Origin of the sequence: Stenotrophomonas sp. BR163, from assembly GCF_047520985.2 — a bacterium.
Classification (GTDB): Bacteria; Pseudomonadota; Gammaproteobacteria; order Xanthomonadales; family Xanthomonadaceae; genus Stenotrophomonas; species Stenotrophomonas sepilia.
In genome coordinates this window covers 111125-168795 of the sequence record NZ_JAXBRE020000009.1, presented here as the reverse complement: position 1 = coordinate 168795, position 57671 = coordinate 111125, and the positions used below count along the sequence as shown (strand labels likewise).

Genomic DNA, 57671 nt, shown 5'->3' with positions numbered 1-57671 from the left:
GCCGCAGGCGGTGCAGCAGAACGGCCTGACCATCACCAAGTCCAGTGGTTCGATCTTCGAGGTGCTGTCGTTCACCAGCGAGGACGGCAGCATGGACAACTTCGATGTCGCCAACTTCATGGAAGCGCGCATCGACGACCAGATCAGCCGCGTCAGCGGTGTCGGCAACATCCAGCCGATCGGCCAGGAATACGCCATGCGCATCTGGCTGGACCCGGAGAAGATGCGCCAGTACGCACTGATGCCATCGGACATCGAGACCGCACTGCAGGCGCAGAACACCGACGTTTCGGCCGGTGAGCTGGGTGGCCAGCCGGCGCTGAAGGGCCAGCAGCTGGACGCCACGGTCACCGCGCGCAGCCGCCTGCACACGCCCGAACAGTTCGCGCGGGTGGTGCTGAAAGCCGATGCCAGCGGCAGCGTGGTGCACCTGGGTGACGTGGCGACGATCGGCCTGGGCCCGGAGAGCTACGACAGCATCAGCACCTTCAACGGCAAGCCGTCGGCGTCGCTGGGCATCGAGCTCAATGCGGGTGCCAATGCCATCGCCGTGTCCAAGGCCATCGAGACCCGCCTGCAGCAGTTGCAGAAGCACTGGCCGCACGGCTACACCTACCACGTGGCGTTCACCACCACGCCGTTCGTGACGATCTCGCTGAAGGAAGTGGTGATCACCCTGATCGAGGCGGTCATCCTGGTGGTGCTGGTGATGTACCTGTTCCTGCAGAACTGGCGCGCCACCCTGATCCCGACCATCGCGGTGCCAGTGGTACTGCTGGGCACCTTCGGCGTGTTGGCGGCATTTGGCTATTCGATCAACACGCTGACCATGTTCGCACTGGTGCTGGCCATCGGCCTGCTGGTGGACGATGCGATCGTGGTGGTGGAGAACGTGGAGCGGGTGATGACCTTCGAAGGGCTGGCGCCGAAGCCGGCCACGCTGAAGGCGATGGGCCAGATCACCGGCGCGCTGGTGGGCATCGTGCTGGTGCTGACCGCGGTGTTCCTGCCGATGGCGTTCTTCAGCGGTGTCACTGGCGTGATCTATCGCCAGTTCTCGGTGACGATTGCCGCCGCGATGGTCCTGTCGGTGCTGGTGGCGATGACCATCACCCCGGCGCTGTGCGGCAGCATCCTGCACCAGATTCCCAAGGGCGGCCATCCGCATGGCGACCACGGCGGCGAGCCGAGCCTGCTGGGCAAGTGCTTCATCTGGTTCAACCACCGTTTCGAGCGCACGTCCAACGGCCTGCGTCGCCGGGTGGATGGCTTCCTTGGCCGGCGCACGCTGGGCGTACTGTTCTACCTGGCGCTGAGCGTGGCCACCGGCCTGCTGCTGTGGCACCTGCCCGGCGCGTTCCTGCCCGACGAGGACCAGGGCATGCTCAACGCGCTGGTGAAGCTGCCGGCCGGTGCCACCCTGGAGCAGACCCGCGCGGTGATGGATCGCCTGAGTGCCGCCGCGGTGAAGGACGACGGCGTGCTGTCGATCCAGGCCACCGCTGGTTTCAGTGTCACCGGCAGCGGCCAGAACGTCGGCCAGGCCTTCATCCGCCTGAAGGACTGGGATGACCGCAAGGATGACGCCGACACCATTGCCGCGCGGTTGACCGCGGCCATGGCCAGCGTGCCCGATGCGCAGGTGTTCATCACCTCGCCACCGGCCATCCTTGGCCTGGGTGACGCGGGCGGTTTCACCCTGGAACTGCAGGACGAAGGCGGCGCCGGCCATGCCGCTGCCGTGGCCGCGCGCAACACGCTGTTGAAGGAGGCCGCCAGGGATCCGAAGCTGGTCAACGTGCGCTACGCCAGCCTGGAAGACGCGCCGGTGTATGCAGTGAAGGTGGACGACGCCAAGGCGCAGGCGATGGGCGTGAATCCGCAGGACATCAATGACACCTTGAATGCGGCCTTGGGTGGCGACTTCGTCAACAACTTCATCTACAAGGGCCGCATCAAGAAGGTGTTCATCCAGGGCACGGCCGAAGCGCGCATGCAGCCGCAGGACATCGAGCGCTGGAGCGTGCGCAACCAGGCCGGGCAGATGGTGCCGCTGTCGTCGCTGGTCAGCGCGCATTGGTCCAGCGCGCCGGCCGCGCTGCAACGCTACAACGGCATCTCGGCGATGGAGATCACCGGCCAGCCCGCGCCCGGCGTCAGTTCCGGCGAGGCGATGGCCGAGATCGCGCGCCTGGCCGACAAACTGCCGGAAGGCTTCAGCCATGCCTGGTCGGACATGGCCTACCAGGAACAGCTGTCGGGCAACCAGGCGCCGATGCTGTACGCCATCTCGCTGCTGTTCGTGTTCCTGTGCCTGGCCGCGCTGTATGAAAGCTGGGCGGTGCCGTTCGCGGTGATGCTGGCGGTGCCGGTGGGCGTGTTTGGTGCGGTGCTGATGATGAATCTGCGTGGCCTCAACAACGACGTGTACTTCCAGGTCGGCCTGCTGACCACGATTGGCCTGGCGGCCAAGAACGGCATCCTGATCGTCGAGTTCGCGCGCATCCTTGAACAGCAGGGCAGGAGCACCCGCGAGGCGATCCTGCAGGCCGTCTATCTGCGCCTGCGGCCGATCGTGATGACCTCGCTGGCGTTCCTGATGGGCGTGCTGCCGCTGGTGTTCGCCACCGGCGCCGGTTCGGCCGCGCGCCGTTCGCTGGGTACCGGCGTGGCCGGCGGCACGGTCGCCTCGATGGTGCTGGGCATGTTCTTCGTGCCGTTGTTCTACCTGCTCGTGCGCCGCCTGTTCCCGGGCCGCGCGCCGGCCCACGCCGCTGCCCCGGAGGCAAGCCCATGAAGCCGATGCTGCTGCGCGCCCTGGCGGCCGCAATGATCACCACGGTGCTGGGTGGTTGCGTGAGCATGGCGCCGCATTACCAGCGGCCCGAGGCACCGGTGCCGGCACAATTCGGCAATGCCGCCACGGGCGAGGCCGAGCCAGCACTGGCGGTGCCAGCCTGGCGCGAAGTCTTCCTTGAGCCGCGCCTGCAGCAGGTGATCGCGCTGGCGCTGCAGAACAACCGCGACCTGCGCGTGGCCATGCTGCAGGTGGAGAAGGAACGTGCGCAGTACCGCATCCAGCGCGCGGCGCTGCTGCCGTCGGTGGATGCCAGCGGCAGTGTCACCCGCTCGCGGGTGAGTGATGCCAACAGCGAGACCGGTGCCACCCAGGTGACCGAATCCGATGCCGTACAGGTGGGTATCAGCAGTTGGGAACTGGATCTGTTCGGACGCATCCGCAGCCTGAAGAACGAGGCCCTGCAGGACTGGCTGGCCAGCGCCGAGAACCAGCGCGCCGCGCGCACCAGCTTGGTGGCCGAAGTGGCCACGGCGTGGCTGGCGCTGGCAGCGGACGAGCAGTCACTGGCGTTCACCCGGCAGACCCTGGACAGCCAGCAGCAGACCCTGCAGCGCACCGAGGCCCGCCACGCCCAAGGCCTGGCCTCGGGCCTGGACCTGTCGCAGGTACAGACCAGCGTCGAAGCCGCGCGCGGTGCGCTGGCCAAGCTGCAGACGCAGCAGGCGCAGGATCGCGATGCATTGCAGTTGCTGGTGGGGGCGCCGCTGGATGCGGCCCTGCTGCCAACCGCGCAGGCGCTGGATGGCAGCGTGGCACTGGCGCCGCTGCCGGCCAACCTGCCGTCCAGCGTGCTGCTGCAGCGCCCAGACGTGTTGTCCGCCGAACACGCACTACAGGCGGCCAATGCCGATATCGGTGCCGCGCGCGCCGCATTCTTCCCGACGCTGACCTTGACCGCCAACTACGGCCACAGCTCCACCGCGTTGTCGACGCTGTTCTCGGCCGGCACCCGTGGTTGGTCGTTCGCGCCCAGCATCACCGCGCCGATCTTCCACGCCGGTGCGCTGAAGGCCTCGCTGGATGCCTCGAAGATCGGCAAGGACATCGGCATTGCGCAGTACGAGAAAGCGATCCAGCAGGCCTTCAGTGAAGTAGCCGATGCCCTGGCCACGCGCGATCACCTGACCGTGCAGATGGACGCACAGCGCGCGCTGGTGGCCGCCAGCCAGCGCAGCTACACGCTGGCCGATGTGCGTTACCGCACCGGGCTGGACGGCTATCTGCAGGCACTGGATGCGCAGCGCAGCCTGTTTGCCGCACAGCAGGACCTGATCGCGCTGCAGCAGCAGGAAGCGGGCAACCGGGTGACGTTGTTCAAGGTGCTGGGCGGCGCGGCCGACGCACGGTAGCGCGTTCGCCAAGGTGGGTGCGTGTTCCGCTCCGGTGGGTGCCGACCTTTGTCGGCACGGAGGCCTTCATCCACGCATGGCGTGGATCTACCGGAGCGGGAGGCCTTGGTAGGTGCCGACCTTGGTCGGCACGGAGGCCTTCATCCACGTATGGCGTGGATCTACCGGGGTGGGAGGCCTTGGTAGGTGCCGACCTTGGTCGGCACAGATGCATGCAGCATCGCGATCGGATGATTTGTGCCGACCAAGGTCGGCACCCACCAGAGTAGAGTCCTGTGCCGACCAAGGTCGGCACCCAGCAGAAGCAGGTTCGACCGCTTACGCCACGCGGCCGCGGCGCGCGCGCTCCAGGTGCACCAGCAGCAGTGAGATCGCTGCCGGGGTCATGCCCGGAATACGCTGCGCCTGGCCGATGGTCTGCGGGCGCACCCGCTCCAGTTTCTGCAGTGCTTCGGCCGACAGCCCGCGCACGGTCGCATAGTCGAACGCCTCGGCGATCGGCGTGGCCTCATGCCGCTGCTGGCGCTCGATCTCCTCGCGCTGGCGGTCCAGGTAGCCGGCGTACTTCACGCCGATCTCCACCTGCTCGGCCACCTTGGCGTCGGCCACGGCCGGCCCCAGCGATGGCACCTGCATCAGCTGCGCGTAATCCAGCTCGGGGCGCTTGATCAGGTCCAGCACGTTGGTCTCGCGGCTGACCGCCACGCCCAGCGTGTCCTGCACTTCGCGGCCCAGCGCATTGGCCGGGGTTGCCCACAGCGCGCCCAGGCGTGCGCGCTCGGCAGCAACAGCGGCCTGCTTGGTCTCGAACGCACCCCAGCGACGATCATCCACCAGGCCCATCTCGCGGCCGGTCGGGGTCAGGCGCTGGTCCGCATTGTCCTCGCGCAGCTGCAGCCGGTACTCGGCGCGGCTGGTGAACATGCGGTACGGCTCGTTGGTGCCGTGGGTGATCAGGTCATCCACGAGCACGCCCAGGTAGGCCTCGTCGCGGCGCGGGCACCAACCGTCCAGCCCACGCACCTGGCGTGCGGCGTTGAGGCCGGCCAGCAGGCCCTGCGCGGCGGCCTCCTCATAGCCGGTGGTGCCGTTGATCTGGCCGGCGAAGAACAGGCCGTTGACCAGCTTGGTCTCCAGCGAAGCCTTCAGCCCGCGCGGATCGAAGAAGTCGTACTCGATGGCGTAGCCCGGGCGGGTGATGTGCGCGTTCTCGAAGCCACGGATGCTGCGCACCATCTCCAGCTGCACGTCGAACGGCAGCGAGGTGGAAATGCCGTTGGGGTAGATCTCGACGATGCCCAGGCCTTCGGGTTCGACGAAGATCTGGTGGCTGGCCTTTTCGGCGAAGCGCACCACCTTGTCCTCGATGGACGGGCAGTAGCGCGGGCCGATACCTTCGATCTGGCCACTGTACAGCGGCGAGCGGTGCAGCGCGTCGCGGATGATCTGGTGGGTCTGCTCGGTGGTGTGGGTGATCCAGCAGCTGACCTGCTGCGGATGCTCGTCCACCGAGCCGAGGAAGGACATCACCGGCCGCGGCGAATCGCCCGGCTGCTCGTCCATCACGCTGTAGTCCAGCGAGCGGCCATCGATGCGCGGCGGCGTGCCGGTCTTCAGGCGGTCGACCTGGAACGGACGCTCGCGCAGGCGCGCCGCCAGCGTGGTGGCCGGCGGGTCGCCCATGCGGCCGGCGGCGTACTGGGTCGGGCCGACATGGATCTTGCCGGCCAGGAAGGTGCCGGCGGTCAGCACCACGGCCCCGGCGTCGAAGCGCAGGCCGGTCTGGGTAATGACGCCGCGCACGGCGTCGCCTTCAATGACCAGGTCGTCCACGGCGGCCTGGAACACGGTCAGGTTGGCCTGGCCTTCGACGATGGCGCGGATCGCCATGCGATACAGGTTGCGGTCGGCCTGGCAGCGGGTGGCGCGCACGGCCGGGCCCTTGGAGGCGTTGAGCGTGCGCCACTGGATGCCGGCGCGGTCGGCGGCATGCGCCATCGCACCGCCCAGGGCGTCGATTTCCTTGACCAGATGGCCCTTGCCGATGCCGCCGATGGCCGGGTTGCAGCTCATCGCGCCCACTGTTTCGATGTTGTGGGTCAGCAGCAGGGTGCGCACGCCGGTACGGGCCGCGGCCAGCGCGGCTTCGGTGCCGGCGTGGCCACCGCCGATGACGATGACGTCGTAACGATGGAAGGACGGGTTCATGGGGCTGTTCAGCTGGGGGCGGGCGCGGCCGGGGCGGCACCGGGGTGGCGATTTTAGCGCCATTCGGGGCTGGGACGTCGGCGCCGGCCGGCTCCCGTCGAAATCAGCCCTAAAGTTGGCAGGATTTTTGCAGATAACCCAATAGCACCCACCGTGGCTGGCGCCGCAGGCGCCCGTGACCGGAATTGGAACAGGGGCCGGTACAGGCGCACGGTGGGGGAGCAGGGGGCCGGCAGTCGGGGGACTGCCCGGCCCTGTTTTTTTCTGGAGGCTATCGGGAGAGCTCCATCCACGCATGCGTGGATCTACTGAGGACGGGCCATGGGTAGATCCACGCATGCGTGGATGCCGTGGCGGCGGCACCAGAACAACGTGCCCCAAAAACAAACGGCCCCGCACTGCGGGGCCGTCTGCCTTCAGAGGTGCCGACATCCGACAGGGCCGGAACAGGGGGGATCCAGATGTTCCTGTCGGATATCGACGTAGAGCTTTTTGCGGCGGCCCGTGTCGTTTTTGTCACTTTGTGACGCAGGCCGTCACTGGCCCCGTAGAGTGCGGCTTGGACCGTGTGAAATGCAAGACGGTTCAGCGCTCAACTGTGCGCTGCGTCCCACGATCCATGTTGCGCCAGGGGGAACCGTTCATTCTTGGCGCACTCGGCGCCGGAGCCGGACGGGCCGGCGGCGGGGGCGCAGAGGGCTGGATGTTCGATTGCGGCGGGCGGCGCATCGAGTCCATGTTCCGCCACGGCGAACCGCCGTTGTACGACGGCCGCGACGGCGGCGGCGGGCGGTTCTCGCCACCGTTGCCGGGTGGGCGCGGTGGCGGGCGGTGGTTGTGCGGCGGGCGGTAGATCGGGCGCGAGTAGTAAGGATTGCCATAGCCGCCGTAGTAGCCGCCATAGCCGCCGTAGTACGGGTAGCCGTAGTTGTAGGGATAGCCGGCCGGGTAGCGGTACTCCACCGACGGCGCACCGTGGTAGTAGCTGCCGCTGCGGCCACCGCCGACATAGTCGTAGGTGGTGCAGCCGGTCAGGGCCAGCATCAGGCCACCGGCAAGCATCAGGCGCGTTTTCATGGTGGGTCCCCCCAGAGGACGGGTTGTACAGTGAGCTTCATGCGCAGGCGTTGAATCGGCCCTTAACTTCACTGTCCAGGATGAATGGAGGTGAAGGCTGCCATGCTGGCATGACCTGTGCCGGGTCGCCAGCAGGGAGCCATACGTTAATCTTGCGTCATGAGCGATTCACTGTTGCCCCGTGCCGATGATGTCCTGGCTGCCGCTGCGCGGATCGCGCCGCACGCCAGCGTGACCCCGGTGCTGCGCTCGCGCACGCTCGATGCGCTGGCCGGCGCGCAGCTGGCGTTCAAGGCCGAGCATCTGCAGCGCGGTGGCGCATTCAAGTTCCGCGGCGCCTGCAATGCGGTGTGGTCGCTGGATGCCGATCGCGCCGGCGCCGGCGTGGTCACCCATTCCTCCGGCAACCACGGCGCCGCCCTGGCCCTGGCCGCGCGCACCCGTGGCATTCCCTGCCACGTGGTGGTGCCCGAAGGTGCAGTGGCGGCCAAGCTGGCCAACATCGCCCGCCATGGCGCCACGCTCTGGCGCTGCCCGCCGACCGTCGCCGACCGCGAGGCCACCTGCGCCAAAGTACAGGCTGATACCGGCGCGACCCTGGTCCATCCCTATGCGGACCCGGCGGTGATGGCCGGGCAGGGCACCGCAGCACTGGAGCTGCTGCATAACGACGGCCCGTTCGACGTGCTGGTGGTACCGGTGGGCGGCGGTGGCCTGGCCAGCGGTACCGCCCGGGCCCTGCAGCTCGCCAGCCCGCAGACCCGGCTGGTGCTGGCCGAGCCGGCCGGCGCGGACGACACCGCGCGCTCGTTGGCCGCTGGCGAGCGCCAGGGGCCGTTCACTCCGGACACGATCTGCGACGGTCTGCGCACCCTGATCGGCGCGCCCAACTTCGAGCTGCTGCGCGCGGCCAACGCCGAGGTGATCGTGGTCGATGACGCGGCGACGATGGCGGCGATGCGCTTGCTGTGGGAGGTCCTCAAGCAGGTGGTCGAGCCGTCATCGGCGACCGTGCTCGCCGCGGTGCTGGCGCAGCCGCAGCGTTTTGCCGGCCTGCGCGTGGGCCTGGTGCTGTCCGGCGGCAACGTCGACCTGCCCGCACTGCGCTGGGGCGCGCCGTGAGCCGCGACCGGCACCGGCATCGTACTGGCCTGCTGGGCTGGCTGTGGCGGTTGTTCGTCCTGCTGGTGATCTGGCTGCTGGGCGTGACTGCCTGGATCGTCTGGGTCGGCGAGCGTGACCAGGCGGCCAAGGCCGACGCCATCATCGTGCTCGGTGCGGCGGCCTATGACGCCAAGCCGTCGCCGGTATTCGAAGAACGCATCCGTCATGGGCTGGATCTCTATGAGGCCCGGTTCGCGCCACTGCTGATCTTCACGGGCGGCTATGGTGGTACCGGCGCGCGCTTTTCCGAGTCACAGGTGGCGCGGCGCTATGCGCTCAAGCACGGCGTGCCGGACGATGCGATCCTGATCGAGACTGCCTCGCGCAACACCGTGCAGAACCTGGTGGAAGCCAAGCGGCTGATGGACCAGCGCAACCTGCACCGCGTGATCATCGTCAGCGACCCGCTGCACATGGCGCGCGCGCTGCGCCTGAGCAAGGCGCTGGGCATCGATGCACTGGCCTCGTCCACGCCCAGCACGCGCTTCCGCAGCTTCCACACCAGCTGGCGCTTCCTGGTGCAGGAAATCTACTTCTTCCACCGCGACCTGGTGCGGCCGCCGCTGAGTTCGCCGGCCAATACCTGAGGCGGAAGCCTGATTTGGGCGGCTGCCATTCGGTAGTGCCGGCCGCTGGCCGGCAGATGCCCAGCGTGGAATCGTGAGGTTGCCGGCCAGCGGCCGGCACTAACAGGCGATCAGGTCTGCTTGCGCCGGATCGGAATCGCCGACACCGGCACTGAGGCCACGTCATGCCCGCCTTCGCGGATCGGTGCGCCCGGGTCCGGTGCCCAGGCATGCGCATAGATTACTTCCCAGCTGCTGGGCAGCTTGCCGTCGGCGCGCCGCATCGGTTCATACGCCGCTGCCGCCGCAGCGAAACGGCCACGCCCGGTCAGCGTGTGGCGGCGATCCACGCGCGCATTGGTCGCGCCCATCGCGCGCAGCTCGCGCATCAACGAGGGCAGGTCGTCGTAGGTCAGGGTGAACAGATCGCGGTCCAGCACCGGGTCGCGGAAGCCGGCCATCATCAGCGCATCGCCGAACTGGGCGATCTGCGCGAAGCGGCTCACGTGCGGGCGGTCATCGGCGGCCGCGAAGGCCTCGTTGAGTTCGATCAGGGTTTCCGGGCCGAAGGTGGAACACAGCAGCAGGCCACCGGGCTTGAGCACGCGACGGAAGCCTGCGAACACCGCCGGCAGGTCGTCCACCCACTGCAGGCAAAGGTTGCTGAAGATCACGTCCACGCTGTTGTCGGCCAGCGGCAGCGCGGCGGCGTCGCCGCACAGGCGCTGGAACGGCTTCCACCAACCGGCCTGGCGCTTGGCCTGGTCCAGCATCGGCAGTGCCACGTCCAGCGCGATCACCTGCGCCTTCGGCCAGCGCTTCTTCATCAGCGCACTGGCGTGGCCGGTTCCGGCGCCAATGTCCAGCACCACCTCGGGCTTGCGTGCTTCCAGGTAGTCCAGGGATTCCACCAGCCGCGCCTGCACCTCGCGCTGCAGGGCGGCGGCGGCGTCGTAGCTGGGCGCGGCGCGGGCGAACGCGCGGCGGACATGGCGGGCATCGAAGTGGGACGGCATTGCGAAAGTCTCTTAGAACGTACCGGGGTAGGCGCCGCCGTCGATCAGCAGGTTCTGCCCGGTGAGGTAACCGGCGTGTGCACTGCACAGGAAGGCGCAGGCGGCGCCGAACTCGTCCGCCGTGCCGAAGCGGCCGGCGGGAATCTGCTGGCGGCGGCGTTCGGCCACTGCGCCGGCATCGCCGTCCTTGCCCGCAGTGTGGGCGAAGTTGGCGCGCAGGCGGTCGGTGTCGAACTGGCCGGGCAGCAGGTTGTTGATTGTGACGTTGTGCGCCACGGTGCGGCGCGACAGGCCGGCGACGAACCCGGTCAGGCCGCTGCGCGCGCCATTGGACAGCGCCAGGATGTCGATCGGGGCTTTCACCGCCGACGAGGTGATGTTGACGATGCGGCCGAAGCCACGCGCGATCATTGCGTCCACGGTGGCGCGGATCAGCGCGATCGGCGCCAGCATGTTGGCGTCCAGCGCGGCAATCCAGTCGTCGCGCTCGAAAGTGCGGAAGTCGCCTGGCGGCGGGCCACCGGCATTGGTGACCAGGATGTCCACCTGCGGGCACGCGGCCAGCGCCGCGGCACGACCGGCGTCGGTGGTGACGTCGGCGGCGACCGCGCGCACCTCAGCGGCACCGGGCAGGGCGCCCAGCTCTGCGGCGGCAACCTGCAGTGCCTCCTCGCCACGGGCCACGATCACCACGTTGACGCTCTCGCGCACCAGCGCACGCGCGCAGCCCAGGCCCAAGCCCTTGCTTGCGCCGCAGACCAGTGCCCAGCGGCCGTTGATGCCCAGATCCATGCGTCAATCCCGTGGAATGAGGAAGGCGCTCATTGTCCGCCATCGGCCGGTGACAGGCCGGCAACGAAGTGTTGCAGGGCGCTGGCCACCTCGTCGGCATGGCCGAGGAAGGGCGCGTGGCCGCCATGGGCGATGGTCAGCGCCTGCGCACCCGGTGCCAATGCCGCAGCGGCCTGCATCGCCGCCGGAGACACCAGCCGGTCGCGCTGGCCGGCGATCCACAGGCTGGGCCTGGCCAGCGTCGGCAGTGCGCCGCGCAGGTCGGTGCTTTCCAGCAGGCGCAGGCCTTCCAGCAGAGCGCGTTCGGTGGGCGCGCCGCGCTCGACCAGGCGCTGGCGCAGCGTGCGCAGCTCCTCGCGGGCGTGCGCCGAGCCCATCACGTCCAGCGCCAGGAAACGCTCCAGGGTGCCACCGAAATCGGTCGCCAGCTCGCGCCCGAACTGCTCGAACACCGCCGGCTCCACCGCATGCGGCCAGTCGTCGCCACGCACGAAGCGCGGCGTGGCCGCGATCATCGCCAGCCCGCGCACCTTCGGCAGCGTCGCGGCGGCGTGCAGTGCGAACAGGCCGCCCAGTGACCAGCCGCACCACACCGCCGGCGGCGTGGCCGCGGCAATGGCGTTGACCACGAATGGCAGGCGCAACGGTGTGGTGTCTTCGCGGCTGTGGCCATGGCCCGGCAGATCAACCAGATGCAGGGTGAACCGCTCGGCCAAGCGCTGCACCAACGGTGCGAACACACCGCCCTGCAGGGCCCAGCCATGAATCAGTACCAGGTCCGGCCCCTGGCCGGTGACGTCGATATGCATGGGAAAACGACAGCAGGCTCAGGCAAAGACAGGCAACGGCGGTGGCACGGCGTCACGCACCGCCAGATCCACGCGATCGCGCGCGCTGGCGATCGCGTCCACCAGGCCACGCACCTGTTCCGGCGTGTGCAGGGCGGACAGGGTGACACGCAGGCGCGCCTTGCCTTCGGGCACCGTGGGCGGACGGATCGCACCGACCAGCCAACCGGCCTGTTCCAGTGCCTTGGACATCGCCACAGCGCGATGATCGTCACCACACAGCAGCGGCTGGATCGGCGTTTCCGAAGCCATCAGGTCCAGGCCATGGCGGCGTGCCTCGCTGCGGAACAGCGCGATCAGGTCGGTCAGTTTCGAGCGGCGCCAGTTGTCACGGCGTGCCAGGCGCACCGCTTCCAGTGCAGCGGCGGCCAGCAGTGGCGGCATCGCCGTGGTGTAGATGTAGGGGCGCGCGGTTTCGGCCAGGTGCTCGACCAGATCGTCGCGGCCCAGGACCAGCGCGCCGGAACCGCCCAGTGCCTTGCCCAGCGTGACCAGCTGCAGCGGCACATCGTCCACGCCCAGCCCGGCGGCGGCCACGGCACCACGGCCGTCACCGACCACGCCCACGCCGTGCGCATCGTCCACATAGAACAGCGCCTGCTGCAGGCGTGCCACAAGCGACAATGCACGCAGCGGTGCGATGTCGCCATCCATGCTGAAGACACCATCGGTGGCCAGCATCGCCGCGCCGTCGGGCGCGTGCTTGAGCTGGCGCATCGCGCCTTCGGCATCAAGGTGCGGATAACGGCGCAGGCGCGCACCGGCCAGCCGCGTCGCATCGAGCAGGCTGGCGTGGTTGAGCTTGTCCTGCACGCAGACGTCGTTCTCTTCGCTCAGCAGTGCCTGCTGCACGGCCAGGTTGGCGGCGAAGCCACTACTAAACAGCAGCGCGCGCGGGTAGCCCAGCCACTCCGCCACTTCGCGCTCCAGCGCGTCATGCAGGGCGTGGTGGCCGCAGACCAGGTGCGATGCACCCGCGCCGGTGCCTTCGCGTGCGGCGGCATCCTGCAGTGCGTTGACCACGCTGAACTGCTGGGCCAGGCCCAGATAATCATTGCTGCAGAAGCCGGTCAGCCACTGGCCGTCCACTTCCAGGCGGACGCCATCACGACGGTTGACCGTGCGCCGCGTGCGGCGACGGCCCTGGGCATCGCGCAGGGCGCGCTGGGCGTGGAGGCGGGCGGTCAGGTCGGGGCGGGCCATGGCGGCTGAATGCGGCGACGGGGCGGCTAGGGTAGCGCGTTGCCGCGACGCCTGCTTGCGGCCTGTCTCAGGCCGCGTGAGCACAGCCACAGCCGGGCGCTTCGGCGCTGATATCGGCGTGCACGGTGCCACCGTGGTCGTGGCCCTCGGCGTCCACCTGCATCGCCATCGGTTGCAGGCCCAACCGCGCGAACAGGGCCAGGTCGCGCTCGCTCTCCGGGTTACCGGTGGTCAGCAGCTTGTCACCGTAGAAGATCGAGTTGGCACCGGCCACGAAGCACAGCGCCTGCAGTTCGTCACTCATGGCTTCGCGCCCGGCCGACAGCCGCACCATCGAACGCGGCATGGTAATGCGCGCCACTGCGATCATGCGCACGAACTCGAACGGGTCCAGCTCGGCACTGCCATGCAGCGGGGTGCCCGCCACCTGCACCAGCCTGTTGATCGGCACCGAATCGGGATGGGCCGGCAGCGTGGCCAGCGCCAGCAGCAGGCCGACGCGCTGCGCGCGCGTCTCGCCCATGCCGACAATGCCGCCGCAGCAGGTCTTCAGGCCGGCCTCGCGCACGTGCTCCAGCGTGTCCAGGCGGTCCTGGTACTGGCGTGTGTGGATGATCGAATCGTAGTAGTCCGGCGCGGTGTCGAGATTGTGGTTGTAGTAGTCCAGGCCGGCGTCCTTCAGCGCACGTGCCTGTTCGCCACTGAGCATGCCCAGCGTGGCGCAGGTCTCCAGGCCCAGCGCCTTCACCCCGGCGATCATCGCCGCAACCTTGGGAATGTCGCGGTCTTTCGGTGAACGCCACGCGGCGCCCATGCAGAAACGCGACGCACCGGCGGCCTTCGCCTGGCGGGCCTTGGCCAGCACCGCATCGGTGTCCATCAGCTTCTGCGCGTTCACCCCGGTGCTGTAGCGCTGCGCCTGAGGGCAGTACGCGCAGTCTTCCGGGCAGCCTCCGGTCTTCACCGACAGCAGCGTGGAGACCTGCACCTGCGCCGGGTCGAAGTGCTCACGGTGGACCGCCGCGGCGCGGAACAGCAGCTCGGGCAACGGCAGGTCGAACAGGGCCTGCAGTTCGTCGTGTTGCCAGTCGTGGCGGATGGCAGCAGCCATGGCGGACCTTGGGTACGAGTGGAGCGAGGGCGGCAGTGTGGGTGGGCGCCCTCGGACTGTCAACCAAATTTCCGATTTATCAGTTTACGGTGTGAAGGGGTGCTAAAACGACACTCTGCGGTGTACGTTTGCTGCTGCGTACGGATTCGCGAGTTTCCCTTGGACAGCTATCAGACCTACCCGCCCCGCCGTGATGCCGTCCTGTGCAGTCTTGCCGAACTGCCCGACGGCGGCCTGCGCGTGGTGCTGGATGATCTGCGCCAGTCCGACACGCCAGGGCAGTGGAAGAACCACGTCTTCGTGACCTTCAAGGACTACCCGGCAGGGCAGCTCGATCCGGCGATGCTGCCGAAGGAGGAGCTTGAAGCATTCGGTCACTATGTCTTGGTTCGCTTGTTGGCGATAAACGGTTGCCTGCGTGATACGGACGAAGGCCCTGACAGCGATGTCCCTCTCACCGACCAGTAGCGGCAAAGCACCGCCGCGCTGACCGACGAAGGCAATCGCCCGGATCGATGCGCAACTGCGTTCCCACTGCGACGGACAGTTCCGAAACATCGCCTGCATCGAGTGGATGGCGATGTCGCTGGACCCGCAGCGCCACCCCGGCATTGCCGATGCCTTCTACGCCCAGCGTGTGCGCGAACGGGTCGCGCGCGGCGTACTGGAAGTGCGGCGTGCAAAAGCGCCGGTGGCGGGAGCGCCTGCGCGTCCAGCGATGTACGCACGGGGCAGGCAGTCGGGACGACCCGTACCAGGGCATTTCACCGCATCCTGCAAGGCCTTCAGCCACAGTAGCCGCTGTCCGCCTTCCTCCGCAGCGTCCAAACTGCCCGCATGACCGATCTCCATCGCCTCCGCGGCCGCATCACCGCGCTGGTTCTCAGTGAGGCCTGGCGCCGCCGTGCCGCGCTCTGGGGCGGCGCTGTGGCTGTGGCACTGGTGGCCATCCTGTTCGCCAAGGCCAGTGATGCGGCCTTCCACCTGTTCCAGCGCATCACGTCGCACTCGCCGTGGTGGGCCCTGCTGCTCACGCCGGGCATCTTCGCGCTGCTGGCCTGGCTCACTTCCGGCGTGCTGAAGCCCACGCGGGGCAGCGGCATTCCGCAGGTCATCGCTGCGTTGGACAAGCCCGATGAGCCGTTCCGGAAAACCAACCTTTCCCCAGCGGTTTCGGCGGGCAAACTGCTGCTGACCTCGTTGTCGCTGCTCGGCGGCGCGTCGGTTGGGCGCGAAGGTCCCACGGTGCATGTGGGCGCGAGCCTGATGTACCTGTTCGGCCGCTGGTTCGGCTTCAAGGATCCACGCGAACTCTCGCACTTCCTGCTGGCGGGTGGTGCAGCGGGCATCGCCGCGGCATTCAATACACCGCTGGCGGGCATCGTGTTCGCCATCGAGGAGCTCAGTGGCCGTTTCGAACATCGCTTCTCCGGTACCCTGTTGACCGCAGTGATCGTCGGTGGCGTGGTATCGCTCGGTCTGTTGGGCAACTACACCTATTTCGGCCATGTGAGCGCGCGCCTGCCGCTCGGCCAGGGCTGGCTGGCGATCCTGCTGTGCGGCGTAGTGGCCGGATTGCTGGGCGGATTGTTCGCGCGCGCGGTGCTGGCCAGTGCGGCGGGCCGCCCCCGTTGGCTCGGGCAACTACGGCAGCGGCATCCCGTGTTGCTGGCCGCAGGCTGCGGGCTGGTGGTGGTGCTGCTGGCCCTGGCGTTCGGAGAAGGCGCATTCGGCACCGGCTACGAACAGGCGCGCAGCCTGGTGCAGGGGCAGGCGATGGTGGGCCACGAGTTCGGTCTGATGAAGCTGCTGGCGAATCTGGCGTCCTACGTGGCGGGCATCCCCGGCGGCCTGTTCTCGCCGGCGCTGGCGGTCGGTGCCGGCCTTGGCCACAACCTGGCCGTACTGATGCCGGGCGTGGACCCGCGCGCGTTCGTGCTGCTGGGCATGTGCGCCTACCTGACCGGCGTCACCCAGGCCCCGCTGACCTCGGCGGTGATCTCGCTGGAGCTGACCGACAGTGGTGATCTGCTGCTGCCGATCCTGGCCACGGTGCTGATCGCGCGCGGCGTGTCCGGGCTGGTGTGCCGCGTGCCGATCTACCGCGGGTTGGCGGAGATGTTGATGGTGCCGAAAACAGAGCCAGCTGATAGGCCTCACTGATTGCCTTGATCAACAGGACCAATCATCTCGAATCTTCACTCCAGCAGTGAAGCTGATTCCGCGCTGCACCGTCTACCCCATGCGCGGCGCGCCGCTGAAGATGCATCGACACCGGGGCTGCACCCGGACCCGCATCGAGAGCAACATGATCAACTGTCGTATCCGCAGCCTGGCGGCTGCCGTCCTGGCCCTGGCCAGTTCCCCCGCGCTGGCGATGTCCGGCGCGCCCATGCTGCCCAGCGAGCGCAGCATCGGTACCCTCGAACCGGTGGCGCGTTTCGAAGGTGCCATGCCCACCAGCGTGGCGGTATCAGAAACCGGGCGCATCTTCGTCAACTTCCCGCGCTGGGGCGATGACGTGAGCTACAGCGTGGCCGAATGGCGCGACGGCCGCGCCGTTCCCTATCCGGATGCGCGCATCAACAGCGCGGACGGAGCCGACCCGGCTGCACACTTCATCAGCGTGCAGAGCGTGGTGGCCGATGGCCAAGGCCGGCTTTGGGTGTTGGACACTGCAGCGCCCGGATTCTCCGCACCGCAGGCCGGTGGCGCCAAGCTGGTGGCGATCGATCTGGCTACCAATACCGTGGCCAGGACACTGGTGTTCCCAGCCAACGTCATCGACGCGCGCACCTACGTCAACGATGTGCGCTTCGATTTCCGGGTCGGCCGCGAGGGAGTGGCCTACGTGACCGACTCGTCGCTGAGCGGTATCGGCGGCATCATCGTGATCGACCTCGCTACCGGTAGCGCCACCAAGCGCCTGATCGGGCATGTGTTCACGTCAGCCGACCCGACCTTCGTACCGATCGTGGAAGGGCAGCAGATGCGGCTGCGCAACGCGGATGGTTCGACGCAGCCGTTCACCGTGGCCGCCGATGGCATCGCCCTGTCGCCCGATGGCGCCACGCTGTTCTACACGCCCTTGTCCAGCCGTCATCTGTACAGCGTGCCGACCGCGCTGCTGCGCGATCCGAAGGTGAGTGAAGCGGAACTGGCGGCCGCGGTGGTCGACCTCGGCGACAAGGGCGCCTCCGATGGCATGGAGATGGACGCCAACGGGCGGTTGTATGCCAGCGACTACGAGCACAACGCCATCCATGCCCGCGACGCGCAGGGGCGATGGACGACCGTGGTTCACGACCCGCGCATCCTGTGGCCGGATACGTTGTCGATGGGGCCGGATGGCTATCTGTACTTCACCGCCAACCAGCTGCACCGCCAAGCCGGATTCAATGGCGGCGTTGATCGGCGGCAGGCGCCGTACATGGTGTATCGCACGCGGGTGGATGCCGCGCCGGCGCCCACGAGGTGAAGTGATCCGTAAACGGGTAAGGATGCCTACGGGTTGAAGGGCGAGCGTCTGATGGCCCCAGGGCCGGGGTGCGATCACGCTGTAGTGCATGCCGGTCCTGTTCAAGTCCACTCGCCTCCTGCAGGCGGCGCTTCGCGTGCTGCTGCCACTGCGCTGCCTGGTATGCGGCGATCCGGGCGATGATGATCTCGACCTGTGCCGCGCCTGCCTCGCCGGACTACCCTGGGCCGGCCGCGCCTGCCTGCGTTGCGCGCTGCCGTTGCCGGACGCCGCCCTGATCGTCTGCGGCAGCTGCCGCGAGGAAGCGCCACCGCAGACGGCCACCCATGCCAGCCTGTTGTACCTGCCGCCAGTGGACCAGCTGCTGGTGCGCTACAAGTTCCATCAGGACCTGGCGGCTGGCCGCCTGCTGGCGCAGTTGATGCAGCGGGCACCGCCCGCCTGGTCATGCCCACCACTGGTGCCGGTGCCGCTGCACCGCCGCCGCCTGCGCCAGCGTGGCTACAACCAGGCCGCCGAGCTGTGCCGGCTGCTGCCGTTGCCGGTCTGGCATGGGCTGTACCGGCGGCGGCATACGGCGCCACAGTCCGAACGCACGGCCGAACAGCGCCGGGAGAACCTGTTCGATGCGTTCGATGTGCGTGGTCCGGTGCCACCCCGATTGACCGTGGTTGACGACGTGATGACCACCGGCAGTACGGTGATGGAGATTGCCGAAACGCTGCGCTGCGTGGGCGCTGAAGAGGTGCGGGTATGGGTGTGCGCGCGGGTACCGTGATCGCTGTCTTCATCGCCGGGGGCTAGGATGTGGCCGGTACTGGACTGAAGGAGTGGCCATGAATTCCCCCTTGTCTCCCTTGTTGTCGGCGGTGGGTCGCAGCTGGTGGATCCTGCTGCTGTATGGGCTGGTTGCGCTGGGCTTCGGCATCATCGCCATCGGCTGGCCGCTATCCGCCGCCATGGCATTGGCGTGGACGCTGGGCGTGATGGCCATCGTTGAAGGCGTCATCAGCCTGTTCGCACTGGTCAGCGGCGGCAGCGGCGCGTCGCGTGGCTGGCTGGCACTGTATGCCATCGCCTCGCTGGGTTTCGGCATCCTGGCGGTGATCAATCCGCTGGCCACCGCCAGCGTGCTGGTGCTGTTCCTGGCGGCGTGGCTGCTGGTGGCAGGCATCTATCGCATCGTGTTCGCGATCCGCGTGCGCAAGCAGATCCAGGGTGAGTGGCTGCTGATTCTCAGCGGCGTGCTGGCGGTGGTGCTGGGCCTGCTGTTCGCGGCCAACCCGTACGCGGGCGTGGCGGTGACCACGCTGTGGATCGGCATTGGCAGCCTGCTGTACGGCCTGCTGCAGGTGCTGGTGGCGTTCAAGCTGCGGAAGCTGAAGTGAGAACGGCGCTTGTGTTGTTGCTGGGCGCGGCACTGGCCGTGGCCGGATGCACGCCGGGTGCCACGCCCGCGGTGCAGGCGGTCGAGGGACACGTACCGCGCGCGGGTGTGGATGTACGCCTGAGCGCGGTCGATGCGGACGGCAAGGGCCGGCAGGCGCAATGGCAAGGCGAAACCCTGGCCTTGCGCGAGCCGCCGATCGCCGGCAGCGCCGACATTGCCGATGTGCGCTACGTGCTGGATCAGGACAAGCAACCTGGCCTGCAGATCCGCTTTCGACACGAAGCGCACCAGCGCATCCACGATGGTACGGAAGCACTGGTGGGCCAGCGCGCGGCGCTCAGCGTGGACGGCCGCGTGCTGATGGTGGCGACGGTGAAAGGCCCGTTCGGTGAATCGATGATGCTGAGCGGGTTGCCGAGCATCGCCGAGGCGCAGGCGTTGGCGATGCACATCACCGGTCAGTGACGGGCGCGCCAACACCAACGCGTTGCGCGCGGAGGTCGACCAAGGTCGACTGCTACCGGGCGAACCGTGCCTCGATCTCCTCCAGTGACTTGCCCTTGGTCTCCGGCAGCCAGAACGCGGCTACCAGGAAGAACACGAAGGTGCAGGCCGCCCAGAACACGAACATGCTGGCGTAGCCGTAATGGCCCACCGTGGGCAGGAAGATGGCGGCGATGGTGGTCGACACGAACTGGTTGATCAGCAGTGCGATGCTCATGCCGTTGGAGCGGATGCGGTTCGGCATCAGCTCCGACAGTGCCAGCCACACGCACACGCCGGGGCCGACCGCGAAGAACGCGACGAATACCAGGATGCAGGCGGCCACCGTCCAGCCATGTGCAGGCGGCGGCACCGGGCCGATGCGGGCCTGTTCGATGTGCAGCGGCGCCTGCGCGGCACTGGCGGGGTCGGCGAACGGGTTCAGATGCAACTTGCGGAAGAATGCGCCGATCACGCTGTCTGGCTGTACGGTGCCGGTGCGGTCGATACGCAGTTCGCGATCAATCAGGTTGTCGCTGCGCACGGCGCGCACATTGGTGAAGTCGCCGTAGGCGTACGACACGGTCAGCTGCAGCGGCCGGCCCTCGCTGTCGATGCCAGCACCGAGGCGCTGCCACTGGGTTTCATCCAGCACCAGCTGCAGGCCATCGCCGTTGACCGCCGCCTGCAACTGCGGCTGCACATCAGCGCGACCGCGCTCGGCCTGGAAGAACAGCGTGGCCGCGGCCAGCAGGGCCACGCAGATACCACCGCTGCCGAGCATCAGCAGGAACTTTCGGCCCTTGCGGTCGACCAGCAGCAACGCGACCACGGTCATCATCGCATTCAGCAGCTTGATCGCCACGTCGGCGCCGTTGGCCACTGAACCGGACAGGCCGGCCTGGTTGAGGATGTTCACCGCGTAGGCCAGTACCGAGTTGATGCCGGTGGCCTGGGTGCAGGCCAGCACCACGCAGGCGAGCAGGAACGGCACCACGTAGCGGCGGCTGAGCAGCGGGTCGCGCTTGCTGTCGCTGCTGCTCGATTCCGGCGCCTGGATCTGCGCAAGGGTGGGCTCCACATCGGCAGCGGGCAGTACGTGATGCAGGCTGCGGCGGGCTTCATCGATGCGGCCCCGGCGTACCAGCCAGCGTGGCGATTCGGACAGCCAGAAGATGCCCGCGCAGAACAGCAGGCCCGGCGCCAGGCAGGTCCAGAAGATGGTGCGCCAGGCGTGATCCTTCACCGTGAACAACTCCTGCGCCTGCTGTGCCAGCGGCAGCGAGCGCACGGCCTCGGCGGCGGCATCCACCGCATGTGCGTGGTACAGCCCGATCAGCGCGGCCAGCACCAGGCCGATGGTCAGCAGCAGCTGGAACATCGCCGCGCCGCGCCCGCGTCGCTCGGGGCTGAGCACTTCGGCCAGGTACAGCGGAATCACTACACCGATCAAACCGCCACTGATGCCCTGCAGCAGGCGCCCCAACAGCAGCGGCGTGTAGCCGGAGGCCAGTGCCATGATCGGAATCGAGGCGGTGAACAGCAGGCCGGCCAGCAGCATCGCGCCGCGGCGGCCGATCAGGTCGGCGATCATGCCGGCGAACAGCGACGACAGCACGCTGCCCAGCAGTACCGCGGCCACCACGAAGCCGAGCTGCTGGCTGCTGAGCTGCCAGGCGTGGCTGGCAGTTGCTTCAAGATAGGGCAGGGCGCCGGCGATGATGCCGATGTCGATGCCGTACAGCAGGCCACCCAGGCCGCCGATGAAGAGCAGGTAGCGTACGGGCCAGCGCGGAGCGGTGCTTGGAGTCATCGGCAGTTCCTGTGGTAGCGCCGGGCCACGCCCGGCGGCGGTTCGTCGCAGAGTGCTTTCTGTAGAGCCGAGCCATGCTCGGCTGCTTTCCGTTCCGATATCGAGGTTCCCCATGCCGCGCTTCGCGCGCTGAGCCGAGCATGGCTCGGCTCTACAGGGAGCCTGCGCGGCATCCGGGCCGCATCGCGCGTGTCAGTTCAGATCGACCACGCGCCCACCCACCACCACCTGCTGCAGGCGCAGTTCGGCGTCCAGTACCACCAGGTCGGCACGGGCGTCGGGCGCAATGCGGCCGCGATCGCCCAGGCCCAGGTAGTCGGCCGGGAAGGTGGAAACACGTTGCGAGGCATCGGCCAGCTCCAGGCCCACCTGCACCAGATTGCGCAGCGCCTGGTCCATGGTCAGTGCACTTCCTGCCAGTGAACCGGTCGCCAGGCGGACGCAGCCGCCGCACTTGTGCACGCGCTGCTCGCCCAGCGCGTACTCGCCGTCGGGCATGCCGGTGGCGGCCGTCGCGTCGGTCACCGCATACAGGCGCGGGATCGCGCGCGCGGCCAGGCGGATCACGCCGGGATGGATGTGCTGCAGGTCGGGAATGATCTCGGCGTACTGTGCATGCGCCAGCGCCGCCGCGGCGATGCCGGGTCGGTAATGGTCGACACCGGTCATGCCATTGAACAGATGGGTGAAGCCGGAGGCGCCGGCCTGCAGCGCAGCCACGCCCTCTTCATAGGTGCCGGCGCTGTGACCGAGCTGCACGCGGATGCCCATCGCCGAAAGCGCGGGAATCAGTGCAGTGTGCTCGCCGATTTCCGGTGCCAGCGTCATCACTCGGATCGGCGCCAGTGCGTGCAGTTGCTGCACCAGCGCCAGCGTCGCCTCGATCGTGCGGTTAGGCTGTGCACCGAGCCGCTGCGGGCTGATGAACGGTCCTTCCAGATGCACGCCGACGATGCTGGCGGCGTCGGCATCGGGCGCCGCCATCGTCGCAGCCACCCCCTGCAGCGCGTGCTCGATCTCATCCAGGCCGGCGGTCATGGTGGTTGCCAGCAGCGTGGTGGTGCCGAAGCGCAGATGGGTGCGCGCGATGGTGCGCGCCACGTCGCCGCCCTGCATCAGGTCCACCCCGGCCGCACCGTGTACATGCAGGTCGATGAAGCCGGGCAGGATGACCGGCAGCTGCAGGTCGTCAGCACCACTTTGGTCATCCACCTGCAGCTGGCGCACGTGTGAATCGAAGTGGACCTGGCCACGCCGCCAGCCCAGCGGGGTGAGGATGCGGCCATGCAGGGAACGGATGTCGGTCATGCGGGAGGCTCGGCAATGATCACTTCGATACCCAGCCGCTGCAGCCCTTCGCGGGTTGCGTCGTCGATGCCGGCGTCGGTGATGATGGCGTGGATCTGGTCGAGGCGGGCGATGCGGTGCAGGCTGACGCGGCCGAACTTGGAGGCGTCGGTCAGCACCACGATGCGGCGCGCGCGCTCGACCATGCGGTGGTTGAGGCGGGCTTCGGCCTCGTCGTGGGTGGTCAGGCCGAACTGCAGGTCCAGGCCATCCACGCCCAGGAACAAGGTGTCGAAGCTGTACGAGTTGAGGCTGGCCTCGGCCTGGCTGCCCTGCAGCGACAGCGACTGCTGGCGCAGCAGGCCACCGGTCAGCAGCACGGTGATGCCCGCGGCATTGGCCAGTTCCCAGGCGATGTTCAGGCCATTGGTCATCACCGTCACGTCGCGATGCGCGCGCAGGTGGCGGGCCAGCGTCATCGTGGTCGAGCCGGAATCGATGATGATGTTGTCGCCCGGCTGCACCAGGCGCGCAGCGCGCGCACCGATCGATTCCTTCAACGGCAGGTTCAGCGCGTCCTTCTCATGGATGTCCTGTTCCTGCGGCGGCGTGCGCACCAGGGTGGCGCCGCCGTGGGTGCGGTTGGCCAGGCCCTGCGACTCGAAGTGGGTCAGGTCGGCACGGATGGTTACCGCCGACACGCCGAAACGCTCGACCAGATCGGCCACCTGCACCGAGCCGTGCTCGATCAGCAGCTGCAGGATCTGTTGCCGGCGGGAGCGGGTGTTGCGCATGGCCATTCTCGGTTTCGCGGGGAAAGGTAGAGATTAGCCGTTCGCAGCAACTGCGGCAGCCGAACGTGCGTTCTGCGTGCGGGTTCCGGCCTGGTTGGCGCTGCAGGCGCGCGCGTACTCGCCCAGGCACAGGCCGATGCGGTGCTGCACCAGCGCGGTGGGGGTGTTGGTCAGCGTGCCCTCACGCACGGCGCGGTACTGCTCCGGCAGGTACTGGCTGAGCAGCACCAGTGGCGGCGCGTGCTGTTCCAGGTTGGCGAACAGGGTCTGCACCGCCTGCACCAGCGCGGGCTCGCCCCAGTAGTAGCGGCAGCGGTCACTGAAGGAGTAGCTGCGCAGCAGGCGCAGCGCGGCGTCATCGCCCTGGTAGTAGGACTGCCAGTACTTCGGCTGCGCCACCATCACCTCGTCCAGCACCTGCGGCAGGCGCGAGCACTGTGCCGCCGGCAGCAGTTCGGCCTCGATCGCGGCCAGCGCGAACAGCGCTTCGCGGTAGGCGAAGGTGGCCGCGGGCCCGACCTTGAGGATGGCGAAGTGGTCGCGCACCAGCGCGTGCAGGCCGCTCTCGCGCTGGTAGTCGGTGGAGTGCGCTTCGAACACGATGCGTGGCTGCTGTTCGAGGAAATCGGCCAGCGTACTGGCAGCGGCGGCGTCGTACTCGTGCACGCTGCTGTGGTCGAAGTCCACGCCCGGCTGCACCACCATCGCGATCACACGCTGCCATGCACCGCGCAGCTGCGGGGTATCGAAGGCCTGCCGGTGGATGGCCAGGGTCTGCGCGGCGGCGGCCGGCGTGGTCACCTGCAGGCCCTCGGCCAGCGAGGCTTCGCCTCCGGGAATCGGCACTTCGGTACCGATCACGTAGACCGGCGGCGGCAGGCCATGTTCGGCGGCGGTGCGTTCGGCGATTTCGGCCAACTCGGCCGAGCGCGCAGCGACGATGGCATCGGGCAGCGGCACCGGATCATCGGCGCAGGACATGCTGCAATCCAGATGGATCTTGTGGAAACCGGCGGTGACGTAGGCCTCGATCAGCACGCGCGCGTGGGTCATCGCTTCGGCCGCCGGGCGCTTCTGCCAGGCATTCGGGCCGAGGTGGTCGCCGCCCAGGACCAGCCGCTCGCGCGGGAAGCCTTCTTCATCGGCCAGCGTGCCGACGTAGTCGCGGTACTGCGGCGGGGTCATGCCGGTGTAGCCGCCGAACTGGTCGACCTGGTTGGAGGTGGCCTCGATCAGCAGCACGGTGCCATGCGCCAGGGCGACGTGCATGGCCGCGCGCAGCACCTGCTCGTTGCTGCAGCAGACGCTGTACAGGCCGACGTTGGCGCCGGCGCGGTGGGAAGCAAGCAGGGTCTGCAACGGGGACATGGTCACGCTCCGGTCAATCAGGAAAACGAGGGCTGGCAGGCGAGCAGGGCAGCGCCACGTGCGCCACCGGCATCGCCGAACCGTGGCGGCACGATCGGGGGGACCTGCACGCCATTGAACAGATGGGTGGCGATGGCGGCCGGCAGCTGCTGGTACAGCGGCGCGTACTGCGACAGGCCACCGCCGAGCACGATCACGTGCGGGTCCAGCGCCAGCACCAGCGCGGCCAGGCTGTGGCCGAGCAGGTCACGATGGATGTCCAGCGCCTTGCGCGCGCGGGCATCGCCGGCTTCGGCCAGCGTGATCACCGCACTGGCATCGACGGCGCTGCCTCCGAGGTGGCGTTCGATCATGGCCAATCCGCTGCCGGACACATAGCGCTCCACGCAGCCCTGCAGGCCGCAGCCGCAGTCCAGCAGCGGCAGGCCATGGCGCTGCAGCAGATGGCCGGGCACGCTCCAGTGGCCCCATTCGCCGGCCAGGCCGTTGAAGCCGGACAGCAGCCGGCCCTGCAGGCAGAAGCCGCCGCCGGCACCGGTGCCGAGGATGGCGCCGAACATGCTGGGATAGCCTTCGGCGGCACCGCCGTGCGCTTCCGACAGGGCAAAGCACTGCAGGTCGTTGCCGAAATGCAGCGAGCGTTGCAGCCGCGCCTGCAGATCCTGCGCCACGCACTGGCCGGTCAGTGCGGGCACGTTCGCGCTGAGCTGGCGGCCGCTGCGGCGGTCACGCACGCCGGGCAGGGCAATGCCGATGGCCGCATCATTCCGGCCCAGCGCGGCGTCGGCCTCGGCCACCAGCGTCACCACGGCCTGCAGGAAGCCATCGTAGTCGCCCTGCGGCGTGGCCACGCGGCGGCGCCAGGTGACCTGCATCGCCGCATCGCACGCCACCAGCTCGATCTTGGTGCCGCCGATGTCGATGCCATAGCAGGCGTGGGCGATCAGCTCAGCCATGGTGGATGGTGACGCCCTTGACGACGCGGTTGACGGTGCCATCCGGGAACGGGTTGTCCGGGGTCAGTCCCAGCGCGGCCGAGCGCTGCAGCGCGAACAGCTGCGCGAAGCCCAGCCACACCGGTGCCAGCCACGGATCGTCCAGGGCCGGTACGGTGAGGGTGTAGTCGTCATCGGCGCCGATATCCGAATGCGGACCGATCGCCAGCACCTGCCCGGCCACGCCATCGCGGCGCAGTTCGTCCAGCAGGTCCTGCTCGTAGCGGCGCGCGAGCGGCTGCACGCTGCGCAGCACTACCACCAGGGTGTTGCCATCCAGCGTCGACTTCGGGCCATGACGGAAGCCCAGCGGGGTGTTGGCCAGCGCCAGCACGCGGCCAGCGGTCAGTTCCAGCACCTTCAGCGCGCACTCGCGTGCCAGCGCTTCCAGCGGGCCGCTGCCAAGGTAGATCACGCGGTTGAACGGGCGCTGCGCCAGCGCCGCCACCGGTGCGTCCCACTGCGCCTGCCCTTCGCGGGCCAGCGCGGCGATCTGCTTCAGGCGCGCCACGCGCGCATCCCACGGCGAACGATCGAACACGGTCAGTGCGGCCAGCAGCATGCAGGTCAGGCTGCTGGTCATGGCGAAGGCGCGGTCGCAGCTGGCCGACGGCATCAGCAGGGTGCAGGTATCGGCACGGCCGGCCCCACGGCGGGCCAGTTCGCCATCGGCGTTGCAGGTGATGTCGAGGAAGCGCGCGTCATCCACGTCGCTGCGCACGCGGTCAACCGCCGCCACGCTTTCCGGGCTGGAACCGCTGCGGCCGAACGAGACCAGCAGGGTCGGGCGGTCGCGCTGCAGGTACAGCGCCGGGTGGGTCAGCAGGCTGGTGGTGTGCACCACGCGCACCTCGGCCGGCCACTGTGCGTTGATCGCATCAGCCACCATCTCGGCGATGAAGCCGGAACTGCCGGCGCCGGTGAACAGCACGCGCTGGTTGGGATCGTCGAGGCTGTCGCCAAGGAAGGCCTGCAGGCGGTCGCGGGCACGCGACAGGTCCTGTGCGAGTGCTTCCCACAGCGCAGGCTGCTGGGCGATTTCGGTTGCGGTATCGGCTCCGCCAAGGCGCTGCCAGGCGGACACATCGGAAAGCAGGGTGACGTCCATTCGGAGGTTCCAGTTGGGCCAGCGCACCATCTGTGTTTTCTTTCGAAATGTCAAACATCGAAAGTAAAAAGAAAGAAAATGGCCTGGTGACTTTCCCAGTCGGGGAGGGCCAGGAAAACGAAAGGACAGGCCAAATGCCGTATCGCACAATGCTTAACAGGCGACTGCAAGCGCTTACACAAAGTGTTGCGACGCAACAACTTTCGTTTCAATGGAATATATCTTCCTTTTTCCTTTCAATTTGTTGACATCTTTCGAATCGCTGCCCTAGAGTCGGCCCAATCGCTTTCGAAACGCCCGGTGAACGGGTTGGGAGTCCGCGTGGAAAACTGCGTACGTCGCTCGCCGCTGATGCTGGCCCTGGTGCCGGCCTTGATGCTGGCGTCCATGCCGGCCCGGGCCGAGCCGGTCGGCAACCTGCGTTCGGTAAGCGCCAGCGACAGCCGCGATGGCGTGCGCGGCTGGGACCTGCAGACCGACAAGGGCGCGCGCATCCGGATTGAACTGCCGGCCACCGACATCATCCGCGTGCAGGCGGGCCGCAACGGCACGCTGACCGGTGCCGGCGACAAGGCCGCACCGATCGTGCTGCCGCAGCCCAAGGCGAACGTACAGGCGCAGCTGGAAGAAGACGCACAGGAAATCCGCGTGCGTACCGACGCACTGGTCCTGCATGTACAGCGGCAGCCGCTGCGCCTGCGCCTGGAACGTCTGGACAACGGCCAACCCACCGCGCTGTGGCAGGAACTGCAGCCGCTGGACCTGGAGGCCACGCAGAGCGTGCAGGTGCTGTCCTCGCAGGCCGATGAGGGCTACTTCGGGGGCGGCCAGCAGAACGGCCGTTACCAGTTCAAGGGCCGCGAGCTGGAAGTGTCCTATTCCGGCGGCTGGGAAGAGGGCGACCGCCCCAGCCCTGCACCGATGCTGCTGAGCAGCCGTGGCTGGGGCATGCTGCGCAATACGTGGAGCGATGGCAGCTACGACCTGCGCCAGCCTGACCAGGCCACGCTGCTGCATCGCGAAGACCGTTTCGACGCGTACTACTTCGTCGGCGCGGACCTGCCCAAGCTGATCGAGCGTTACACCCAGCTGACCGGCCGCCCGAACATGGTCGCGCGCTGGGCGCTGTCCTACGGCGATGCCGATTGCTACAACGACGGTGACAATGCCAAGAAGTCCGGCACCGTGCCCGAAGGCTGGAGTGACGGCCCGACCGGCACCACGCCGGATGTGATCGACAGCGTGGCCAAGCAGTACCGCGCCCACGACATGCCCGGTGGCTGGATCCTGCCCAATGATGGCTACGGCTGCGGTTACAAGCAGTTGCCGGAAACGGTGAAGGGGCTCGCAGGCTACGGCTTCCGCACCGGGCTGTGGACCGAGAACGGCGTCGACAAGATCGCCTGGGAAGTCGGCAAGGCCGGCAGCCGCGTGCAGAAGCTGGATGTGGCCTGGACCGGCAAGGGCTACCAGTTCGCGATGGATGCCAACCGGCAGGCGTTCAACGGCATCCTCGACAATTCCGATTCGCGCCCGTTCCTGTGGACGGTGATGGGCTGGGCCGGTATCCAGCGCTACGCCGTCGCGTGGACCGGCGACCAGAGCAGCAGCTGGGACTACATCCGCTGGCACGTGCCGACCCTGGTCGGTTCGGGCCTGTCCGGCATGGCCTACGCCAGTGGCGACGTCGATGCAATCTTCGGCGGCAGCGCCGAGACCTTCACCCGCGACCTGCAATGGAAGGCGTTCACCCCGGTGCTGATGGGCATGAGCGGCTGGTCGTCGAACGCGCGCAAGCACCCGTGGTGGTACGACGAGCCGTACCGCAGCATCAACCGCGATTACCTGAAGTTGAAGATGCGCCTGACCCCGTACATGTACGGGCTGGTGCACGAGGCCGCGCAGACCGGCGCACCGCCGGTGCGGGGGCTGATGTGGGACTACCCGCGCGACCCGCATGCACAGGATGAGACCTACAAGTACCAGTTCCTGCTCGGCCGCGACCTGCTGGTGGCGCCGGTGTACCGCAGCCAGGCCGCCAGCCGTGGCTGGCGCCGCGACATCCACCTGCCGGCCGGCGGCTGGATCGACTACTGGGACGGCCGCCGCGTGCAGGCCGGTGCCGACGGCCGCCAGCTGGACCGCCAGGTGGACCTGGCCACGCTGCCGGTGTTCGTGCGTGCCGGTGCGATCCTGCCCATGTACCCGTCGATGCTGTTCGATGGCGAAAAGCCGCTCGATGAAGTGACCTTCGACCTGTACCCGCAGGGCGATTCGCAGTACACGTTGTACGAAGACGATGGCAACACGCGCCGTTACCAGCAGGGCGAGTCGAGCACGCAGCAGATCCGCGTGCAGGCGCCGGCGCAGGGCAGCGGCCCGGTGCAGGTGCAGATCGACGCGGTGCAGGGCCAGTACAACGGCCAGCTGGCGCAGCGCCGCTACGGCCTGCGCGTGCTCAGCCGGCAGGCGCCGCGTGCAGTGCAGGTCAGTGGCCGTGCGTTGCCGGCGCTGGCCGATGCCGCCGCCTTCAACAGCGCCAACGAGGGCTGGTACTTCGACGCGCGGGAGCGTCGCGGCACGCTGCATGTGCGCACCGCTGCCCAGGACATCCGCCAGCCGCTGCAGCTGCAGCTGGACTTCGCGGTGGCCGCTGCGGCCGCCGACGATGCCTATCCGGCCGCGCCGGTACTGGGCCGCGAACTGCCCGCAGACAGCCTGCTGGTGGTCAACCGCCCGGCCGAGGAGCCCGGCCATGCGCTGGAGAACGCCTTCGATGACGATCCCAACACCTGGTTCCGCAGCGTGCGCAACCAGGCCGTGCGCACTGGCGCGCACGAGTGGGTGATCGGCTTCGGCGAGCGCAGGATGATCGATGGCATCGACATCGCGCCGCGCAACGACAAGAACTGGAAGCACGGCCAGGTGCGCGATTACGAGGTGTACCTGGGCGACAGCAATGGCGAGTGGGGCGAGCCGATCGCCCGTGGCCGCCTGCAGCTGAAGGAAGGCGTGCAACGCATCGACTTCCCGGCCCATGCCGGCCGCCTGCTGCGCTTCCGCGTACTGAGCGTGCAGAACCCCGAAGGCGACGGCGCCAGCAGCACCGACCCGATGGTGACCGCCGCCCAGGGCAGCGCCCGCGCGTTCGATGCACTGCAGCCGCGCGACGTCGGCCCGATCGCACTGTCCACCTTCCACATCCTCGAACACCAGGAACCGGAGCGACCGGCCCGGCAGCGCTATCTCTCCGAGCTGCCGGTGCCGGCCGCGCTGGCCAGCCAGCTGCGTACCGACCAGTCCTTCCGTGGCGACGCCGGCATGCGCATGAACGGCCTGCAGTTCCGCCGTGGCCTGGGGGTCGGCGCCAACAGCCGCATCGATCTGCGCCTGCAGGGCGGCTGGCACCTGCTGCGTGCCGACCTCGGCATCGACGACGCCTGCCGCAACGCCGGCGGCCTGCAGTTCCAGGTATGGGGCGACAACCGCCTGCTGTACGACAGCGGCCTGGTGAAGGCGCCCGGCGTGGTCAAGCCGGAGCTGGACATCCGTGGCCTTTCCACCCTGAGCCTGCGCACGCTGGGTGCGCAGGGCAGCCAACCCGCCCAGGTCTGTGCCAACTGGGCCAACGCCGTACTGATCGGCCAGGAGGGCGACTCCGCCAGCATCGTCGCCCCATGACCCCCACGTAACACCGCTCCTCCCCCGCCCCATCCCGACTACGGCCCTCATGGCCGTGGCCCGGGAGCGTTTTGCCCGCCGAACGCCCACGCGCTCACTCAGTTGCGCCGCACCCCTGCCAGGAGAGAACCCCGATGTTGCCCGCCCGCCACCACCGCCCCCCCTGCCGCTCGATCGCTCCGCTGACGCTGGCCATTGCCGGCGCGCTGTTCTCGCTTGCCGCTCCTGCCTTCGCCCAGGAGAGCAAGAACAACGCCACCGACCTGGCCCGCATCGAGGTCACCGGCTCCAACATCCGCCGCACCGACGTTGAAACCGCCTCGCCGGTGCAGGTGATCAGCAAGCAGGACATCCAGAACATGGGTGCGCGCACGCTGCTGCAGGTGCTCGACAACCTGCCGGCCGCACGCCCTGCGCAGCAGGATGCGCGCTCGCTGTTCACCGGTTCCGATGGTGCCTCGCAGGCCAACCTGCGCGGGCTCGGCGCACAGGGCACGCTGGTGCTGCTGAACGGTCGCCGCCTGTCGTACTACGGTGCGCCGGCCGGCTTCCAGACCCAGTTCGTCAACATCGATGCGATTCCGGCGGCGGCCATCGAGCGCATGGAAGTGCTGACCGACGGCGCGTCGGCCGTGTACGGTACCGACGCGGTGGCCGGCGTGATCAACGTGATCACCAAGCGCAACTTCCAGGGTGCCGAGATCAGCTTCACCAACGACACCTCCTCGCGCATCGATTCCTACGGTGAGCGCCAAGCCAGCATCACCGCCGGCTTCGGTGACCTGGCCGAGAACCGCTTCAATATCTATGGCGCGGTCAACATGTACCGTCGCGACGCGATTCCGCTGAGCGATTTCTACGACAAGCGTCCGGACCAGTACTACGTCAACAACCCGAACTACCTCAACAACCTGCGCCTGGGCGTGGGCAGCAAGCCGGGCGAGTTCAACCCGGGCACCTACTTCGCCTTCGATCCGGTCACCGGCCGCCGCGTGCAGGAAGCTGCGCCGGGCTGCAAGAACGTGCTGACCAGTGAAGCGGCCGGCCCGCGTTGCGTCTGGGAAACCTGGATGAACAACGAGATCGATGCCGGCGCCAAGTCCGAGCGCAACACCGCCTACCTCAACGGCACCTTCCTGGTCAGTGACAACACCGAGATCTTCGCCGAGGCGACCTATACCGACATCGACCTGCGCGCCAACGGCGGCACGCCGCGCACCTATGGCACCACGACTGGCAACCCGACCAGCTGGTTCTCGCGCAACACCGGCAACACCGTCAACCAGTTCCTGTACCCGTTCCTGGGCCCGAACAACGAGTACAACCACGCCAGCCCGCAGTTGAAGGCCATGATGGGCGGCGTGGTCGGCCTGAACTACCTGCTGCAGGATGCCGGCCCGAACTACTTCGGCCAGCGCAATACCGACAAGAGCTACCGCGTGCTGGCCGGTGCGCGTGGCAACCGGGGCGACTGGAACTGGGAAACCGCATTCGCCAGCGCTGGTACCCACTCCACCACCTACCAGACGATCAACGTCAACACCAAGGGCTTCGAGAAGGCCTTCGGCCCATACACGATCGATCCGGGCACCGGTCGGGTGATCATCTCCGACCACCCGGCGTACAAGTTCGGCGAGATCAGCGAAGCCAACGCCGCGTTGATCCGTGAAGCGTTCCCGACCTTCGACATCCAGTCGTGGACCCGTCTGCATACCCTGGACGGCAAGATCGAAGGACCGCTGTTCCAGCTGCCGGCGGGCGAGATGCGCGCCGCGTTCGGCTTCAACGCCAGCCGTGAGACCTTCTACACCCCGGGCAACGCCGACGCGGCCAATGGCCTGATCACCCAGCAGGGCGGCTCGTGGTTCGACGGCAAGCGCAACACCTACGCGCTGTTCGCCGAGACCGTGGCGCCGATCACCGACAAGCTGGAACTGGATGCGGCGGTGCGCGTGGACAAGTACCCGAACTTCAGTGCCAACGTGGCGCCGAAGATCGGCTTCAAGTACCAGGCGTTCGATCAGCTGATGCTGCGCGGCACCTATTCCACCGGCTTCCGCGCACCGAGCCTGGCCGAGTCCGGCAACGGCGGCGTGTTCGCCCAGCTCGGTGGCTTCCGTGACGAACTGCGCTGCGGCGAGACCAACGCCATCGCCAACCTGCTGCTGAAGTCGCAGCGCCCGGGTGACGTCGACCTCGGCAAGACCCTGCTGAACGTCGACTGCAGCCGCACCGTGGCGCGCATGACCCAGCCGAACAAGGACCTGAAGCCGGAAAAGGCCAAGATCGCCACCCTCGGCTTCGTCTACGAGCCGGCAACCTGGCTGTCGGTGTCGGCCGACTACTGGTTCATCTACCGTGACAACGAAATCGTCGCGCCGGACTATCGCCGCATGGAAGACATCATCTCGATGTCGCGCTCGCCGATCACCGACAGCGACCGCGCCAACCTGGCGCAGCTGGCGGCAATGTGCGCCGATCCGGCCAGCGGCGTGAGCTGCCCGGCCACCCTGCCGGGCTACTCCGCCGGTAACGTGGCCAGCGTGGTCGGCCAGTACAAGAACCGCGGCAAGACGCTGATCGACGGCTTCGACATCGACGCGCGCAGCCGCTTCTCGCTGGGCGACTGGGGCAACCTGAACATCGGCCTGGCCGCCACCATCGCCAACCGCAACCGCTTCTACATGGACGCCGAGAACGGCTGGTACTACGGCGACGTGGTGGGCTACTACAACAACCCGCGCCTGCGTGCCACGCTCAATGCAGACTGGACCTACAAGCAGGTGACCACCAGCATGTTCGTCAACTACGTGGGTGGCACCAAGTGGGCCACCGACCAGATCGACGAAGAGAGCAACAACAAGGAAACCTGCACCGGCGGCTACCTGGCCCTGCAGAAGAGCAAGTGCGATGGTGCACCGTCGTGGTGGACCGCCAACATGAGCGTCACCTGGCGCCCGGACGATGCGTGGAACCTGAGCTTCACCGTCAAGAACCTGTTCAACCGCCTGCCGTTCTACGATCCGAACAGCTTCCTGGGTGACTCCAGTGACTACGCCACCATCTTCGGCCGTGGTTACAGTGTGACCATCGGCTACCGGTTCAAGTAATTCCGTTTGCGTGACCTGGCGTGCCGGCTGCGGCCGGCACGCTGCCAAGAGGAGAGATCTTTGCCATGAAGCGTAGGGAATTCATCGCGGCCAGTGCCGCTGTCGCCGCCAGCAGCCTGCTGCCGCAGACCCCGGCATGGGCACGCGGGCGCAAAGTGCGCCTGGCCATGATCGGTACCGGCATGCGTGGCCTTGTGCTGCTGAAGGAGCTGGTGCGCCGCGACGATGTCGAGGTGGTCGCGCTGTGCGACATCGAACCGATCATGCTCGGCCGTGCCATGGAGATGGTGGCCAAGGCCGGCAAGCCGGCCCCGAAGACCTACGGCCAGGACCGCGATACCAACGCCTGGAAGCGCCTGCTGGAACAGAAGGGCATCGATGGCGTGATCATCGCCACGCCGTGGGAGTACCACGCACCGATGGCGATTGCCGCGATGCAGGCCGGCGTGGCCGTGGGCTGTGAAGTGGTGGCCGGCATCACCCTGCAGGACCACTGGGACGTGCTGAAGAGCCAGCTGAGCACCGGCACCCCGTACATGCTGCTGGAGAACGTCTGCTACCGCCGCGACGTGATGGCCGCGCTGCAGATGGTGCGCCAGGGCCTGTTCGGCGAACTGGTGCATCTGCAGGCCGGCTACCAGCACGACCTGCGCGGCGTGAAGTTCAATTCCGGCGACCCCAACCAGCCCTACGACAGCGGCGTGGAGTTCGGTCCGAAGGGCTGGAGCGAAGCTCGCTGGCGCACCGAGCATTCGGTGGAACGCAATGGTGAGCTGTACCCCAGCCACGGCATCGGCCCCTGTGCGATGTACACCGGCATCAACCGTGGCAACCGCTTCACCCACATCAACGCCTTCGCGACCAAGGCACGCGGCCTGCACGAATACACCGTGGCCAAGAGTGGTGGCACCACCCACCCCAGCACCCAGGTGAAGTTCAAGCTCGGCGATATCGTCACCACCACGCTGGCCTGCGAGAACGGCGAGACCATCCTGCTGCAGCACGACACCTCGCTGCCGCGCCCGTATTCAATGGGTTTCCGTGTGCAGGGCACCAAGGGCCTGTGGATGGACGTGAACCATTCGATCCACATCGAAGGCCGCAGCCCGCCGCACCAGTGGGAAGAGTTCAAGAAGTACCAGGACGAGTACGAGCACCCACTGTGGAAGCAGAATGCCGACACCGCCGCCAGCGCCGGCCACGGCGGCATGGACTGGTTCGTCATCCATGCATTTGTTGAAGCGCTCAAAGCCAAGGCACCGATGCCGATCGACATCTACGACGCGGTGACCTGGAGTGCGATCACCCCGTTGAGCGAGCAGTCGATCGCCAACGGTTTCCAGACGCTGGAGTTCCCGGACTTTACTGCTGGTGCGTGGAAGACGCGCAAGCCGATCTTCGCGTTCGACGGGAGGTATTGAGGTTTACACCCTTCCACGCCGTGACGGAGACGCCGGGCACTGCCCGGTGTTTCTGTTTCTGGAGGCATTCGCCTTGTAGAGCCGAGCCCACGCTCGGCTGCTTGTTCGGTCGGCCGCTCGCTTTATCAGAAAACTCTGAAATCCGACCCGCTCCACACTTTATGACTTGAATGTGTAAACGACATCGGAGATAACGTCCCCCATGCGGTCAGACCGCATTCCGGACCAGGGACGATCCGAAGCATGACGTGGTGAGGCAACCGCCCCACGTTCTCGTTCCTGCCGGTGCTGTGTTTGTCCAGGAAGGAGAACAGGGATGTTGGAACGACTGAAGACCATTTCGTGTGCCGCACTGGCGATGATCGCGCTGGGGAGCCTGGCTCCTTGGGCTGCGCAGGCGCAGGAGGTGCAGAAGAAATGGGAGAGCTACCTGTCGATGGGCCAGCCGCGAGCTACCGAAGCGGCGGTGCAGAAGGACATCAAGTCGCTCTTTTCCCAGTACGAAAAGGACAAACCGTTCAATTGGCATGTCAAACGCCAACGCGTCCTTGGAAAGAAGGTCATCTACGATTACCGGGTGAGACCCGAGAAGATCGTTACTACCGACTGGGTCTACATCCACTCAGGGCAGGAGTACTCATCCGAAGATCAGATTCGTAGCGTGATCCTCGCTACCCGCGTCAGCGACCCGCAGTGCCCGGCGACTTCACTCACGGAGGATCCTTGGGTGGAGCTCCTTGGACTTGGCAGGGGCGACGACGGTAGCGTCACCAACGAGGAGAAGAATTTCCATTACACCTTGAACTTCTATCATCAGAGCACTCAAGAATGCTCGTCGATAGTGGGGTGGGAGCATGTGCGCCGGGCCAGAACGGCGCTTTGTCCGAATCGACCGTCCCTGACGTGGAATGAGGCCCTGCAGATGTGCTCTCTGGTCCAGCAGGACGAGCCGCACATGTCGCCCATGCTCTCCTACACAAGCGGGCCGCTGCCGCCGCAGCAGTGTCCTGTTGGTAACCCGTGTGATCCGACCACTGGCGATAAATCCCAGCCTGAGCCGGATTTCAACCTTGGATGGGTGAGCTTCCAACGCCACTATCACTCCCTGACGAGCACGGCGGGCGGCGCGTTGGGTACGGGCTGGACCCATTCCCACAATCTGCGGCTTACCGCAGGCGTAGACGATTCCACCTTCCCTCCCAGCTCCGAACTGAAAGTTGGGCTGATCGGCGCCGATGGCGGGCAGATCGCATTCCAGAAAGTGGGGGCAAGCTACGAAGCCATGGACGGAAGCGGCGATCGCGCGGTCCAGCAGGGCACCAACTGGCAACTTTCACGTGCCGGAGAGCGCATTTATTTTGATGCTGATGGCTTGATGCAGCGCCGTGATTTCGAAGACGGTACTTCGCTGACCTATGCACACGACAGCCGCGGCCGCCTGCTCAGCATCACCCATTCAACCGGCCGACGGGTGGACGTCCAGTACCTCGCGCAGGGCGACGATTCACTGATCTCGGCCCTGGTGATCGCCGGCCAGCCTGTGGTGAGCTACGCCTACTCCCCGGCCGGGGAACTGATCACCGCGACCTATGCAGACGGTGCCAGCCGTACGTATCACTATGAGGACGCCCGCTTCCCGGGCTACCTGACCGGCGTGACCGCCGAAGACACCCGGCGCTACAGCTGGTACGGCTACGACGCCAAGGGGCGGGTCACCTGCAGCCGCCATTCCGGTGATTGCAGTCAAGCCGACGTGGGCATTGATGGCGTGCGCCTGGAGTACACCCCGGCGGGCACTACCATCGTCACCGATGCACTGGGCAAGCAGAGCACCTACGCATTGACCGCCAGCGGTACCAGTGGCCTCCCGCGCAAGGTCAATGGCATCACCGAAAGCAACGGCAGCATCACTCGCGCCTATCTGCCCGAGGGGACCGATTTCCGGCGTCGGCTGCAGTCGGTGACCGATCGCCGTGGTGTCGTCACCAGCTACGCCTATGCCGAGGCCAGTGATGCTGCCGCAGGCGCCGTCAGCGTGACCACCACCACCGAAGCGGCCGGTACTCCGGACCAGCGCGTCAGCGAAATGCGCGTGGCCATGGACAGCAATCGGCTGGTGCAGCAGACCATCGGTAACCGTGAGATCCGCATCGCACGCAATGCGCGCCTCCAGCCAACCACCATCACCGTGCGCGACAGGGTGACCGGTGATACCCGCATCACCACGCAGACCTACTGTGAGGCCGAAGGGCCGGAGTGCCCGCTGGTGGGACTGCTGCGTAGCGTGGATGGCCCACGCAGTGATGTGGCGGATGTCTCCACCTATGCCTACTACACCGCAGACGACGCGGGATGCGCGACCAGTGGTGCCTGCAGTTATCGCAAGGGCGACCTGCGCAGCGTGACCAATGCGCTGGGCCAGACGGTCGAGACCTTGGCCTACGACGCGTTCGGGCGGCCGTTGTCGGTCAAGGATGCCAACGGCGTGGTCACCGATTACACCTACCATGCGCGCGGCTGGCCGACCTCGGTCACCGTGCGCGGTGCCACCACAGCCGAGGACCGGGTGACCCAGATCAGCTACTGGCCGACCGGCCAGGTGCAGCAGGTCACCGAGCCGGACGGCAGCAGTGTCACCTATGTCTATGACGCCGCCCAGCGCTTGACCGATATTGCGGACAACAGCGGCAACACGATCCACTACGTACTGGACAACGCCGGCAACCGCCTCAAGGAAGACACGCTGGATGCAGGCGGCACCCTGCGCCGTACCCTGGCGCGGACGTTCAACACGCTTGGCCAGCTGACCGCGCTGAAGGATGCGGGCAACCACGCCACCGGCTTTGCCTACGATGCCAACGGCAACCCACAGACGGTGACCGATGCCCTGCAGCGCGTGACCAGCCAGCAGTACGATCCGTTGAACCGCTTGGCGCAGACCCTGCAGGACGTCGGCGGCGTCGCGGCGGAGATCCGCAGCCAGTACAACGCGCTGGACCAGGTCACCCAGGTCACCGACCCGAAGGGCCTGCATACCACCTACGCCTACAACGGTTTCGGTGATCTGACCGGGCAGGTCAGCCCGGACAGTGGCGCCAGCAGCTTCACCGTGGACGCCGCCGGCAATCGCAAGACGGCTACCGATGCGCGTGGCGTCACCGCCACCTATCATTACGATGCACTCAACCGCCTGATCGGTATCGCCTACCCGGATCCCAATCTGGATATCGGCTATAGCTATGACGTGGCGCCGGCCGCCTGTGCCGCCGACGAACGCTTTGCCAAGGGACGTCTGGGGCAGGTGCTGCACGCCAATGGCAGCACCCAGTACTGCCATGACCGCTTCGGCCAGGTCACCCGCAAGGTGCAGACCGTCAATGGTGTGGCCACCACCCTGCGCTATGCCTACAGCAAGTCGGGGCGCCTGACTGCGTTGACCTACCCCGACGGCAGCGTGGCCGACTACGTGCGCGATACCCAGGGCCGCATCAGCCAGATCGGCCTGACCCGGCCCGGCCAGGCACGCCAGATCGTGGTGAACAACGTGACCTATGCGGCCTTCGGCCCGGCGACCGGCTGGACCTACGGCAACGGCCGCCAGCTGCAGCGTCCGCTGGATCTGGATTACCGCCCGCAGGCGGTGCATGACCCCGCGGCAGGCGGCCTGTCGCTGGGCTATGGCTACGATCCCGTCGGTTCGATCACCGAGCTGAAGAACGGCGCAGGCTCGTCGGTGCTGGCCAAGTACGCCTACGACGCGCTGGGTCGCCTGACCCAGACCCAGGACGGGACGACAGGCACGCCGATTGAAACCTATGCCTACGACGGCACCGGCAATCGCACCGCGCTGACCACCTCGGCAGGCACCGCCAGCTACACCTATCCCGCAACCAGCCATCGCCTGACTGCTGTGGATGGCGAGGCACGCAGCCATGACGCAGCGGGCAATACCACCAGTATTGGCAGCAAGGCGTTCACCTACAACGATGCCAACCGCATGAACGCGGTGAAGCAGGGTAACGCCACACTGGAGAGCTACGGTTACAACCATCGCGGTGAGCGCGTGCTGCGCAGCCCGTCCGGTGGAGCTGCCCAGATCACCCTGTACGACGAAGCAGGGCAATGGCTGGGCAACTACTCGGCCACGGGCCAGGCGCAGCAGCAGGCCATCTGGCTGGACAACTACCCGGTGGCGCTGATCAACGTGCCGGGCACCGGCGTGCCGGAGCTGACCTACGTGCAGCCGGACCATCTGGGCACGCCGCGCGTGGTGATCGATCCGGTGCGGAATGTCGCGATCTGGGAGTGGAGCAACAAGAGCGAGGTGTTCGGCAACCAGATTCCGAGTGCCGACCCGGATGGCGATGGCGTGGCATTCGAGCTGGCACTGCGCTTCCCGGGCCAGCAGGCCACGGATGCGAGTGGGTTGTTCTACAACTACCAGCGTGAGTATGAACCAATGGTGGGGCGGTACTCGCAGAGTGATCCGATTGGTTTGGTTGGAGGCATCAGTACTTATTCATATGTGAGTGGGAACCCTGCGTCTGCTTTGGATCGTCTTGGCTTACAGTCCGGTGCAGCTCGGGCTATGCGATTGCCACCTCCAGCGTATCGGCCTGGAAGTGGTTACCAGCAGTGGAATCCTGACCTCCCGGGCTATGGGGAAGGGCAAGCTCCTGCGCCATACATTGATATGAGTCCGATCCACTCGCCAATCGATGCTTTCATTGGTGCGACGGTAAGTTTGCCAGTAATCGTGGATGCTCTCGCCAACCTCTACTTCAGCAAGAAAAAGGACGGTGCGCGATCCAAGCCTACGAACTGTCCAGTAGGAACACTCCCTATAGACACGGCCAAAAAATCCTTCGGGCTTGATCATGGTGCCGTTGAAACCATTAAGGAAGGTTCCGCTGCTAGCCCGACGCACTGGACTGGTATAGCCCCAAATGGCGATATTTGGGTTGGGACGCAGGACGGCAAAGGTAGAATAGAGGGGAATATTAGTGATTATGGTTTTGGGAGGTGATGCGTGAGTGGTCTTTTGGTGAATATTTCACTTAGGTTTTTCCATCCCTCTGTTTCTGCTGAATCCATTAGGGAGGAAATTGGTTTGGAGTCCCGCTTTGCCCGCAGTGCAGGCGAGCCTAGACCAGCTCGGCAGGGTGAGGATCAGCAGCTCTATGAATTTACCTATCTATCTATTCCTCTCGCGAGGAAGGTGAATGTCGAGTTGGATGAGGAGATCTCCCGTTGGTGCGATTTTCTGATAAACAAGCGTGAGTTCATTGGCCACATCACAGATACGGGAGGGAGGGCAGAATTCTATATCAGCATCTTTGTGGGCGGACTTGGCGGATTTGAACTGGATCGTGCAGTTCTCACCAGAGTCACAACTTTGGGCCTCGGTTTGGCGGTGGAAATTTACCCGCCTTCGGGCGACGAGACGTAGAGCGCCTCGGGTGCGCGGTCGAATCGGCTGCATCGGGAATGTGGTCGGCAGAGGGGATGTCATCTATCTCCCCCTGGATCCAGATGCGGTTCTGGAGGGGGAGGTCTTGGAACTGGCCGCACTGTTCAGGAGGTATCGGATTCCACTGGCCCAGCTGCGAACGCTGGAGGCAGGCAGGTACTCTCGAGCGCTGCGCGATGCCTTGCGCGAGTAGGGCGCCAAGCGGGAGGCAAGGTGTATGAGCTCCCGCAATCCTCCACAAAAGAACGCGATCGGGCTGCACGCCCTCGGAGAGGTACAAGATGAAAGCCAGGCAGATTCTTCGGTACGGGCTGGCCTACGCGGTGTCGTGTGGAGCACTCTGGCTGTTCCTGCACTTTGTGGGCAGGGCGCTTTACGCCTTCGACTCACATCAGGTTTTCTTCTGGCTGTATGCCGTCAGCCTTTTGTTGCTGGGAATCTGCGCACGGGTTCCCGCCGCGGGCCGCCTTACGATCAGGCGGCTTGCCAAGGGGGCTGGCTTGGGGCTGCTCGCGGGCCTTCTGGCCCAGGTCGTGGTGCTTGTACTGGAAGCCTATAGATTCAGCGGATTCAGCCCATCGCTGCTCTGGCAGGTACCGGTTTCGCTGACGGTGATGAGCGTCGTGCTGCTCACGCCGCTCTGGGGCGTAGTGCTGGTTGCCCTCACTGCCGAACACCGCCGCGACAACCACCCACGTCAGGCCTCGAAGCCATGAAGCACCTGAACGCCTTTTGCCTCGTGGTTGCACTGACATCCTGTGCGGCGCATCCGAACCGCACCATGAAGTGTCCGCCGGCCCATTTCACCTACGTCGGCACCGAGAGAGTCGACGGACTGACCTACGGGCGCTTCCAGGTCACCCACAATGCTGATCAGCCGCTTCAGCTGTGGGTGGATGAGAGACGCAGGTTGAACCCAAGGACCGCTCGCGCAGAGATGAGGCGCACAGGCGAGGATGCCTGGCGGCCTTACAACGTGATCCTTGAGGAAATCACACCGGGCGCGATCGGGCTGTCGATCGGGCAGGATGAACAGCAGAGCGTTCAGTTCGATGGTGATGGCCTGTTCCTGCCCGGCGCATCCAGCGCGGGCGCGAATTACTCCATCGTGGTACAGGACGCTGCCGGTTGCGAGCATCGCTCGGCAACGTTCATTCCCTGACATTTCTGGCGGCGCGCCGGCCAGGCAACGAAGGAAAAATGGCGCGCCCGGAGGGATTCGAACCCCCGACCAATGGCTTCGGAAGCCACTACTCTATCCGGCTGAGCTACGGGCGCGTTGTAGACCCGCCGCGCCGTCGGCCAGTGCCGGGGCGGGCATCGCAGCGCCATGAGGCGGTGCGGGACCGGCATTCTATCCAGTTTCGTCGAACAAATCTCCCCCCACCGGCAAAGCCCTGCCAGAGGGGCAGGAGTATCCTATCGCCATGGCTGATACCCCCCTCACTTCGCCGCAGTCGCCGGCGACGCCGCGTTGGCGGCATTACTGGAGTCTGATGCGCGCTGATCGCCCGATCGGCACGTTGCTGCTGCTGTGGCCCACGTGGTGGGCGTTATGGCTGGCTGCCGGCGGCCTGCCGCCGCTGTGGACGCTGTTCGTGTTCACAGCCGGCGTGTGGCTGACCCGCTCGGCCGGTTGCGTCATCAACGACTACGCTGACCGCTGGCTCGACCCGCATGTGGAGCGCACCAAGGCGCGGCCGCTGGCCACCGGCGCGATCAGCGGTCGCGCCGCGCTGGCGCTGTTCGCCGTACTGATGCTGGTGGCCTTCGGCCTGGTGCTGACCCTGAACGGGCTGACCATCGGCCTGAGCTTCATCGGCGTGTTCCTGGCCGCCAGCTATCCGTACCTGAAGCGCTACACCCATCTGCCGCAGGTCTACCTGGGCATGTCGTTCGGCTGGGGCATCCCGATGGCGTTCGCCGCCGTGCAGGGCGAGGTGCCGATGCTGGGCTGGCTGCTGTATGCCGGCAACATCCTGTGGTCCACCGCCTACGACACCTGGTATGCCATGGTCGACCGCGAGGACGACCTGAAGATGGGCTCGCACTCCACCGCGATCCTGTTCGGCGATCTCGATCTGGTCATTCAGGGCGTGCTGTACGCGCTGTTCCTGGCCACCATGGCGCTGGTTGGCGTGCGCGGCGGGCTGGGTGGCTACTACCTGGCCGGCGTGGCCGTGGCCACCGCGCTGGTGGTGTACGAATTCTGGATCTGCCGCAACCGCGAGCGCGGCCCGTGTTTCAAGGCGTTCCTGCACAACAACTGGGTCGGCGCCGCGCTGTTCGCCGGTATCGCCGTGGACCTGGCGCTGCGCTGACCCTAGGGGTTGGTAGAGCCGGCCGCTGGCCGGCTGCACCCGTGTGTGATTCCGAGGTTGCCGGCCAGCGGCCGGCACTACCCTTCTCCGCCCCTACGACCAATAGGTGGCTGACAGCCCACACCCCACCGCCCAGAATCGATCCATCGAACCTGGGAGGGTAGGCGATGGCCTCGACGGCAGCAGTACAGGACGGCTGGATGGCGCGCGCAGCGCTGCGCTCGGCCGCCTGGGCGGAAAAGTGGTTCCCTGACGCGTACGTGTTCGCGGTGCTGGGCGTGGTCATTGTCGCGCTGGCCGCGATGGGCTTCGGTTCGACCCCGCAGGCCACCGCCAGCGCCTTCGGTGACGGCTTCTGGAGCCTGATTCCCTTCACCATGCAGATGGCCTTCGTGGTCATCGGTGGCTACGCCGTGGCCACCGCGCCGGTGGTCGCCCGCTTCATCGACTTCCTGGCCCGGGTGCCGCGCACCGGCCGCGGTGCGGTGGTATACGTGGGCCTGGTCAGCATGCTTGCCTCGCTGCTCAGCTGGGGCTTCTCGCTGGTGTTCGGTGGCCTGCTGGTCCGCGCGCTGGCCCGCCGCACCGAACTGCGCATGGACTACCGCGCGGCCGGTGCTTCGGCGTACCTCGGCCTGGGCGCAGTGTGGGCGATGGGGCTGAGCTCGTCGGCCGCACAGTTGCAGGCCAACCCGGCCAGCATGCCGCCGGGGCTGGTGGAGATCACCGGCGTATTGCCGTTCACCGAAACCATCTTCCTGTGGCAGTCGATCGCCCTGACCGCGGTGCTGATTCTGGTCTCGCTGCTGATCGCCTGGCTGACCGCGCCTGCGGCCGGCAGTGCGCGTACTGCCGAGGAGTTCCCCGGCGCTGCGCAGGCCGAGCCGGAACCGCTGCAGCGACGCACGCGCCCAGGCGAATGGCTGGAATACAGCCCGCTGCTGACCGTGCTGCTCTCGCTGCTGGCGCTCGGCTGGCTGTTCAACGAGTTCGCCAACAAGCCGGTGGTCACTGCCATCGCCAACCTCAACACCTACAACTTCCTTTTCATTTCGCTGGGCCTGCTGCTGCACTGGCGCCCGCGCAGCTTCCTCAACGCGGTGGCCAAGGCGGTGCCGAGCACCACCGGCGTGCTGATCCAGTTCCCGCTGTACGGCGGTATCGCGATGATCCTCACCCACGCCGCCGGTGGTGACGGGCAGACCCTGGCGCACCGGCTGTCGAGCCTGTTCGTGCACGTGGCCAGCACCGATTCGTTCGCGCTGGTGATGGGCATCTACTCGGCGGTGCTGGGCTTCTTCGTGCCGTCCGGTGGCGGCAAGTGGATCATCGAGGCGCCGTACGTGATGCAGGCCGCCAACGAGCTGAAGGCGCACCTGGGCTGGGCCGTGCAGGTCTACAACGCGGCCGAAGCGCTGCCGAACCTGATCAACCCGTTCTGGATGCTGCCATTGCTGGGCGTGCTGGGGCTGAAGGCACGCGACATCGTGGGCTTCACCTTCATCCAGTTGCTGGTGCACATCCCGCTGGTGCTGGGCCTGTTGTGGCTGCTGGGCATGACCCTGGCGTATGTGCCGCCGGTGATGCCGTGAGTGCAGGGCTGGCGTCCGTGCGCGAGCAGGACGCCAGCTCCGTTCAGCGCGTGTTTCCAGCAGAGCACGCCATGAATGCGCGCAGTCGGGCTGACGGCATGAGCACATGCCGAACCCATATGAATCCTTCATCGGCTTGTGCCGCAAGGGGCTTTGCCCGTTCATTCACGCGCGTACACACCAATGTAGCCGCCCACCAACGCGCGATTAACTCTCCGCTGCAGACGATGGCCCCGTCCACCGCATTCCGCGTGTGGCTTTGGAGATCGGACATGGCACAGCAGAACCAGAACCCGAACCAGAAGCAGCAGGGCCAGCAGAACCAGCAGGATCAGCAGCAGGGGCGTGGCCGCGACCAGCAGCAGCAACAGCAGCAGGAACAGCAGCAGCGCAACCAGCGCAACCAGCAACAGGGTGGGCAGGACGAGGAGGAGTGACTTCGGTACCCACTTCCTGTGATGCGCGAAGCCCCGCCCCGTGCGGGGCTTCGCTTATTCCAGCACGCCAATGCGTTGCAGCACCGGCGCTGCTGACATGTCGTTCGGGTTGGTGCCCGGCTGATCCTGCGGCACCTCCATTCCCATGGCGCGGTAGAGATCGACCCAGTGCCGTGCGATCTGCCCGGTCTTCGGGTTGCGGAAGTTCATCGGCTGCAGTGCGAACACATGGTGCGCACGGAACGCACGTTCGATGAAATCCGAACAGTAGTAGCTGTCCTCATTCAACACATACGACGTGTTGTAGGGCTTGCCCAGCATCATGCGTGCGGTCGCGATCGCATCCTTGATGGCAGCCTGCTGCGATGCGCGCAGCCGATAGACCACGACCTGCCGCTGCTTGCCTCGGGCGTCCTCGCGGAACTGATCCAGCGTCTGCCGGCGCGAGCCTTTCTCATCCGCATGCAGTAGCTCCCAGCCGTCTGGCGCCGCAGCGACCAGGGCCACGTGATCGAAGCTGGGTGCGCCCTGCTTGCCGGTGGCATCGTCGATGGCCGCGCTCAGGCCGGCATGGCCGGCGGTGACGAACAGCAGATCGCCTTCCCGGACCTCCAGCGCGGCCGCACCACCAGGCCACAGCGTTGGCAGCAGCAGGGAGAGGGCAAGCAGGAATGCGCGCATGGGGCCAGGGTCGAAGCGTGTGCGGTGGAGTCTAACGGCTGCTGCGATGACGTTGATTTCAGTATTAGTGTGATATTAGTCTCAATTCAGCATGTCGGGATATTCCTGACAGCGGATGTTGAAACTGAATTGACCGAGGCATGGCTATCCTTGCCTCCCTACCGCGCCGGAACCGCGCGCGACCGCCCGGAATCAGGAGGATCCCGTGAACCAGCTCCGCCCCGTTGCCCTGCTTGCGCTTGCCCTGGGGCTTGCGCTGTCCGGCTGCAAGCCTGCGCCCCAGGCAGCCCCCGCTGACGCCGCCGCACCGGCTCCGACCAGCACGGCCGGCGCCACGGCGCCGGCCACGCCGGTTGCCGCAGCCCCGGCAGACGCGTCTGCCAGCTGCCCCCATCCGGTCTTCGACGACTTCCTCAAGCATTTCGGCAACGAGATCGCGCTGCAGGAAACGTCCACTGCCGATCCGCTGCTGGACAGCCACATCGACAGCGAAGCCGAGCCGGAGCCACGCAAGGTGGAGGAGAAGGTGCCGCTTGCCAAGGTCGAATGGCCGGTGATGCCGGACCCGGCCACGCTGCAGCGCCAGGGCCGCGAGATGCAGGTCACCCGCCTGCCCGATGGCCAGGTACAGGTGCAGATGCGCACTCCCGATACCAGCGACCAGCAGATCTACACCTTTGCCCAGAAGCCGTGCTGGCAACTGGTCAAGCGTGAGGACGAATCGATCTGACCCCTGAGCGACCGCCTGCGAGCGGTCGTGTGATTCACCCAAGGAGCCCCGCATGCGTCTGTCTCCCGTTGCCCCCGTGCTGGCCCTGATGCTTGCTGCCTGCAGCGGCCCTGAGGCGGCTGCACCGGCGGCCCCTGCTTCCACTGACCCGGCAGCGACGCCGGCCGCACCTGCGGCTGCCGTTGCGGACCATTCCACCTCTCTTACGCTCGACGAGACCGGCATGCATATCGATTGCCAAGGCACCCGCCTGCACCTGGCGGCCCAGCCCACCCAAGACACGGACGCTTCCCGGCTGACCACGCTGGAAATTGAAAAGGACAGCGCACGCCAGGCCATTGCTGCGCCCAAGGAGATGGACGGCTATACCGCCGTTGGCCTGGCCTGCGTGCAGGACCGCAGCGGTACGCCGTACTTCGTCGTGCAGTACGGTGAACTGCCGTTCGGCTGCAGCTTCTGCGAGTGGTACTACCTGTACGACGCCAGTGGCCGCCAGTTGACCCACAGCACACCGCCGCTGCGCGGCGCGGAAGGCGAGGAGCAGGAGCCCAACAACGACGAGTACGAGAAGTTGATCGACTCGCTCGGCATCACGCACCCGGAGGTGAACTACATCGAAGACTGAGCGCAGCGGCAGGACGTCGCACGCGCGCTGTGAACGCAGCACCGCAGTACCAGAAGTACCAGGAGCAGTACCCCTTAAGGAAATCCCCCTTTTCATAGAATGGATAGCACAGACATGGCAGATATCTACCAGGACATGGTCCAGCCCCGCGGGGCGGCCTACAGCAGTGACCGCATCAAACCGTGGAGCCACTACCGCGAGCCGATCGACCAGAGCGACGGCCGCCTGCATGGCAACTCCCGCCGGTGGGGCGATGCGACCCCGGAAGTACAGTCACGGGTGATCGACACGATCATCGAGTCGGCGCGCGAGAAGGGCCTGACCCCGCGCGAAACCGCGCACGTACTGGCCATCGCCCGCGTTGAATCGGGCTTCAACCCCGATGCCGCCGCTGGCACCACCTCGGCCTCGGGCCTGGGCCAGTTCATCGACAAGACCGGCAACCACTACCACCTCAACAACCGCAACCGCTTCGACGTCGGCGCACAGTCCGACGCACTGGTTGACCATTACATCGATAACCGCACGCTGGCGCACAAGCGCGGCCAGGGTGAGGAGTACATCTACAAGTACCATCACGACGGCCCGACCCGTGATTACGGCGGCCTCGCCCTGTCTGAAAAGAAGGTGATGCCGTACGTGGACAAGTACGAGCGGTTCGTGGAGCAGCGCCTGGGACTGACCCACGGCCAGTCCCAGGGCAGCCACGCGGCCCCCGCCGTAGCTGCGGCCACGCACGCGCAGGCCAAGCCGGCAGCGGTGCATGCCGAAGGCCAGACCCGCACCTTCGAGCAGACGATGCAGGTGATGCTGCCCCCGCAGAACGGGGTCAAGCCGCACATTACCGGTGAGTTCGGCGAACACCGCGCGCACAAGCCGCACGGTGGCACCGACTTCAACTATGTCGGCGGCCAGCACGGCCGTAATCTGCAGCACCCGACCGTCAACGCGCCGATCTCCGGAACGGTGACGTTCGTCGGTGGCGACTACGGTACGGTGAAGATCAGGGATGCACAGGGCAACTCGCACGAGATCCTGCACCTGCAGTCGACCCAGGTGAAGGAAGGCCAGCCGATCAAGGCGGGTGAGCCGATCGGTACCATGGGCGGCCGTGGCCCGGGCGGTGCGGGTCAGTATGCCCAGCACGTGCATTACCAGTTGAAGGATCCGCACGGCAAGCTGCTCAGCCCGCAGGACTTCTGGGACCACGGCAAGCTGAAGGAAACCGGCAAGGGTGGCCATTCGCATGATGCCGACCACAACGGTGTGCTGCGCCAGGGGGCCAAGGGCGAGGAAGTGACTGCGCTGCAGAAGGAACTCAACCGCCTGGGCGTGCGCGACGGCCAAGGCAACCCGCTGAGCGAGGACGGCAAGTTCGGTGCCAATACCAGGGACGCACTGATCGCCTACCAGAAGCAGCACGGGCTCTCCGCCGATGGCGTGGCGGGTCCGGCGACGCTGGGCAAGCTGGCCGAAGGCCGCAGCCATGCCGAGGCGGCGCCGAAGGGGCCGCAACTGGGCGACAAGGCGCATCCGGATACGCCGCTGCACAATGCGATCCGCGGCCACATGCCGGGCATGATCTGCAACGAGATGAGCGCGCATGTGACCGCCCAGGCCAAGGCCGCGGGCATCGATTCGCCGGAAAAGCTGCAGGGGGTCACCGTGCAGGATGGCAAGGCCTTCGTCGTGGGCACCGTTCCCGGCTTCCGTACTGCGGTGGACATGACCCAGACGGCACCGAGCCTGCAGGAGACCAGCGCTGCAATGCTGGCCAAGCACGAGCCTTCGCAGCAACACGTGCAGGACGAGCAGCAACGAGTGGCCATGGGCCGTTGACCGCTGCGTGTGAAGAGGTGTGTGGTAAAGGAGGCCGGCCGGAGTAATCCGGCCGGCTTTTCCGTTCATGGGGCAAGGACATACACGGATGCCGTTTCGCATGATGCACAGCACGCCGCCAATGCAAGGCACGGCGTCCACATGAGCCGGGTGCTGCGGTGGCGCAACGCATGGCAGTGGGGAGGGCTGGCACTGCTGCTCTGCCTGTTGCCGCTGCCAGTGCTGGCGGCGGTCCCGATTCCGGCACTGGACGACCCGGTGGTGGACACCGCCAACGCGCTGTCCGCCAGCACCCGCGCCACGCTGCGCGAGCAGGCATTGCAGCTGCAGGCACGCAAAGGCGCGCAACTGCAGGTGCTGGTGGTGCCCAGTGTTGGCGATGACGGCATCGAAGCCTTTGCACAGCGTGTCTTCGACCAGTGGCAGCTGGGCCGCGCCGGTGTCGATGACGGGGTGTTGCTGCTGGTGGCGGTGCAGGACAGGCGCGTACGCATCCAGACCGGCTATGGCCTGGAAGGCACCATTCCCGATGCCTATGCCGCGCGCATCATCGACAAGGCGATCGTGCCGCGCCTGCGCGAAGGAGACCTGGACCGGGGCATGCTGGACGGCAGCAAGGTGCTGGTGGCGCTGATCGATGGCGAGCCGCTGCCGCCCGAGCAGGATTCATCCGCACGCAACCTGTTGCCAGCGGATTGGCGTACAGGGGATTCAGTCGTTGCCCTGACGTTGCTGGTGGGGTTCCTGGCCGGTCTGTGGCGATCACCGCCGCGCCTGCTGGCCACCAGGACCGAGGCCGAGTCCAGCGGTAAACGCCGTGAGCGGCGGCGCAAGGCACTGGCAGCCAATGCGGCAGTGCCCAGGCCGAACTGGCCGACCTTGCCTGCCTGGGGCAGGCCGTTGCTGGTAACGGCGGTGATGGCCGCTGGGTTGGTTTCGGCGACGCTGCTGCTGCCGCGGCATGTACTGCCTGCGCTGTTCTTCGTGTTGTTACCCGCTGTACCGGTGGCGGCACTGCTGGGGTGGTGCTGGCGTCGCAGCCGTGGTGTGCGCATCGTGCTGTGCGGCATGTTGGCCGTCAGTATCGGATTCTTTGTGGTGATGCTGGTCCGTGGTCAGTTGCCGCCCAGCCTTGCCCTGCACACGTTGCTGAACCTGGCGGTCGCCATTGCCGCCATGCTGGTGTTCTTCCTGGTGCAGGCCGGCCGCGCGCGCTGGCGGAAGAACCGCAACAGCTTCGCCGTGCGCCTGGTGGTGCTGGTGCTGTTGACCGGCGGCTATGCGCTGGGCGCGCTGCTGGCCATCGACCGGGCCAACGACGAGAACGCACGCGTGTTGGCGACGATCGTGTCCAGCGTAGGCTCGCTGTTCCTGTACTTCATCTGGGTGTTCACCCTGCTGCCCGGCGAAAAAGCACGCAGCGGACGAAGGTCGTCCCAAGGCTACCGTTCCTCGTCCAGCACCTCGTCGTCGAGTTCGTCCTCAAGCAGTTCCGGCGGCTGGTCCGGTGGTGGTGGTCGCAGCGGCGGCGGCGGCGCTTCGGGCAGCTGGTAGTTCAGGCCGCCCACACCCGCCAGCCCAGCGCGGCATCGCGCAGTTCGCCGCTGCCGCTCACATCACCCACCTGCAGCTGCACGCCCTGCGCATTGGGCAGGTCCTTCTGCTCGGGGAACCAACGACGGTCGGCGGCGACGATGATCAGCAGGCCCTCGTCGTCGCCCATCGGCGCGAACTGCGGCGACGGCGGGCTGATCGGCTGCAGGCCGAAGCGCTGGCTGGACTGTTCGCGCACCGCATCGACATCGTGACTGGGCAGGCCAACCTCGCTCAGGCAGGTCAGCTCGCTGCCATGGAACACGCCTTCGCGCGCGCTGGCCGGCAAGCGACGGCGGCCGATCAGTTCAAGGATCAGGCCGTCCGGGCCGGTGAAGTACACCGACTGCGACTGCCAGCTGCTCTCCAGCGCAAAGTAATCCAGGCCCTCAGGATTACGTTGCAGCGGGGTACGTTCGCGCAACCAGGCCATCGCCTCGCCGAAGCGTTTGTCCGGTACGTTGAAGGCCAGGTGCACGCCACCGACGGGGTGATCACCCGCCGCCTGCAGTTCGATCGTGCTCCAGCCGATGTGCACATGGTTGCCGACCACGCGCTGCTGCAGCACATCGTGGAAATACGCGGCGACGGTGGCGACGTCGGACACCGGCAGGGTGAGGTGAAGCAGGCGCATGACCGATTCTCCATGGACGCGCTCACTGTAGCGCTGGGGACTGCCCGGCGGCCACTAGCGCAGTGACTGGTTGAAGAATCGTATTGCGGCGTCCACTGCCTGCGCGTGGGTCTGCGCCTTCGGCACCGACGACCTGCACAGGTCCTGCAGCCGCCGCTGTCCGGTCGGGGTGCATGCGGCGAGGAAATCGTAATGGCCGACACCGGGCAGCGCCTGCAGTGCAGCGCCCGCAATCACCGCACGCGCAGCCTCGCCATTGGTCTGCAGTGGCGCAACCGTGTCAGCCTCGCCCAGTACGATCGACACGGGCTGTTCCAGCGAGGAGAGCTGCTCGGGCGCAAAGGCCTGCACGATTGCCGGTGCCAGCAGGAACACCGCGCGCACACCGGGAATGGCGCGCGCGTCGTTGGCGTGGGACATCCACGGCGACAGCTCGGGCGACGCCGCAGCGGCAACACGCGCCTCCATCGTGTGCGTGGCCGCTTCCTGCTGGGGCCGGCAGACGCCGTCATCCGGATGCGCCGTGCAGAAGGCCAGCAGTCGCTGCAGGTCCGGTCGCGCACCGGCCGCCACCAGTGCGGTGTAGCCGCCGGCCGAGAATCCGGCGACCCCCAGGCGCTCAGGATCGACATGGGGGCCCAGCACCGGATCGGCCTGCACAGCCGCCAGTGCGGCACGCAGGTCATCGGCGCGCAGCCAGGTCAGCACGCTGCCGGGCAGGGTCATGCTGTCAACGCCGTTGTTGCCCGGATGATCGACTGCGATCACCAGATAGCCTGCCCGCGCCAACGCGGTGCCCAGCCAGCCCATCATGCGCGCGCTGCCGCCGTTGCCATGGGAGAGCAGCAAGGTCGGCAGGCGATCACCGGCGACCGGCGCATCCTTGGACGACCGGCCGACCTCGAACAGCGGCGCGTCGGGTGGACCGATGGTCAGCACGGTCTCCCGGCTGCCTGCAGGTGCCGGATACCAGACCGTGTAGCGCAAGGCGTCGCGGCGCTCTGCGTCGCGCACGGCGGCGCTGGCCAGCGTCGTTGTGCCGTGGCGCTCGCCGGCCACCCCGCTTTCGCGAGCGGCGCCGGTGCTTGTGAACGCCATCAGCATCGCTCCCAGCACAGCAGCGGTCATGCGCATCTTCAACTCCTTGTCAGTGGGGACGGTCGTCGACGGGCAGCCAGATTTCCACGCCGCCCTGGCCGGTGTGCTCGTCGAACCGGGCGTCGTAGCGCTCCAGATCCGGCGCATCGGCGAGGCTCAGGTTGGAAGCAGGAAGATAATGATCCAGCAACCAGAACCAGGTCGAGCGGATGGCCGAGATGTGCCCGCTGTGCCAGGCCACCAGGTAGCGGCGCGCCGGGATGTCCACGCGTTGCCAGTGCGCAGGCACGCTCGGCACCGTGCTTGCCGGCAGTGCCGCGATGTAATCGAAGCCACCCTTGTCATCACTGTTGCAGCACACGCCGAAGCTGATCGGCGCCGGCGTCGGCCATTCGCGGTTGAGCTGGGCCCACTGGCCGGGAATCGCGCCGCCACTGTCGCGGGTATGCCGCATGCCGATGCCGGCCACCTGGAACGCGGGCGTTTCAAGCAGGCGGGGCGCTTCAATGCAGGCGGACGGGGCCTCGTCCACGCGGATCGCCTGCACCAGCGCCAGCCCATCGGTGCCCTGTTCGCGTACCCGCTCCGGCGTCTGTCCGAACTGTTCGCTGAAGGCACGCGTGAAGGCGGCATGGGTGGTATAGCCGGCCCCCAGTGCCACCTGCAGGATGTCGCCGGCGCCGTTGGCCAACTGCTGCGCGGCAGCGGTCAGGCGGCGCCCGCGCAGGTAGCGCACCACCGAGGTGCCGGTGCGGGCCTGGAACAGGCGCGACAGATGGAATGGCGACAGGCCGGCCGCAGCGGCAATGTCGGCCAGCGCCAAGGGCTGGTCCGCATGGGTTTCGATGTACCACAACGCCTTGCCTGCCGCGCTCATCCTGCCGCTCCCCGGATCCAATGCCGGCACAGTAGCGGATCGGCAGGCGCGGCGTTTAGCAGTTCTTGCGCCTGTGCGGATTCAAGCTGTCGCACTGACGTCATGCCTCCTTCACAGATCGCGCCGAGACTGCGCGCCTTGTCCAGGCCTGCGCTACCCCCGCAGGTGCTGGCCCTGCCGCGTCCTCCCGGAGCCCTGCCGTGCATCGTTCGAAGCTTTCGCGTTCCATCCTCCTTGCCCTTTGCATGGCCAGCGCAGGAGGCGCGATCGCAGCGGAGGCCGATGCGGTCGATGCCGCAGGCGGCAGCCGCGCCGCACCCACCCAGCTCGATGCGATGCTGGTCACCGGCACCCGCGCGTCCAACCGCACCCAGTTCGAAACGCTGGCGCCGGTGGACGTGTTCAGCAAGGAAGACATCAGGTCCGTCGAATCCACCGACCTGAAGGACGTGCTGGCGCAGCTGGTGCCATCATTCGTGGTACAGCGCCTGCCGATGGCGGACGGCCAGGTGTTCGTGCGTCCGGCCACCCTGCGTGGCCTGTCGCCGGACCAGACCCTGGTGCTGGTCAACGGTCGCCGCTTCCACCGCAGCGCGCTGCTCGGCAACCGCGGTGCACAGGCGGCCGACCTGGCGCAGATTCCGACCAGTGCGATCAAGCGCATCGAGGTGCTGCGCGATGGCGCGTCGGCGCAGTACGGCTCGGACGCCATCGCCGGTGTCATCAACATCATCCTCGAGGATGGCCCGGGTAGCGAGATCACCGCCGGCTATTCGCAGTACGCGCAGGGCGACGGTGCCTCGCGCGACTTCAGTGCGCGCACCGGCTGGTCGCTGGGCGACTATGGCAGCCTGGTGCTGTTCGCCGAATCGTCCAACTCCGACGCTACCTCGCGCACGCGCCAGCGCCCGGACGCGATCGCCTTCCAGGCTGCACATCCGGAACTGGACGTGCCCAATCCGGTGCAACGCTGGGGCCAGCCGGAGCTGGAAAGCCGCCGCGTCGGCTTCAATGTGAAGGCCAATGCCAGCGAGACGCTGGAGTTCTATGCCTTCGGCCTGTACAGCCACAGCGATGGCGTCAGTGATTTCAACTGGCGCAACCCGGACACTACCACCGGTGCGTACCGCACCACCGCCATCTTCCCGGGCTGGAACCTGCGCTCGCTGTATCCGGTCGGCTTCAGCCCGCAGTACGGCAACGTCCAGAACGACCTGCAGCTGGTCGGTGGCCTGCGCGGCGAGATCACGCCCAAGCTGCGCTGGGATGTCAGCGCCTCGTATGGCCGCAACGCCATCGACTACAGCTTGAAGAACTCGATCAATGCCTCGCTCGGCCCGGCCAGCCCGACCGCGTTCGATCTTGGCCGCCTGACCCAGACCGAGAAGAACGCCAACGCAGACTTCAACTACGAGTGGGACGTGGCCGCGCTGTCCCAGCCGGTCAACGTCGCCTTCGGTGGCGAGTTCCGCCAGGAGACCTACCAGGTGCGTGCCGGCGACCCGGCCTCGTACGCGGTGGGTCCGGGCGCTGCGGCGGGCCTGGAGGCCAATTCCAATGGCGCGCCCGGCTTCTCGGCCAGCCAGGCCGGGCAGTGGAGCCAGCGCAGCAAGGCCGCCTACGTGGACATGGAAGTACCGCTGGGCGAGCGCTGGAGCATCGGTGCAGCCGGCCGCTACGAGGACTTCTCCAGCTTCGGCAGCACGCTGGACGGCAAGCTCTCGGCGCGCTTCGCGATCACCCCGGACGTGGCCCTGCGCGGTACCGTGTCCAGCGGCTTCCGTGCGCCGACGCCGGCGCAGCTCAATACCACCAGCACCACCCAGGGGTTGGATACGCGCACGCTGCAGATCTTCACCAGTGGCCGTCTGTCGCCGAACGATCCGCTGGCGCAGCTGCTCGGCGCCAGGCCGCTGAAGCCGGAACAATCGCGTACCGCGTCGCTGGGCCTGACCTGGCGCACCGACCTGGGCCTGTCCGGCTCGGTGGATGTCTACCAGATCAAGCTCAGCGACCGCTTCAGCCAGTCGGCCAGTTTCGCCATTCCGGCCGGTACGCCCAATCCGCTGGGCTATACCTCGGTGAACTATTTCACCAACGACTTCGATACCACCACTACCGGCGTGGACGTGGTCGGCAACTACCTGCGCGATCTCGGCGCCGGCCGCATGACGCTGACCCTGGCCTACAACTACAACCGCACCCGCGTGGACAACGGCAGCACCTCGGTGGCCACCAACGAGACCCAGCGCGTGCTGTTCGAGGATCGCCTGCCCGAGCACAAGGGCAGCCTGACCGGCAGCTGGGACATCGGCGCCTGGTCGCTGATGGCACGCATGCGCTACTACGGCGCCTGGACCGATTCCAGCGGCAATGCAGTGGGCGATATCTACCAGCGCTTCGGCGCGATGAGCTTCCTCGACCTGGCCGTCGGCTATCGCATCAACGAACATCACAGCCTGCGCGTCGGTGCCGACAACGTATTCGACCGCTATCCGGACGAAGCCACCTTCCAGGCCAGCCGCGGCCTGATCTACTCGCGCAACGCGCCATACGACACCGACGGTGCCAACCTGTACGCACAGTACCGGCTGAGCTTCTGATGGACGCGGCCCGCCGCTCCCTGTTGCGTGCCGGCACCTTGCTGCCGGCCGCAGCCGCACTTTCTTCACTGCCGGCCATGGCTGCCACGCGTTACGCTGCGTCCATGCAGATTCCCGCAACGACCGCGGCGCCGGACGTGCTGGCCCGCGATGAAAACTACTGGGCCGCCGTGGCCAGCCACTTCGATGTCACCGACGAAGTGAACCATCTGGAGAACGGCTACTGGGGCGCGATGGGCCGCGAGACACTGGCCAGCTACCAGCGCCACACCGCGGAAGTGAACCGAGGCAATGCCTGGTATGGCCGCCGTGAGTTCCCGGCGCAGTACATGGCGGCGCAGCGGCAGGTGGCCGAACTGCTGGGCGTGGGCGCCGACGAGATCGCACTCACCCGCGGTGCCACCGAGGCGATGCTGGCGCTGATCGGCGGCTACAACCGCCTGCAGCCCGGCGACCAGGTGCTGTACGCCGATATCGACTACGACAGCATGATCGGCGCGATGCGCTGGCTGCAGCAGCGCCGCGGCGTGCAGGCCGAACGCATCGCGCTGCCGGCAGTGCCCGACCATGCGCAGATCCTGCAGGCCTACGAGGCCACGTTCGCGCGGCTGCCTCGCCTGAAACTGGTGCTGCTGACCCAGGTCAGCCATCGCCATGGACTGGTGCTGCCGGTGGCCGAAATCGCCGAACGTGCGCGCGCACGCGGCATCGACGTGATCGTTGATGCCGCACACGGGTTTGGCCAGATCGACTACGCGGTGCCGCAGCTCAAGGCCGATTTCGTTGGCATCAACCTGCACAAGTGGATCGGTGCGCCGGTCGGCGTCGGCGCGATGTATGTGCGCAAGGGCCGCGTTGCGGACCTGGACCCGTACATGGGCGAGACCGACGATGGCCGCGTGGGCAGCCGTGTGCACACCGGCACGGTCAACTTCGCCGCTTACCTGGCGCTGCCGGAAGCGATCGCGCTGCACCAGCGCATCGGCGCGGCCAACAAGCAGGCGCGCCTGCGCTACCTGCGCGAGCGCTGGACCGTCCCTGCGCGGCAGATGGCGCATATCGAAGTGCTGTCGTCGCCTGATCCGGCGCTGGCCAGCGCATTGGCCAGCTTCCGCCTGCGCGGGCGCACCTCGGTAGAACAGAATCAGGCACTGCAGAAGCGCTTGCTGGATGAGCATCGGATCTTCACCACCCATCGCGATGGCCTGGAGTCGGGTGCCTGCGTGCGGGTGACACCGTCGGTGTTCACCCGGCCGGCGCAGATGGATGCGCTGGTGCAGGCTCTCGCGGCCCTGGTCTGACCCTGCTTTGGTAGGTGCCAACCTTGGTTGGCACATTCCCACTGTGCGGTGAAACCTTCCGCCGGCCAGCGGCCGGCACTACCGACCGGGTGGGGGCCGACCGTGGGACGGCACATCACCCTGCTTTGGTAGGTGCCAACCTTGGTTGGCACATTCCAACCGCACCGGGGAATCGTCCGCCGGGCAGCGGTTACCGCTCGATCGCCGGCAGCGCGTTCGACAGCAACCGGTCAATCCTTCCGTTGATGCAGAACTGTAGTGCCGAACATCGTCTGAGCTCTACAGTCGCAACGCACACCAATCCCCCGGCCGGCCAGGAGAGCCAACCGGCCAGGGGCACCACTCAACGCCTTACTTGGTCTCTTCCCACTGCACCACGTCCGGCTCGGTGGCGCGGATACCGGCGGTGGACAGCAGCTTGGTGGTCGCATCCAGCGCAGCGTTTACCGACGGGTACTCCACGATGGCCTGGCCCGACGCCCTGGAGACCTTCACCACGGTACCGCCAGTGGCGGCGGCTGCGCGCTGGGCCGAGGCTGCATCGGTGAAGAACACCTTGACCCGCGACGTCGCCACCACCGGCGCGCCGTCACGGGAGACCGCCGCCGCGAACTTGCCGGCGCCGGCATCGGCAGGTGCCGCCGTTGCGCCATCCAGCGAACGCTTGGTACGCGAGCTGGTGGTCGCCGCCGCCTGCGGGGTGATCGTGAACTGGCCGCCGCTGGCCTGCTTCACGGTGGCCGAGGGG

The 57671-nt window shown here is 66.9% G+C and carries 44 protein-coding genes and 1 tRNA gene (2 of these 45 running past the window's edge); 26 read left to right on the top strand and 19 right to left on the bottom strand.

Annotation, left to right across the window (positions count from 1 at the left end; all coding sequences use genetic code 11):
• Positions 1–2797: the 3' portion of a multidrug efflux RND transporter permease subunit SmeB gene (gene smeB / locus ACM0PY_RS10275; RefSeq protein ID WP_180883698.1), read on the top strand. The gene continues 353 nt to the left of window position 1, outside the view; 2797 of the gene's 3150 nt are visible here — the last part of the coding sequence; its start codon lies off the left edge, out of view; the stop codon is at positions 2795–2797.
• Entirely contained in the window at positions 2794–4209 is a 1416-nt protein-coding gene (gene smeC, locus ACM0PY_RS10270) for a multidrug efflux transporter outer membrane subunit SmeC (protein ID WP_134972338.1), read from the top strand. Before smeB ends, smeC begins: the two co-directional genes overlap by 4 nt.
• A gap of 318 nt (positions 4210–4527) precedes the next feature.
• Here smeC and mnmG read toward each other — a convergent pair whose 3' ends face one another.
• Positions 4528–6417 (bottom strand): tRNA uridine-5-carboxymethylaminomethyl(34) synthesis enzyme MnmG, encoded by a 1890-nt coding sequence (gene mnmG / locus ACM0PY_RS10265; RefSeq protein ID WP_049439460.1) that lies wholly within the window; start codon positions 6415–6417, stop codon positions 4528–4530.
• A gap of 585 nt (positions 6418–7002) precedes the next feature.
• The gene (locus ACM0PY_RS10260) at positions 7003–7494 is read right to left on the bottom strand and encodes a hypothetical protein (RefSeq protein ID WP_049415731.1); all 492 of its coding nucleotides are present in this window, start codon (positions 7492–7494) and stop codon (positions 7003–7005) included.
• 159 nt (positions 7495–7653) lie between these two features.
• Between ACM0PY_RS10260 and ACM0PY_RS10255 the strand changes: the two genes are divergently transcribed.
• Both ACM0PY_RS10255 and ACM0PY_RS10250 read left to right on the top strand, forming a co-directional pair.
• Positions 7654–8616 (top strand): pyridoxal-phosphate dependent enzyme, encoded by a 963-nt coding sequence (locus tag ACM0PY_RS10255; RefSeq protein WP_180883700.1) that lies wholly within the window; start codon positions 7654–7656, stop codon positions 8614–8616.
• Positions 8601–9245: a YdcF family protein gene (locus tag ACM0PY_RS10250; protein ID WP_072168071.1), complete on the top strand. Its 645-nt coding sequence runs from the start codon at positions 8601–8603 to the stop codon at positions 9243–9245. Before ACM0PY_RS10255 ends, ACM0PY_RS10250 begins: the two co-directional genes overlap by 16 nt.
• Before the next feature lie 110 nt (positions 9246–9355).
• Here the strand turns inward: ACM0PY_RS10250 and bioC are convergent, their stop codons facing one another.
• From bioC to bioB, 5 genes are all read right to left on the bottom strand, one after another.
• Positions 9356–10240 carry a malonyl-ACP O-methyltransferase BioC gene (bioC, locus tag ACM0PY_RS10245; RefSeq protein WP_180883702.1) on the bottom strand — a complete coding sequence of 295 codons (885 nt, stop codon included), beginning with the start codon at positions 10238–10240 and terminating at the stop codon, positions 9356–9358.
• A gap of 12 nt (positions 10241–10252) precedes the next feature.
• The gene (locus ACM0PY_RS10240; protein WP_180883704.1) at positions 10253–11032 is read right to left on the bottom strand and encodes an SDR family oxidoreductase; all 780 of its coding nucleotides are present in this window, start codon (positions 11030–11032) and stop codon (positions 10253–10255) included.
• A gap of 29 nt (positions 11033–11061) precedes the next feature.
• A complete protein-coding gene (gene bioH / locus ACM0PY_RS10235; protein WP_180869427.1) occupies positions 11062–11841 on the bottom strand; it encodes a pimeloyl-ACP methyl ester esterase BioH in 780 nt (259 codons plus the stop codon).
• 18 nt (positions 11842–11859) lie between these two features.
• The gene (bioF, locus tag ACM0PY_RS10230; RefSeq protein WP_180883706.1) at positions 11860–13083 is read right to left on the bottom strand and encodes an 8-amino-7-oxononanoate synthase; all 1224 of its coding nucleotides are present in this window, start codon (positions 13081–13083) and stop codon (positions 11860–11862) included.
• 67 nt (positions 13084–13150) lie between these two features.
• Entirely contained in the window at positions 13151–14194 is a 1044-nt protein-coding gene (bioB, locus tag ACM0PY_RS10225; protein WP_180883708.1) for a biotin synthase BioB, read from the bottom strand.
• A 159-nt stretch (positions 14195–14353) separates the two neighbouring features.
• Here bioB and ACM0PY_RS10220 point away from each other — a divergent pair, with 159 nt between their 5' ends.
• From ACM0PY_RS10220 to ACM0PY_RS10195, 6 genes are all read left to right on the top strand, one after another.
• Positions 14354–14662, top strand: coding sequence for a hypothetical protein (locus ACM0PY_RS10220; RefSeq protein ID WP_134971504.1), 309 nt, complete (start codon positions 14354–14356; stop codon positions 14660–14662).
• 369 nt (positions 14663–15031) lie between these two features.
• The gene (locus ACM0PY_RS10215) at positions 15032–16357 is read left to right on the top strand and encodes a chloride channel protein (RefSeq protein WP_180883710.1); all 1326 of its coding nucleotides are present in this window, start codon (positions 15032–15034) and stop codon (positions 16355–16357) included.
• A gap of 145 nt (positions 16358–16502) precedes the next feature.
• Positions 16503–17672, top strand: coding sequence for an L-dopachrome tautomerase-related protein (locus ACM0PY_RS10210; protein ID WP_180883712.1), 1170 nt, complete (start codon positions 16503–16505; stop codon positions 17670–17672).
• Between the two features lie 88 nt (positions 17673–17760).
• A complete protein-coding gene (locus ACM0PY_RS10205) occupies positions 17761–18450 on the top strand; it encodes a ComF family protein (protein WP_070489971.1) in 690 nt (229 codons plus the stop codon).
• Positions 18451–18508: 58 nt separating this feature from the next.
• On the top strand, positions 18509–19060 hold the full coding sequence (locus tag ACM0PY_RS10200) for an HdeD family acid-resistance protein (RefSeq protein ID WP_049400854.1): 552 nt from the start codon (positions 18509–18511) through the stop codon (positions 19058–19060).
• The gene (locus tag ACM0PY_RS10195) at positions 19057–19527 is read left to right on the top strand and encodes a SecDF P1 head subdomain-containing protein (RefSeq protein WP_134971498.1); all 471 of its coding nucleotides are present in this window, start codon (positions 19057–19059) and stop codon (positions 19525–19527) included. Before ACM0PY_RS10200 ends, ACM0PY_RS10195 begins: the two co-directional genes overlap by 4 nt.
• A 52-nt stretch (positions 19528–19579) precedes the next feature.
• Here ACM0PY_RS10195 and ACM0PY_RS10190 read toward each other — a convergent pair whose 3' ends face one another.
• The 6 genes from ACM0PY_RS10190 to ACM0PY_RS10165 all read right to left on the bottom strand — a co-directional run bounded on the left by ACM0PY_RS10190 (position 19580) and on the right by ACM0PY_RS10165 (position 26910).
• Positions 19580–21358, bottom strand: a complete 1779-nt coding sequence (locus ACM0PY_RS10190) for an MFS transporter (RefSeq protein WP_180883714.1) — start codon at positions 21356–21358, stop codon at positions 19580–19582.
• A gap of 192 nt (positions 21359–21550) precedes the next feature.
• The gene (gene nagA, locus ACM0PY_RS10185) at positions 21551–22666 is read right to left on the bottom strand and encodes an N-acetylglucosamine-6-phosphate deacetylase (protein ID WP_134971494.1); all 1116 of its coding nucleotides are present in this window, start codon (positions 22664–22666) and stop codon (positions 21551–21553) included.
• A complete protein-coding gene (locus ACM0PY_RS10180) occupies positions 22663–23439 on the bottom strand; it encodes a DeoR family transcriptional regulator (RefSeq protein WP_049417055.1) in 777 nt (258 codons plus the stop codon). Before ACM0PY_RS10180 ends, nagA begins: the two co-directional genes overlap by 4 nt.
• Positions 23440–23472: 33 nt before the next feature.
• Complete coding sequence (locus ACM0PY_RS10175) at positions 23473–24807, bottom strand: D-tagatose-bisphosphate aldolase, class II, non-catalytic subunit (protein ID WP_180883716.1); 1335 nt, start codon at positions 24805–24807, stop codon at positions 23473–23475.
• Positions 24808–24824: 17 nt separating this feature from the next.
• Positions 24825–25763 carry an ROK family protein gene (locus ACM0PY_RS10170; protein ID WP_049417012.1) on the bottom strand — a complete coding sequence of 313 codons (939 nt, stop codon included), beginning with the start codon at positions 25761–25763 and terminating at the stop codon, positions 24825–24827.
• The gene (locus ACM0PY_RS10165; protein WP_180883718.1) at positions 25756–26910 is read right to left on the bottom strand and encodes an SIS domain-containing protein; all 1155 of its coding nucleotides are present in this window, start codon (positions 26908–26910) and stop codon (positions 25756–25758) included. The genes ACM0PY_RS10170 and ACM0PY_RS10165 overlap by 8 nt, the downstream gene beginning before the upstream one ends.
• 321 nt (positions 26911–27231) lie before the next feature.
• On the opposite strand from ACM0PY_RS10165, the gene ACM0PY_RS10160 reads away from it, so the two are divergent.
• From ACM0PY_RS10160 to ACM0PY_RS10130, 7 genes are all read left to right on the top strand, one after another.
• Positions 27232–30591 (top strand): TIM-barrel domain-containing protein, encoded by a 3360-nt coding sequence (locus ACM0PY_RS10160; RefSeq protein WP_180883720.1) that lies wholly within the window; start codon positions 27232–27234, stop codon positions 30589–30591.
• A gap of 134 nt (positions 30592–30725) precedes the next feature.
• Complete coding sequence (locus tag ACM0PY_RS10155; protein ID WP_134971488.1) at positions 30726–33701, top strand: TonB-dependent receptor; 2976 nt, start codon at positions 30726–30728, stop codon at positions 33699–33701.
• 65 nt (positions 33702–33766) lie between these two features.
• Complete coding sequence (locus tag ACM0PY_RS10150; protein ID WP_180883722.1) at positions 33767–35122, top strand: Gfo/Idh/MocA family protein; 1356 nt, start codon at positions 33767–33769, stop codon at positions 35120–35122.
• 316 nt (positions 35123–35438) lie between these two features.
• Positions 35439–40148, top strand: coding sequence for an RHS repeat-associated core domain-containing protein (locus tag ACM0PY_RS10145; protein WP_235646734.1), 4710 nt, complete (start codon positions 35439–35441; stop codon positions 40146–40148).
• A gap of 3 nt (positions 40149–40151) precedes the next feature.
• On the top strand, positions 40152–40571 hold the full coding sequence (locus ACM0PY_RS10140; RefSeq protein WP_134955282.1) for a DUF4279 domain-containing protein: 420 nt from the start codon (positions 40152–40154) through the stop codon (positions 40569–40571).
• A 302-nt stretch (positions 40572–40873) separates the two neighbouring features.
• On the top strand, positions 40874–41308 hold the full coding sequence (locus ACM0PY_RS10135) for a hypothetical protein (RefSeq protein ID WP_005420072.1): 435 nt from the start codon (positions 40874–40876) through the stop codon (positions 41306–41308).
• Positions 41305–41754: a Rossmann-fold NAD(P)-binding domain-containing protein gene (locus ACM0PY_RS10130; protein ID WP_180883724.1), complete on the top strand. Its 450-nt coding sequence runs from the start codon at positions 41305–41307 to the stop codon at positions 41752–41754. Before ACM0PY_RS10135 ends, ACM0PY_RS10130 begins: the two co-directional genes overlap by 4 nt.
• A gap of 39 nt (positions 41755–41793) precedes the next feature.
• Here ACM0PY_RS10130 and ACM0PY_RS10125 read toward each other — a convergent pair.
• A tRNA-Arg gene (locus ACM0PY_RS10125) sits at positions 41794–41870 on the bottom strand.
• Positions 41871–42019: 149 nt separating this feature from the next.
• Here ACM0PY_RS10125 and ubiA point away from each other — a divergent pair.
• The 3 genes from ubiA (at position 42020) to ACM0PY_RS10110 (ending at position 44942) form a co-directional block, all read left to right on the top strand.
• Positions 42020–42913: a 4-hydroxybenzoate octaprenyltransferase gene (gene ubiA, locus ACM0PY_RS10120; RefSeq protein WP_005411493.1), complete on the top strand. Its 894-nt coding sequence runs from the start codon at positions 42020–42022 to the stop codon at positions 42911–42913.
• A 167-nt stretch (positions 42914–43080) separates the two neighbouring features.
• Positions 43081–44505 (top strand): short-chain fatty acid transporter, encoded by a 1425-nt coding sequence (locus tag ACM0PY_RS10115; RefSeq protein ID WP_180883726.1) that lies wholly within the window; start codon positions 43081–43083, stop codon positions 44503–44505.
• A gap of 272 nt (positions 44506–44777) precedes the next feature.
• Positions 44778–44942 (top strand): hypothetical protein, encoded by a 165-nt coding sequence (locus tag ACM0PY_RS10110; RefSeq protein ID WP_005414774.1) that lies wholly within the window; start codon positions 44778–44780, stop codon positions 44940–44942.
• Between the two features lie 54 nt (positions 44943–44996).
• On the opposite strand, the gene ACM0PY_RS10105 is transcribed toward ACM0PY_RS10110, so the two are convergent.
• The gene (locus ACM0PY_RS10105) at positions 44997–45623 is read right to left on the bottom strand and encodes a YiiX/YebB-like N1pC/P60 family cysteine hydrolase (protein WP_134971373.1); all 627 of its coding nucleotides are present in this window, start codon (positions 45621–45623) and stop codon (positions 44997–44999) included.
• Between the two features lie 205 nt (positions 45624–45828).
• On the opposite strand from ACM0PY_RS10105, the gene ACM0PY_RS10100 reads away from it, so the two are divergent.
• The 4 genes from ACM0PY_RS10100 (at position 45829) to ACM0PY_RS10085 (ending at position 50371) form a co-directional block, all read left to right on the top strand.
• On the top strand, positions 45829–46353 hold the full coding sequence (locus ACM0PY_RS10100) for a hypothetical protein (protein WP_180882389.1): 525 nt from the start codon (positions 45829–45831) through the stop codon (positions 46351–46353).
• A 52-nt stretch (positions 46354–46405) separates the two neighbouring features.
• Complete coding sequence (locus ACM0PY_RS10095) at positions 46406–46978, top strand: hypothetical protein (RefSeq protein WP_235646736.1); 573 nt, start codon at positions 46406–46408, stop codon at positions 46976–46978.
• A gap of 114 nt (positions 46979–47092) precedes the next feature.
• Positions 47093–48817: a peptidoglycan-binding protein gene (locus tag ACM0PY_RS10090; protein WP_134971369.1), complete on the top strand. Its 1725-nt coding sequence runs from the start codon at positions 47093–47095 to the stop codon at positions 48815–48817.
• 141 nt (positions 48818–48958) lie between these two features.
• Positions 48959–50371: a TPM domain-containing protein gene (locus tag ACM0PY_RS10085; RefSeq protein ID WP_180883728.1), complete on the top strand. Its 1413-nt coding sequence runs from the start codon at positions 48959–48961 to the stop codon at positions 50369–50371.
• 1 nt (position 50372) lies between these two features.
• Here the strand turns inward: ACM0PY_RS10085 and ACM0PY_RS10080 are convergent, their stop codons facing one another.
• Genes ACM0PY_RS10080 through ACM0PY_RS10070 form a run of 3 tightly spaced genes read right to left on the bottom strand, consistent with a single transcriptional unit; the run spans position 50373 to position 53019 of the window.
• Positions 50373–51044, bottom strand: coding sequence for a VOC family protein (locus tag ACM0PY_RS10080; protein WP_180883730.1), 672 nt, complete (start codon positions 51042–51044; stop codon positions 50373–50375).
• A gap of 54 nt (positions 51045–51098) precedes the next feature.
• Positions 51099–52178, bottom strand: coding sequence for an alpha/beta hydrolase family protein (locus ACM0PY_RS10075; protein ID WP_180883732.1), 1080 nt, complete (start codon positions 52176–52178; stop codon positions 51099–51101).
• A 13-nt stretch (positions 52179–52191) separates the two neighbouring features.
• Positions 52192–53019: an AraC family transcriptional regulator gene (locus tag ACM0PY_RS10070; RefSeq protein ID WP_180883733.1), complete on the bottom strand. Its 828-nt coding sequence runs from the start codon at positions 53017–53019 to the stop codon at positions 52192–52194.
• 200 nt (positions 53020–53219) lie between these two features.
• On the opposite strand from ACM0PY_RS10070, the gene ACM0PY_RS10065 reads away from it, so the two are divergent.
• Positions 53220–55622, top strand: coding sequence for a TonB-dependent receptor domain-containing protein (locus tag ACM0PY_RS10065; protein WP_180883735.1), 2403 nt, complete (start codon positions 53220–53222; stop codon positions 55620–55622).
• Positions 55622–56923, top strand: coding sequence for an aminotransferase class V-fold PLP-dependent enzyme (locus ACM0PY_RS10060; protein ID WP_180883737.1), 1302 nt, complete (start codon positions 55622–55624; stop codon positions 56921–56923). Before ACM0PY_RS10065 ends, ACM0PY_RS10060 begins: the two co-directional genes overlap by 1 nt.
• Before the next feature lie 351 nt (positions 56924–57274).
• On the opposite strand, the gene ACM0PY_RS10055 is transcribed toward ACM0PY_RS10060, so the two are convergent.
• Positions 57275–57671: the 3' portion of a DNA breaking-rejoining protein gene (locus ACM0PY_RS10055; RefSeq protein ID WP_134971361.1), read on the bottom strand. The gene runs 182 nt beyond the window's last position; the window shows 397 of its 579 coding nt (coding positions 183–579); its start codon lies off the right edge, out of view; the stop codon is at positions 57275–57277.

Excerpts from the sequence above, each read along its gene's own strand:
- mnmG (WP_049439460.1), bottom strand. The coding sequence starts at position 6,417 with ATGAACCCGTCCTTCCATCGTTACGACGTCATCGTCATCGGCGGTGGC.
- ACM0PY_RS10175 (WP_180883716.1), bottom strand. The coding sequence starts at position 24,807 with ATGTCCCCGTTGCAGACCCTGCTTGCTTCCCACCGCGCCGGCGCCAAC.
- smeC (WP_134972338.1), top strand. The coding sequence starts at position 2,794 with ATGAAGCCGATGCTGCTGCGCGCCCTGGCGGCCGCAATGATCACCACG.
- ACM0PY_RS10215 (WP_180883710.1), top strand. The coding sequence starts at position 15,032 with ATGACCGATCTCCATCGCCTCCGCGGCCGCATCACCGCGCTGGTTCTC.
- ACM0PY_RS10150 (WP_180883722.1), top strand. The coding sequence starts at position 33,767 with ATGAAGCGTAGGGAATTCATCGCGGCCAGTGCCGCTGTCGCCGCCAGC.
- ACM0PY_RS10155 (WP_134971488.1), top strand. The coding sequence starts at position 30,726 with ATGTTGCCCGCCCGCCACCACCGCCCCCCCTGCCGCTCGATCGCTCCG.
- nagA (WP_134971494.1), bottom strand. The coding sequence starts at position 22,666 with ATGACCGACATCCGTTCCCTGCATGGCCGCATCCTCACCCCGCTGGGC.
- bioB (WP_180883708.1), bottom strand. The coding sequence starts at position 14,194 with ATGGCTGCTGCCATCCGCCACGACTGGCAACACGACGAACTGCAGGCC.
- ACM0PY_RS10210 (WP_180883712.1), top strand. The coding sequence starts at position 16,503 with ATGATCAACTGTCGTATCCGCAGCCTGGCGGCTGCCGTCCTGGCCCTG.
- ACM0PY_RS10080 (WP_180883730.1), bottom strand. The coding sequence starts at position 51,044 with ATGCGCCTGCTTCACCTCACCCTGCCGGTGTCCGACGTCGCCACCGTC.
- ACM0PY_RS10180 (WP_049417055.1), bottom strand. The coding sequence starts at position 23,439 with ATGCGCAACACCCGCTCCCGCCGGCAACAGATCCTGCAGCTGCTGATC.
- ACM0PY_RS10135 (WP_005420072.1), top strand. The coding sequence starts at position 40,874 with ATGAAAGCCAGGCAGATTCTTCGGTACGGGCTGGCCTACGCGGTGTCG.
- ACM0PY_RS10255 (WP_180883700.1), top strand. The coding sequence starts at position 7,654 with ATGAGCGATTCACTGTTGCCCCGTGCCGATGATGTCCTGGCTGCCGCT.
- bioC (WP_180883702.1), bottom strand. The coding sequence starts at position 10,240 with ATGCCGTCCCACTTCGATGCCCGCCATGTCCGCCGCGCGTTCGCCCGC.
- ACM0PY_RS10105 (WP_134971373.1), bottom strand. The coding sequence starts at position 45,623 with ATGCGCGCATTCCTGCTTGCCCTCTCCCTGCTGCTGCCAACGCTGTGG.
- ACM0PY_RS10145 (WP_235646734.1), top strand. The coding sequence starts at position 35,439 with ATGTTGGAACGACTGAAGACCATTTCGTGTGCCGCACTGGCGATGATC.
- bioH (WP_180869427.1), bottom strand. The coding sequence starts at position 11,841 with ATGCATATCGACGTCACCGGCCAGGGGCCGGACCTGGTACTGATTCAT.
- ACM0PY_RS10070 (WP_180883733.1), bottom strand. The coding sequence starts at position 53,019 with ATGAGCGCGGCAGGCAAGGCGTTGTGGTACATCGAAACCCATGCGGAC.
- ACM0PY_RS10130 (WP_180883724.1), top strand. The coding sequence starts at position 41,305 with ATGAAGCACCTGAACGCCTTTTGCCTCGTGGTTGCACTGACATCCTGT.
- ACM0PY_RS10200 (WP_049400854.1), top strand. The coding sequence starts at position 18,509 with ATGAATTCCCCCTTGTCTCCCTTGTTGTCGGCGGTGGGTCGCAGCTGG.
- ACM0PY_RS10205 (WP_070489971.1), top strand. The coding sequence starts at position 17,761 with ATGCCGGTCCTGTTCAAGTCCACTCGCCTCCTGCAGGCGGCGCTTCGC.
- ubiA (WP_005411493.1), top strand. The coding sequence starts at position 42,020 with ATGGCTGATACCCCCCTCACTTCGCCGCAGTCGCCGGCGACGCCGCGT.
- ACM0PY_RS10170 (WP_049417012.1), bottom strand. The coding sequence starts at position 25,763 with ATGGCTGAGCTGATCGCCCACGCCTGCTATGGCATCGACATCGGCGGC.
- ACM0PY_RS10085 (WP_180883728.1), top strand. The coding sequence starts at position 48,959 with ATGAGCCGGGTGCTGCGGTGGCGCAACGCATGGCAGTGGGGAGGGCTG.
- ACM0PY_RS10190 (WP_180883714.1), bottom strand. The coding sequence starts at position 21,358 with ATGACTCCAAGCACCGCTCCGCGCTGGCCCGTACGCTACCTGCTCTTC.
- ACM0PY_RS10240 (WP_180883704.1), bottom strand. The coding sequence starts at position 11,032 with ATGGATCTGGGCATCAACGGCCGCTGGGCACTGGTCTGCGGCGCAAGC.
- ACM0PY_RS10110 (WP_005414774.1), top strand. The coding sequence starts at position 44,778 with ATGGCACAGCAGAACCAGAACCCGAACCAGAAGCAGCAGGGCCAGCAG.
- ACM0PY_RS10260 (WP_049415731.1), bottom strand. The coding sequence starts at position 7,494 with ATGAAAACGCGCCTGATGCTTGCCGGTGGCCTGATGCTGGCCCTGACC.
- ACM0PY_RS10060 (WP_180883737.1), top strand. The coding sequence starts at position 55,622 with ATGGACGCGGCCCGCCGCTCCCTGTTGCGTGCCGGCACCTTGCTGCCG.
- bioF (WP_180883706.1), bottom strand. The coding sequence starts at position 13,083 with ATGGCCCGCCCCGACCTGACCGCCCGCCTCCACGCCCAGCGCGCCCTG.
- ACM0PY_RS10165 (WP_180883718.1), bottom strand. The coding sequence starts at position 26,910 with ATGGACGTCACCCTGCTTTCCGATGTGTCCGCCTGGCAGCGCCTTGGC.
- ACM0PY_RS10115 (WP_180883726.1), top strand. The coding sequence starts at position 43,081 with ATGGCCTCGACGGCAGCAGTACAGGACGGCTGGATGGCGCGCGCAGCG.
- ACM0PY_RS10095 (WP_235646736.1), top strand. The coding sequence starts at position 46,406 with ATGCGTCTGTCTCCCGTTGCCCCCGTGCTGGCCCTGATGCTTGCTGCC.
- ACM0PY_RS10090 (WP_134971369.1), top strand. The coding sequence starts at position 47,093 with ATGGCAGATATCTACCAGGACATGGTCCAGCCCCGCGGGGCGGCCTAC.
- ACM0PY_RS10075 (WP_180883732.1), bottom strand. The coding sequence starts at position 52,178 with ATGCGCATGACCGCTGCTGTGCTGGGAGCGATGCTGATGGCGTTCACA.